Source organism: Nocardioides sp. NPDC127514, from assembly GCF_040302125.1.
GTDB lineage: Bacteria > Actinomycetota > Actinomycetes > Propionibacteriales > Nocardioidaceae > Nocardioides.
In genome coordinates this window covers 1-57671 of the sequence record NZ_JBEORF010000013.1, presented here as the reverse complement: position 1 = coordinate 57671, position 57671 = coordinate 1, and the positions used below count along the sequence as shown (strand labels likewise).

Here is a 57671-nt window from a genome sequence, read left to right as displayed (position 1 = left end):
GACCGAAGTGAGGGACGGTGAACGCGATTCGGCCGCGCTCGCCGGAGTAGATCAGCCCCTTCTTCATCAGCGCGTCGCGCGCCGGGGAGAGCGACTGCGGCTTCTTGTTGAGGAAGGCGGCGACGTCAGCGGTGGCGACGGTGCCGATGTCGTCGGCGCCGAGCTCGACGGCGGCGTCGGCCATCGCCCGCAGGTAGTCCCGCTCCGCGGGGGTGGCGCGCTCGTAGCGCGAGCCGAAGAAGCCGACTGCCAGCTCGCGCTCGGCCTCGGGGGCGGCGACCTTCACGTCCTCGACGGTGATCGGGGAGCGGGGTGCCTGGTCCCACACGGTCTTGCCGTAGGCCTGGATGAAGTAGGGGTAGCCGCCGGTGGCGGCGTACATCTCCGCGAGGGCGTCGGACTCGAACTCGGCCTCCTCCTCGCCCGCGGGAGCGGCGAGGGCGCGGTCGGCGGCCTCCCGCTCGAGGCGGTCGATGCGCTGGTAGGAGAAGAGGCGCTCGGAGTAGGACTTGCTGGCCGAGAGCACGGCCGGCAGGTGCGGCAGGCCGGCGCCGACGACGATCACCGGCAGCCCCGACTGGCTGATCTCGTGGCAGGCCGCGCACATCGCCGAGACGTCGTCGGGGCCGAGGTCCTGCATCTCGTCGATGAAGACGCCGACGCCCTTGCCGACATCGGCGGCGAGCCCGCCGACGTCGGTGAGCAGCTCGACCAGGTCGATCTCTATGTCACCGGAGTCGGCCCGGCCCCGCACCGCCGCGACCTCGATGCCCGGCGACCACTGCTCGCGCAGCTTGGCGTTGGGACCGGCCTCCCGCTGGGCGAAGGAGCGGATCACGCCGAGCACGTGGTCGACGTCGTCGGAGCTCGGATGACCCAGCTCGCGCACCGCCTGGTGCAGGGCGCTCGACAGCGGCCGGCGCAGCGACTGGTCGGGGCGAGCCTCCATCTTCCCGGTGCCCCAGCCCTTGCGGACCGCGGCGGACCGCAGCGTGTTGAGCAGGACCGTCTTGCCGACGCCGCGGAGCCCGGTGAGCACCAGCGACCGTTCCGGGCGACCACGCGCCACCCGCTCCAGCACCACGTCGAACTGCCCGAGCTGCTCGTTACGACCAGCGAGCTCAGGGGGCCGCTGACCGGCGCCAGGAGCGTACGGATTGCGGATGGGGTCCATGATCAGACGATATCCACATCTCTAGGACGCGTCTTAGATTTGGCTAGCGAGCCACATCTTTCATGAGCGTAGGCCTCTATTCGCCTTTCTAGGATGAACCTTAGAAAGGCGCAGACTCTCACATCGATCGCTAGTGTCGAACGTGTGTTCGATCGTAGCGGGATTTCCTCCCCTCGCGCAAGCCTGACGATCTAGACTCGCGGACATGCCGGAACTCCCCGAGGTGGAAGCGCTCGCCGAGGACCTGCGCGGGCGCCTCGACGGCCGCGCGATCACGAAGGTGCACGTCGCGCAGTTCAGCGCACTGAAGACATACGATCCGCCGCTGACCGCGGTCGAGGGCACGCTCGTCGACAACGTGACCCGCCACGGCAAGTTCATCGACATCGAGGCGAGCGGCGTCCATCTCGTGCTGCACCTGGCCCGCGGCGGATGGATCAGGTGGCGTGACGAGATCCCGGCGACACCGCCCCGGCCGGGGTCGAAGTCCGGGCTGGCGATCCGGGTCGTGCTCGACGACGACACCGGGCTGGACATCACCGAGGGCGGCACCAAGAAGCGCCTGGCGCTCTACGTCGTCCACGATCCGCAGGACGTCCCGGGCGTGGCATCGCTCGGCCCCGACCCGCTGGCCGACGACTTCACGCTGGCCCGTTTCCGCGAGATCCTCGCAGGTCAGGGCCGCAAGCAGATCAAGGGCGTGCTGCGGATGCAGTCGATCATCGCGGGCATCGGCAACGCCTACTCCGACGAGATCCTGTGGGCGGCGAAGATGTCGCCGTTCAAGCCCGCCGAGATGACCGAGGAGGAGTCGGAGAGCCTCTACAACGCGCTGCGGACGACCCTGCGGGAGGCCGTCGAGCGCGACTCCGGCCTGGCGATGAGCGAGCTGAAGGGCGAGAAGAAGTCCAACCTCGCAGTGCACGGCAAGGCCGGCAAGAAGTGCCCGGTCTGTGGTTCCACGATCCTCGAGGTCAGTTTCGCCGACTCGAGCCTGCAGTACTGCCCCACCTGCCAGACCGGCGGGAAGCCGCTCGCCGATCGCCGGATGTCCCGGCTTCTCAAGTAGGCTTGACTGGTGACCATCCCCACCGTCGAGATCGCTGGCGTGCCCGATCCCCTGCCCGTGGCCGTCCTGGACGTCCGCGAGCACGACGAGTGGGCAGCAGGCCACATCGAGGGCGCCACCCACATCCCGCTCCAGGAGCTCCCGGCGCGCCTCGGTGAGCTTCCCGAGGGCCAGACCCTGGTGGTCTGCAAGGTCGGCGGACGCAGCGCCCAGGCGGTCAACTACCTCGCCCAGCAGGGCTTCGAGGTCGTCAACCTCGCCGGCGGCATGCTCGACTGGGCCGCCGCCGGGCGACCGATGGTCAGCGAGACCGGCGCCGAGGCGTACGTCCTCTAGGACTACCGCTAGGACTCGGCCGGAGGGCCGCCGAACGCCTCCGGGAGCGGCAGCCTGAGCGCCTTCTCCAGGCGGTCGAGGTAGTCGTTGCGACCCATCTCGACGACGCCCAGCGAGGCCAGATGGTCGGTGCGCCACTGCACGTCCAGGATCCGCTGGTCGATCGACCCCGCCTCGCGCAGCGCCGAGACGAGCCCGACCAGGGCGACCTTGGACGCGTCTCGGACACGGTGGAACATCGACTCCCCGGCGAAGAGACCGCCGATCGCGACCCCGTAGAGCCCGCCGACCAGGCGATCGTCCTGCCACGCCTCGACCGAGTGTGCCCAGCCCAGCTCGTGCAGGTCGCCGTAGGCCCGGCGGATCCGCTTGTCGATCCAGCCATGGGGCCGGCGTGGGTCGGCGCACGAGGCCACCACCTGGTCGAAGCTGGTGTCGATCCTGATCTCGAAGTCCCGCACGGACCTGCGCAGGGACCGCGAGACGACGAGCCCGTCCAGCGGAAGTACGCCGCGCCTGACCGGCGAGAACCACATCATCGGATCACGCGGGGACTCCCCGGGCATCGGGAAGATCCCGTGCCGGTATGCGGCCAGGAGTGTCCCGGGCGCAACGTCCGCACCCATCCCCACCAGATCGTCCAGATCGGCCCCGCCATGGCCCGCGCCTGGATCCCGGAGGTCGGCGAAGGCCCACGGCGAGGGCTCGGGTTCGATCGGTCCCCGAAGATTCGCCACGACGAAACGTTATCGCCCCGTGCGGCGCCAACCACCACACACTTAAGATTTGCCTCATGATCGGTCCCAAGGCAGTGCTCACCAGTGCGGCTGGCCGGCTCGCACCCAAGGTCATCCAGTCCGCTCCCGGCGTGACCACCACCGTGGTCCGGCAGGCGCTGCACCACGCGATCGTCGGTGTCGGCCCGCTCCCGGCAGCGGCCGCGGCCGCCGAGAAGCACCTCAAGGACCACGACAACGACGTCGAGCTCGCGGTCAAGCACGTCATCGACAACCACGTGCGGCTGGCCGGTGTCGGTGGCTTCGCGACCAACATCGGCGGTCTGGTCACCCAGGCGATCACGCTCCCGGCCAACATCACCGGGATGGCCATCATCCAGTGCCGCATGGTGGCCGCGATCGCGCATCTCCGTGGTTACGACCTGACCGATCCTCGCGTGCGCAACGCCATCCTGCTCACCCTCCTGAGCGAGGAGAAGGTCGGCAAGTGGATCCAGGACAAGAGGATCCCCGCCCCGCCGATGGCAATCGCGACCGCTCCGACCTACGACCGCGCGATCGACGCCATCGTCGCCTCGGAGGTGGCCCAGGAGCTGCTCAGCCGGGTCACCGGCAGAGGCATGATCTCCATGGCCGCCAAGCGGATCCCGCTGGTCGGCGGTGTCGTCGGTGGAGGGGCTGATGGGTGGATGACCTACCAGATCGGTCGCTACGCCTCGCGCGAGCTGCTGCCGCGTCACCCCGACGCCGGCTGAGCTCGGCTCACAGGAACTTCACAGGTCCGTCCAACGTTCCTCTGAGCACGGAACTCCACACTGTTGGTGTCCGCTTGGGAGGAGCAGTCGATGACCCTCGACACGACGTACGCCCCGATCAGTCCAGCCCGCGCTGCCGGGGTCGAGGTGAGACCTCACCTGCTCCTCCTGGGCGGCGTACCCGGCGCCGGCAAGAGCACGCTGATCCGCGACGTGGCCGACCGGCGTCCCGACGTACGCGCCCTCGACCCGGAGACCCCGGGGCGCTGGCTCGCGGCACGGCTGCCGGAGGTGCCCTACCGCCTGTACCGGCCGCTGGTGCACCTGTGGCACGCCATCGCAACCCTGATCCTGGTCCTGCTCGGCCCGACCCCCGGTCGCCCCACGCTCCTCGTCCACGACCCGGCCACCCGGCCCGGCCGGCGCGAGCTGCTCGGGCGGATCGCCCACGCCCGCGGCTGGCGTACGTCGCTGGTCATGATCGATGTGCCGCGCGTCGCGGCGATCGACGGCCAGCACGAGCGCGGCCGGATGGTCCGTACCGAGTCCTTCGAGCGCCACTGGCACCGCTGGACCGACGACCAGCCCCGGCTCCTGACCGCGGCGACCTTCGGTGACGCCGACGGCTCCTGGGACCGGGTGCACGTCTTCGACCGCGCCCGGGCCGCGGGACTGCTCGAGGCGATCCTCTAGCGACGGACGACGCGGTAGACCTTCAGGATCGCGCGACCCCACCAGCGCCGCTCGAGACCCTCGCGGGCCCGCTGCTTCGGCACCAGCGACCGGGTGTGCTCCAGCTCGGCGCGCAGCTCACCGACCTCGTCCTCCAGCCGGGCCTCGGACTTGCGCAGCCGGATGGCCTCCTGGAGGAGCGCGTCGATGGTGGCGACACCGGCGTCGAGGACCTCGCGCGCGGAGATGGTGTCCGGGTCGACGAACGGCTTGTCGGCCAGATCAGCGGGGACCAGCAGCTCCTCCAGCCCACCGACGACGTCGTAGCCGCGTCCCGAGAGCGCCTTGACCCAGCTCTCGGAGAGCGACTCGACCCACGGCAGGATCGAGGGCGAGAGCGCCAGGCGGGCGGAGTCGCGGCGCTTGGCCAGCGTGCGGTGGGCCAGGAACTCGCGTACGAAAGGCCGGTAGTCGGCCGGCTCGAGCACGGGCACGACGGCCAGGTTGATCTCGCGGAGCAGCGCCGCCTCGGGCACGCCGAGGGACGGGTTGCCGCGGTCGATCCCCTCGAAGTCGATGGTGAGATCGTCGAGGCCGAAGGCGGTCGAGAACCGCTCCCACAGCAGCGACGAGGACGACCCCGGCGGCGGGACGGTGATCAGGTGGACGCGCTCGGGCGCGATGCCCTGGGTCCATCGGTCGAGGATGTCGGGCAGCTCTTGGACACCCCAGAACCACGATCCGATCCGGCCCTCGCGGGCGGGGTCGCGGATCTCGTCGAGGAACTCGGCGTAGGTCACGACCGAGCGGTGCTTGACGTTCTCCTGCCACTCGGCCGGGATCTGCCGGGCCAGGTCGCGCGCGGAGAGCATGATGTGGATCTCGGAGTCGCCCAGCGAGTCCAGCGCGTGCTTGGCCTGCTGCCAGGACGCGCTCGCCAGGATCTCGTGGGAGATGATCACGGTGCCGTTCTCGACCGAGCGCACCTTCTCCGCGAGTGCGTCCCAGGCGCCGGTCGCCTCCTCCTCGATGCCGCCCCAGGGCAGGTCCATCAGGTCGAGGGCCGCCAGGAAGTGGGCGTCGAAGCGGTCGGCGAAGTAGTGGACTCCCTGCTCAGCGAGGGACTCCCGGTTGTGGAAGAGGACGTCTTGAAGATAGGACGTGCCCGTCTTCGGGGTGCCGACATGAAGCAGCACGCGCCGCCCAGTCTCCAACGTTCTACTCCTCTAGGAACGCCCCGCCAGCAATGACAACGCGAGCGCCAACGCCCGGCACTCGTCGGGACCCTGGGTCGCCGCCCCCGAAGGGAGCAGCCGGTCAGGGTCTCCGTGGAGAGCGTATCCGGCTCGGACCAATGCATCACGTTGGGCCCGCGCCTGTGTTTCGAGCCAAGGCAAACTTTCCGCGGGAACGCCGACCTGCCGGGCATCCGGAACGAGCGGTTCGAGCTTTTCCAACCGCGGTCGCAGCCGATCGACCAGCAGCTTCCGCTGGGTCTCGAGATCGGTTCGTACGCTGAGAACCTGCCCGATCACGCGCGCGACCTCGTTGCCCTCGGCCGAGATCGGCCAGGGGCCGGGCAGGCTGTCCACGCCGAGCAGGCCGGGCAGCAGGGCGGGATCGGTGACGATCTCGACGCGGTCCTTCCCGACCCGCCGGGCCCACCAGCGGGCGATCCTGGGCAGATCGGCACGCGGGCCGAGCCAGCCGCGCCACTGCGCGTCACGGATCCAGATGTGCCAGGGGTTGACCCGGTTGGTGAAGGTGCGGAACTTCCACGCACCGGCGGCGACCTCGTCCAGCGGGCCGCCGAGGACGTAGACGGTGTAGCCGTCGGCGCCGGGCAGCCTTCCCTGTCGCTCCAGCTCCTCGCGGATGGGCAGCGTGAGCCACGGCGAACCGACCAGGCGATAGGGAAACTTCTCCTGCTCAGGCTGGGATTTCTTGGGTCGGCGCGACCACCTTCGCGGACGCCGGGTGGGCGCCGTCTCCACGGTGGCGAGCAGGTCCTCGGCGAGCAGCACGCTCGCCGCCCTCAGCAGCTCTCGCGCCGACAGCGTCGCCGGATCGACCGGCAGCGGGCCGTACGTCCTCGTCTCGGTGTCGCCGAGCAGCGGAAGGTCGCGGCGGCCTCGGCCGGGCGGGCTGGTACGCAGCAGGGCATCGACCCGATCAGGATCGGACGGGCCCGTCTCGTTGAGCCGCCGCAGCAGCTCGAGCATCTCGGCACCCGGCAGGTGGTCGGTCGTGAAGGGCGTGGCGGGCTCGGACCAGGCTGCCCACGGAGTCGTACCACCCTCGCGCAGGTGCGCGGCCCAACCCCAACCCCTGGTGGGTGCAGCTGGCATCAGGAGCGTCGCCCCTTGACCCGCCGCATCAGGCTGGCGGCGCGGGAGGCGACAGGGCGCTGGGGCGGGTCGGTGCGCGCGGCCTCGACGACGACCGCGACCAGGGCGTCGATCGCCGCGTCGGCGACGTCCTTGGTGCGCGGCGCGTCCGGGTCGATCCACTCGACGTCGGCGTCGGGTCGCTGCGGGCGGAGGTCTTCGAGGTCGCCGGCGATGTCGACCTTGGCCAGCTCGGCCCACTCGATCCACGAGTCGGCGACCTGGTCGGCCCAGTCGAAGGCGGTCGGCGGCATGGTGACCCGTTCGCGACCGTCGCGGTGGGCGAGGGTGCGCTTGGCGATCACCTCGGTGACCATGTGGCGGTAGTCCTCGCGGGGGAGCTCCTGCGACTCGAGCCGCGCGTTGAGCCGGCGCAGCAGCGTCGCCTCGGCGCGGCCGAGCGACTGGTTGTGGCGGTCGCTGTCGATCGGGGTCCAGGACTCCTCGATCCCGACCACCTCGCAGAACCGGCGCCAGAGCACCTCGCTCGGCGCCCCGTCGTGCGGCACGGTGACCAGGTGCACGCGCTCGGGCGGCAGGTTGCGCCCCCATCGGCTGAGCACGTCGGGCAGGCCGTGCGTACGCCAGAACCAGGCGGCCGAGCGCGACTGCTTCGCGGTCTGCATCCGCTCGAGGTAGCGCGCGAAGGTGACCTTGCGCTCGCGCTGCACCTGGTCCTGCCACTCCGCCGCCAGCACGCGCGCGATGTCGCGGGCGGTGTAGACGATGTGCACCTCGGTGCGCCCGCCCTCGCCGAGGTCGGTCATCGCCTTCTCGACCCGGTCGGGCCGGGCACCGGCGAAGAGGTGGTGACTGATCAGGATCGTCTCGGACTCGTCGCGGCGCACCCGTTTGACCAGCGCGTCCCATTCGCCGTGGACGGTCTTCCTCATCCCGCCCCATGGACGGTCGATCAGGTCGAGCGCCGGCCGGAAGAAGTCGGGCTGGCCGCCGACCGGGTAGAAGACGCCATGCTTCTCCAGGGACACCCGGTTGTGGAACAACCTGTCCTGGAGGTACGTCGTGCCCGTCTTCGGAGCGCCGACGTGGAGGAAGACTTTGCGCGCCATGATCCCGCTATTCTGCACCAAGTTAGTAGAGATTGTCGCGGCGGTCCGTCTTTTGTCACCCGGCCGTCACTCTTGGATGCAGTCTAGGGCGTGTCTCCAGCTAGGACCGCAAGGCACGTACGACGGCCGAGGGACTCGGCCTGCCGAGGTGTCCGGCGAGCCAGCTGCTCGTGTCGGCGACCTTGTCGAGATCGACACCGTGCTCGATCCCCAGGCCCTTAAGCATCCAGAGCAGGTCCTCGGTGGCCAGGTTGCCGGTGGCTGACCTGGCATAGGGGCAGCCGCCCAGGCCACCAGCGCTGGCGTCGTAGGTCGTCACCCCGGACTGGAGGCCGGCGAGGGTGTTGGCCAGGGCCTGGCCGTACGTGTCGTGGAAGTGCAGCGCGAGCCGATCGGTCGTGACGCCTTCTTCCTCGAACGCCTGGATCAGAGCCTTCACATGGCCGGCGGTCGCAACGCCGATCGTGTCCCCGAGGCTGAGCTCGTCGGCACCGAGATCCAGGAGCCGCTTGCCCGCCTCGACCACCTTCGCGATATCGACCTGGCCCTCCCAGGGGTCGCCGAAGCACATGCTGAGGTAGCCGCGGACGGTCATGCCCTCGGCCTTCGCGCGGCTCATCGTCGGCTCGAACATCGCCCACTGGCCGTCGAAGGTCTGGTTGAGGTTCTTGGTGGCGAACGTCTCCGTCGCGCTGCCGAAGATCGCGATGTGCTTTAGCCCGAGCTCGAGGGCCCGGTCGAGGCCCTTCTCGTTGGGGACCAGCACCGGGAGCTCTCGCGCCCTGTCGCCGAGGCGGTCGACCAGCTCTTCCATCAGCTGTTTCGCGTCCGCCAGCTGCGGCACCCACTTCGGGTGCACGAAGCTCGTCGCCTCCACCGGACTCAGCCCGGCATCCAGAAGACGGGTGATCAGGTCGGCCTTGATGCCGGTGTCGATCGCCGTCTTCTCGTTCTGGAGGCCATCACGCGCACCGACCTCGTAGATCGTGACCCTGCTGGGCAGGTTGTCGTGGCGTACGACTGCGGGGAGATCAGTCATCGGTCGGCTCCACCACGAACAGCTCGGAGCCGAGGGGGACCTGGGATCCCGCTGACGCACCGACGACGGTGACGGTGCCGGCGAACGGGGCCTTGAGGGAGACCTCCATCTTCATCGCCTCCATGACCCCGAGGACCTGGCCCTCCCCGACCTGGTCGCCGACCTGGACGCGTACGTCGATGACCGTGCCGGGCATCTTGGCCTCGACCGCACCGTCGCTGTGGTGGGCGGCGGCGCCGGCGACGCGGTCGGGCGGGGAGAAGTCGAAGCGGTGTCCTTGGTGGACGATCTCGGCGAGGCCGGGCTGGACGTTGATGGCCGCCCAGTGACGTACGCCGTCGACGATGGCCACGAGGACGTGGCCGGCGGCGCTGATCTGCCGGACGAGGTGGGTGTCCACGCGGCCGGAGGGGCGGTCGACGGTGACGCTGCGGTCGAGGTCGACGATGGTCGGCGCCGGTGAGCCGGCGAGGCGCCAGCCGTCGGCGCGGAACGGCGTGGTTGTGTCCGACGCCGCCGACAGCATCGCGCTGACCCAGGCGACAAGAGCACGCGGGACCTCGGGGTCGGGGGCGGGCACCTCGTTGCGGTCGAGCCAGGCGGTGTCGATCTCCGCGTCACGGAAGGCGTCGGAGGCGGCCAGTACGCGCAGGAAGCCGGTGTTGGTGGTCAGGCCGAGGACGGCGGTCGCGTCGAGGGCCTGGACCATCGCCGTACGGGCTTCCTCGCGGTCGGCGCCGCGCACGATGATCTTGGCCAGCATCGGGTCATAGGCGGTCGAGACGACCTGCTCGCTCTCGAGCGCGTGCTCGACCCGTGCACCGGCCGGCCAGCGCACGATCGAGGTGCGGCCGGCCTGCGGCAGGAAGCCCTCGAAGGCGTCCTCCGCGTAGACCCGGACCTCGATGGCGTGACCGTCGATGCGTACGTCGTCCTGGGCGATGCCCAGCGGCTCACCGGCAGCGACCCGGAGCTGGAGCGCGACGAGGTCGGCCGCGGCCCCGTCGATGCGGACCGCCTCCTCGGTGACCGGGTGCTCGACCTGGAGACGGGTGTTCATCTCCAGGAAGTACGCCTCGCCGGACGCCTCGTCCAGAAGGAACTCGACCGTCCCGGCGCCGGTGTAGTCGACCTGGCGAGCGAGCGCGACGGCGCTGGTCAGGACCAGGTTCCGCTGCTCGTCGGTGAGCGTCGGGGCGGGCGCCTCCTCGATCACCTTCTGATGGCGGCGCTGGACGGAGCAGTCACGCTCGAAGAGGTGGATGACGTTGCCGTGGGTGTCGCCGAAGACCTGCACCTCGATGTGGCGGCCGCGTTCGACGTACTTCTCGATCAGGAGAGTCTCGTCGCCGAACGCGCTCAGCGCCTCGCGGGCGGCCGCGGCTCGAGCCTCGTCCAGCTCCTCGGGCGAGCGGACGATGCGCATGCCCTTGCCGCCACCACCCGCCGCGGCCTTGACCAGCAGCGGGTAGGGGCTGTCCTCGCCCCGCGGAACCACAGGTACGCCGGCGGCGACCGCGATCTCCCGGGCCGCGTCCTTGCGGCCCATCTGCTCGATCACCTCGGGCGTCGGACCGACCCAGGTCAGCCCTGCCTTCGCCACCGCGCGTGCGAACTCGGCCCGCTCGGAGAGGAAGCCGTAGCCCGGATGGATCGCCGCGGCGTCTGCCGAGGCAGCGGCCGCGACCACCGCGTCCGCGTCGAGGTAGGACGCGACCTCGACGGCCTCGTCGGCGTCGCGTACGTGGGGCGCGTCCGCGTCGAGCGCGGTGTAGATCGCGACCGTCCGGATCCCCAGCTCACGACATGTGCGGAAGACGCGTCGCGCGATCTCACCGCGGTTGGCGACCAGAACACTCTCGAACATCCCAGACTCAAACATCCCAGTCACATCCTGAAGATTCCGTAGCGGGGCTCGGGGGTCGGCGCGTTCGCCGCCACCGCGAGACCCATCGCCAGCACCCGTCGGGTGTCGGCGGGGTCGATGATGCCGTCATCCCACAGGCGCGCGGTGGCGTAGTAGGGAGAGCCCTGGGTCTCGTACTGGTCCCGGATCGGCGCCTTGAACTCCTCGTCGTCCGGCTTGCCGGCGACCGTCGCGAGCACCGATGCGGCCTGCTCGCCGCCCATGACCGAGATCCGCGCGTTGGGCCACATCCACAGGAATCTCGGGTCGTACGCACGACCGCACATGCCGTAGTTGCCGGCGCCGTAGGACCCGCCGATGACGACGGTGAACTTCGGGACCACGGAACAGGCGACGGCGGTGACGAGCTTGGCGCCGTCGCGGGCGATGCCCTTGTTCTCGTACTCCTTGCCGACCATGAACCCGGTGATGTTCTGCAGGAACACCAGCGGGATGCCGCGCTGGTTGCACAGCTCCACGAAGTGGGCGCCCTTGAGCGCCGACTCGGAGAAGAGGATGCCGTTGTTGGCGACGATGCCGACCGGCTGCCCCTCGATGTGGGCGAAGCCGCAGACCAGCGTCTCGCCGTAGAGCGCCTTGAACTCCTGCAGCTTGGACCCGTCGACGATGCGGCGAATCACCTCGCGTACGTCATAGGGGGTCTTCGTGTCGGCGGGCACCACGTCGGCAAGGGTCTCGGGAGACTCGACCGGCTCGTCGTACGTCGTCGTCCGCGTCTTCTGCTCAGGCAGGGTCGAGACGATCCCGCGGACGATCTCGAGCGCGTGCTTGTCGTCGTCGGCCAGGTGGTCGACGACGCCCGACTTCGTCGCGTGGACGAGCCCGCCACCGAGCTCCTCCGCGGTGACCTCCTCGCCCGTGGCCGCCTTCACCAGCGGCGGCCCGCCGAGGAAGATCGTGCCCTGGTCGCGCACGATTACGGTCTCGTCGCTCATCGCCGGCACGTAGGCGCCACCGGCGGTGCACGAGCCCATCACGGAGGCGATCTGCGGGATCCCGCGCGCGGACATGTTGGCCTGGTTGAAGAAGATCCGCCCGAAGTGCTCGCGGTCGGGGAAGACCTCGTCCTGCTTCGGCAGGAACGCGCCGCCGGAGTCGACGAGGTAGATGCACGGGAGGTTGTTCTCGGCCGCGATCGTCTGCGCTCGCAGGTGCTTCTTGACCGTCAGCGGGTAGTAGGTGCCACCCTTCACGGTCGCGTCGTTGGCCACGATCATGCATTTGCGGCCGGCGACGAGGCCGATCCCGGCGACCACCCCCGCCGACGGCACCGCCCACTCGTCGCCGTCGTCGTACATCCCGTACGCCGCCAGCGGACTCACCTCCAGGAACGGTGACCCGGGGTCGAGGAGACCGTCCACCCGGTCGCGCGGGAGCAGCTTCCCGCGGTCGGTGTGCCGTTGCCGGGAGCGCTCGCTCCCCCCTTGCCGTACGCGCTCGAGCCGCTCTCGCAGCTCGAGCGTCAGCTCGCGCAGATTCGACGCCATGGACCGAGGTTAACGTTCATTAACCTCGGGTGACAAGCCCCACACCGAAGTCACCCGCGCCGGGACGACTCGGCGGCTACTCCGCGAGGGCTCCGCGGGCCATCTTGGTGAGCACGGCGCGGGTCGCCTCCTCGGGGAGGACCCGGTTGTGAGGGGTGGAGTTGATGAGGCCGAATACGGCGTGGGCCATCGCGCGGGCGCTGTCGAGAGCCAGCGCCGGGTTGCGGTCGCGGAGCTGGTCGGCCCAGAGGTCGACGTACTTCCGCTGCAGGGTGCGCACCTGCTCGCGCGCCTCGTGCGGGAGCGACTCCCAGTCGCGCTCTTGAACGACGATCAGGGCCCGGTCGCGCAGTGCGAAGTCGACGTGCCAGTCGATCAGCGCCTCGATGGCCTCATTGGTGCTCGACGCGCCCTTCACCCGGACGCGTCCTTCGCGGAGCAGCTCCTGGGAGATCGAGACGAGCATCTCGGCGAGCATCGCGTCCTTGCTCGGGAAGTGCTTGTAGAGCGCCGGGCCGGAGATGCCGCAGGCAGCGCCGAGCTCGGAGACGGAGACTCCGTGGAAGCCGCGGGCCGCGAAGAGCTCGGCCGCGGTGTCCAGGATCTGCTCGCGCCTGGTCTTCGTCGGGGCCGAGGTCATTGCATGAGGTTATCGCGTGAGCTCCGGAGGCATCTCACTCCTCGAGCAGGTGGCGTGCTCGGAGCACCGCGTCGAGCGCGATCTCGACGTCGTCGACCTGGTCGCGGGTCGACTCGCCGGGCGCAGCGACGTCGACCGCCGCCGGCCCTGCCGGCCGCTCCTGACGCAGCCGCTGTCGCAGGCCCGCCAGCAGCTCGTCGCGCTCCGCCCCACGCAGATGAAGCAGCGTGGACGCGTCGCGGTCGACGATCCAGCAGAGCTGGTGCAGCACCGCGAGCGAGTGGCCGCACACCGCGTGCCAGTGCCCGCACGTGCAGGTCACCGCGAGCTCCTCGCCATAGGGAACCAGCTCGACCCCGGCCTCCTCGGCGTGCTCGGCCACGTCCAGCGGCAGCTCGCCGGCCAGCAGCGCCTCGGCCCGCGCGGACGCGGCACCGAGGACCTCCAGGAGCGCGGCGACGGACTCCGCGCCCAGCACCGGCACCGTGCCGGTCACGGTCCACAGTCCGCGCTCGTCGTCGACGGCGGCGGCAAACCTGCCGGGCTCGACGACCAGGCCGCCGATGCGCCCCGAGCGGGCGAGCGACCGAGCGCCGGAGAGCTGGTTGTCGTCGTACGCCAGCTCCTCGATCGCCCGCAGGAACGCTCGGCCCCACCACGACTCGACCCGCACCATCCCGCGCCGGTGCGGCTCGCGGGCGAAGGTCAAAGCCTTGCTCATGAGGCGATCCGGCGACGTCTTCGGCGCTTCTGGGGACCGAGCTTGACCAGCTCACGGAGCTCGGCGTTGGACAGCTCGGTGAAGGCCGCCTCGCCACCTCCGAGGACCGCGTCGGCGAGGACCCGTTTACGCTGCAGCAGCTCCGCGACGCGCTCCTCGACGGTGCCTTGGGTGATGAGCCGGTGCACCTGGACCGTGCGCGTCTGGCCGATGCGGTGAGCCCGGTCGGTGGCCTGGTCCTCGACGGCGGGGTTCCACCAGCGGTCGACGTGGATCACGTGGTCGGCGCGGGTCAGGTTGAGCCCGACACCTCCGGCCTTGAGCGAGAGCAGGAAGACCGGCACCTCGCCGTCCTGGAAGCGCTCGACCATGCGGGAGCGTTCCGCCACCGGGGTGCCGCCGTGCAGGAACTGGTGGGTGACGCCGGCGGCGGCCCAGTGGGCCTCGAGGAGACGCGCCATCGCGACGTACTGCGTGAAGATCAGGACGGCCCCCGACTCGGCGAGCACGGTCGAGACCAGCTCGTCGAGGAGGTCGATCTTCTGCGACCTCCCCGTGATCCGCCCGCCTTCCTGCTTGAGGAACTGAGCCGGGTGGTTGCAGATCTGCTTGAGCCCGGTGAGCAGGCTGAGCACCAGCCCGCGACGCTGCGGGTCATCGGCGTCGAGCCGTTCGATCCGGGCCATCGCGTCGCGTACGTAGGCCTCGTAGAGCACCGTCTGCTCCCGCGTCAGCGACAGCAGGTGATCGGTCTCGGTCTTGGGCGGGAGCTCGGGAGCGACCCCGGGGTCCGACTTGCGGCGGCGCAGCATGAACGGGCCGACCAGCGAGGCGAACTCCTTCGCCTTCCCGACGTCGGCACCGGCCTCGATCTGGCTCGCCCAGGCGCGGCGGAAGGCCAGCCGACTCCCGAGCAGACCCGGCACGCACCAGTCGAGCAGCGCCCACAGCTCGGTCAGGTTGTTCTCCACCGGAGTTCCGGTCAGCGCGACCCGGGCGTGCGACGGGATCTCGCGGAGCGCCTTCGCGGTCGCGGAGGCAGCGTTCTTCACGTGCTGCGCCTCATCGGCGACGACGAGCCCCCAGGACACCGCCGAGAGCAGCTCGGTGTCGCGCCGCATCGTGCCGTACGTCGTCAGCACCACCCCGCTCGCACCCTCGACGTCGCGCTCGGCGCCGTGGTGGCGGCGCACCTCCACCTCGGGAGCGAACCGGGCGAGCTCGGCCTCCCAGTTGCCCAGCAGGCTCGCCGGGCAGACCACCAGGGTCGGCCCCGAATGCTCCTTCTGACGGTGGAGGTGGAGCGCGATCGTCATCAGGGTCTTCCCGAGCCCCATGTCGTCAGCCAGACAGCCACCGAGCCCGAGCGATGTGATCCCGGCCAACCAGGTCAGCCCCTCGACCTGATAGCCACGCATGGTGGCCTGCAGCTCGGCCGGCACGTCGACAGCAGGCCCCGAGGTCGCCGCGATCACCTCGTCGCGAAGGCGCGCGATCGAGGCCCCGATGATCACCTGCTCGCCCGGTGCCGCCTCGGCGACCTCCTTCGGCACCTGACCGGTCAGGGCGACGGCCAGCGCCTCCCCGCCGCTGATCCGCTTGAGCAGCCGCTTGCGCGCACGTCGGAGAACCGAAGGATGGACGACCGCCCAGGCCCCTCTCAGCCGCAGCACCGGACCCGCGGCCGCGGCCAGGGAGTCCATCTCGGCGGCATCGAGCGGCTCACCGCCGAGTGCCAGCTGCCACTGGAAGGCGAAGAGGCCCTTCTCCCCGAGCGGCGACTCGCGCATCAGGTCCTCGCGCGCGTCGGTCGATGAGGACGCCACCCGGTCCACCGCCACCGACGTCGTCAGGTCCCGGGACAGCGAGCGCGGCCAGAGGACATCGACACCGCGCTCCTTGAGCCACTCGACCCCGTCCTCGAGCAGGCCGACGACCTCATCGCTGGCCAGGGTCAGGGACGAGGGCACCGGCAGGTCGAGCAGCCTGTCGAGCACGGGCCATGCCTCCGCGGCGCCGCGGAGAGCGACCTGCGCATGCGTACGCGCCCGGGGGCCGAACCCGTGGTCGTCGGCCTCGTCCCACAGTCGGGCGGCATCGGCCACGTGCAGCGGGTCGGCCTCGTCGTGCACCTGCGGCACCAACGTCAGCGACCCGATGAGCAGGTCCTCCTCCGGCGCCTCGACCCGGAACGAGAGCCGCACCAACGACGGCAACGAGGCCGTCACCGGCCCCTCGTCGGTCCGATAGCGCGACAACCGGGTCTGCAAGGACTCCCGGAACGCATTCGACCCGGAGGCCTTCGGTGCCGAGGTCGGTACCGCGTCCGCGACCGCGGCCACGATCTCTCGCACCAGCAGCTCGGCCGCCTCGTCGTCCAGATCCTCATAGGCGCGCGACGAGGCCAGCAGGCGCACCCGCTCCTCGTCCTCCGGTGTGTAGCGGACCGCCCAGGAACCATCGGCCGGCTCCAGCTGCCCGGCCGCCACGAACCTGAGCCCGAGATGGGCTGCCGACGCGACCAGAGCGACCGAAGGATGCAGGTCAGTGGCTGCGTACGCCTTCTTCAGGACCGGCAGCGCGGCCCGCATTGGCAACGACACCGACCGCCGGGAGTCCACGAACTCGACGGCCGAGTCCCGCGGCGGCTGCGCCGGGCGGAAGACCGCACGACCGGTGACGGGTACGAAGGACATGGACACGACCGTAGCCGCCACCACGGACAACACCACTCATGCCGAAAACCGAAGCGATGATCAGAGATCGCGCGGTGAACCCAGGATCAGAGCGTCAGGGTCAGTCGCCGAGTGCGGTGCGCAGGGTGGTCACCATCAGCTCGATGGCCTCTTTGGCCGCTGGCACCGGGCCGGTGTGGGTGAAGTAGTGGTCGACGCCCTCGAAGACACGATGGGTGACCGTGACGCCCGCGGCCTCCAGGGCCTTGGCGTAGGCGTCGCCCTCGTCGCGCAGGCGGTCGTTCTCCGCGGTGATGACCAGGGCGGGAGGGAGTCCGGCGAGGTCGTCGGCCAGTCCCGGCGAGACGAGGGGATGCACGCGGTCGACCGGATCGGGGACGTACGCGTCGGTGAAGATCCGCATGAGCTGAGGGCTGAGCAGAGGCTTGGCGATGAGGGACTGCTTGGTGGCAGGGTCGGCGACCTGGTCGAGCGGGGCAGAGTCGATGATCTGGAGGCGGGGCGTGAACGTGCCGCGATCCCGGGCCAGGCGGCAGACCGCGGCGGTCAGGTTGGCGCCGGCGCTGTGTCCGCCCACGGCGAGCCGTGAACCGTCCCAGTTGTTCGCCGGCCCGTTGTCGGCGATCCAGGCGGTGACGTCGTATGCCTGGGTGACGGGTACGGGGTACGGCCTCTGCGGCGCGACCGCGTAATCCACATTGATCACGACACAGCCGGCCGTGGCGGCGATGTAGCGGCAGATGTGGTCGTCCTGCTCCGGGCGGCCAACCACGAAACCGCCCCCGTGGAAGTTCACGTACACGGGCGCGAGCGCCGCGGTCGTAGCCGAGGCCGGCGGGCGGTAGACGGTGCACGTGACCGGTCCGGCACCGGTCTCCACCCGCAGGGCTTCCGTGCGCTTCGGGACGTCGGTGAAGCGCAGATCCTTGTGGACGCGCGCCATGACGCGACCGAGCAGCAGCTGGATGCCTCTGGCCTGGATTCTCGAGCTGAAGGGCATGACGTCGCCTCGTGTCTACGAAGTAGAAATAACAGGAATCCTGATAATGAACCATCTTGCCCCACCGCACAAGGCTCGGAGGGTCACCAGCCGCCGGCACCGACGGTTTCTCATCCTCGAGGATGAGGTGATCGCTCCCCAAGGTTGAGGCGCGCCACGCCGGACCCCTGCCACGGTGGCTGACATGACCAAGACCACCCAATCGCCCGCAGCACTCCCGCCCGGACAGCGGCAGATCGACTTCTTCCCACGCTTCGGCCGACGTACCGACCAGCCCCCACCGACCGTGTCCGCACATCAGACAGTCGTCTTCGGCGGAGCGCTCACGACGCCGATCGAGATCGCCGTGGACGAGCTCGTCGGTACGGATCGTCGCGAGCTCCACGCCGACTTCCACTGCGTCGCGGGCTGGTCGGTGACCGGCCTCGCCTGGGAAGGCGTCGCCTTCACCACCGTCTATCAGCGGTACGTCGCACCGGCCCTCCTGCCGGGCACGGTCGTGACACACGTCCTCGTACGCGGCCTCGACGGCGAACACTTCGTGGCCGAGCTGGAGGATCTCCTGGCCGACGACGTCCTGCTCGCCGATCGGCTCGGTGGCCGGCCGCTCGACGGCGACCATGGCGCCCCGCTGCGTCTGGTCAACCCGGCGCAGTACGGGTACGCCAACATCAAGCACGTGTGCCGCATCGACGTGCTCACCGGTGCGCCCCAGGCAGGCTCACCGGCGCTCGTCGACCGGCTGCTGCAGTCCCATCCGCGGGCGCGGGTCTGGGAGGAGGAGCGCCATGGCACGGTGCCCGGATGGCTGATCCGCCCGGTCTACCGAGCGATCAAGACCGTCATGCTCGCCTCCGCTCGCCGCAGCGAGAACGCGGGTGAGCCAGGTCACTAGTCAAAAGTAAATAATGGCTAGGGGACCTATCAACCCACACGTAGGCTGTCAACCCGTGACAGACATTTCTGCCAAGCCTGAGAAGGCGCCCGACGACCACCTCGACAAGAGCGTGCTCATCGTCGCAGGCGTCGTCGTGCTCGGATCGATCATGTCGATCCTCGACATCACCGTTGTCTCCGTCGCACTGGAGACCTTCCAGCGCGAGTTCGACGCCACCTCTGCCGAGGTCGCCTGGACGATGACGGGCTACACCCTCGCCCTGGCGACGGTGATCCCGCTGACCGGTTGGGCTGCCGACCGGTTCGGCACCAAACGCCTCTACATGACCGCGATCGTGCTCTTCGCGCTCGGCTCGGCGCTCTGCGCGCTGGCCACGACGCTGCCGATGCTGGTGGGCTTCCGCGTGCTCCAGGGCCTCGGCGGCGGCATGCTGATGCCGCTCGGCATGACGATCCTGACCCGCGCCGCCGGCCCCGAGCGGGTCGGTCGCGTGATGGCCATCCTGGGTGTGCCCATGCTTCTCGGCCCGATCCTCGGCCCCATCATCGGTGGCGCGCTGATCGACTCGGCCTCGTGGCACTGGATCTTCCTGATCAACATCCCGATCGGTGTCGTCGCCCTGGTCTACGCCTGGCGCGCGCTGCCCAAGGACCACGTCGAGCCGTCGCAGTCCTTCGACTTCCTCGGCATGGTGCTGCTTTCCCCGGGTCTGGCGCTGTTCCTCTACGGCGTCTCCTCGATCCCAGAGGCCGGCACCCTGCTGGACACCAAGGTCCTCTCCTTCATGGTCGTGGGCCTGGTGCTGATCGCCGCGTTCATCCCGTGGGCGCTGTCGTCCCGCAACGACCACCCGCTGATCGACGTACGCCTCTTCGGCAACAAGGAACTCACCGTCGCGGTGATCACCCTGTCGATCTTCGCGATGGCGTTCTTCGGCGCCTCGCTCCTCTTCCCGCTCTACTACCAGCAGGTACGCGGCGAGGACGCCCTCCACGCCGGTCTGCTGCTGGCTCCGCAGGGTCTGGGCGCGATGGTCACGATGCCGATCGCCGGCATGCTCGCGGACCGCACCGGTCCGGGCAAGATCGTCCTCAGCGGTCTCACCACGATCGCGGTGGGCATGTTCATGTTCTCGCGCCTCGACGAGGCCACGCCGTACTGGTACCTCCTCCTGTCGCTGTTCATCATGGGGCTCGGCATGGGCGCGACGATGATGCCGACCTTCGCCGCCGCCCAGGCGACGCTGCGCGAGCACACCATCGCCCGAGGTACGACCTTGGTGAACATCGTCCAGCAGGTCGCCGCCTCCGCCGGCACCGCGCTCTTCTCGGTGCTGCTCACCAACGCCCTGGCGGGCAAGGAGTCGATCTCCGCAGCGGATGACCTCGCCGACAAGCTCGGGATCCCGGCCGGCGGTCTGGAGAAGTTCATGGCCGACCCGGCCAACCAGCAGAAGGTCGGTGAGGCTGCCGCTTCGCTGGGTCTCGACCCCGCCAAGCTGCCCGAGGTCTTCAAGGCCATTCCGGCCGAGATGGCCGAGGCGTTCTCGACCACCTTCGTGATCGCCGCGATCCTGGTGCTGGTCACGCTCATTCCGGCGTGGTTCCTGCCCAAGAGCAAGGCCGAGCACGGAGCCGCCGCTCCGACGGTCCTCCACTGATCCGCTCATTCATGCGGGGCCGGGCTGCCACTGGCGGCCCGGCCCTCGCTGCTCTGTTCGGCCTGTTCGCCCTGACAGGCTGCGGCTCCCCTGCGGTCGCACTCCCACCGACCGAGGGCGTCTTCGACTATCAGCTCGGCGCTCCTGCCGATCGGCTGACCGACGGCACGCCTCTCGACGTGGTCGTACGCGACGCCACCGCCGCTCCGCTCGAGAACGCCTACAACGTCTGCTACGTCAACGGCTTCCAGACCCAGCCCGGCGCCGACTGGTCCGATCGCCCGTCCGCGCTCCTACGCGACGCCTCCGGCGATCCCGTACGCGACCCCGACTGGCCCGACGAGCTCATCCTCGACCCCTCCACTGCCTCTGCTCGCGCCTCGATCCTCGAAGTCGTCGGCCCGATCATCGAAGGCTGCGCCGACGACGGCTTCGACGCCGTCGAGATCGACAACCTCGACACCTGGACCCGCTTCGACGCGATCTCGAAGGACGGCGCCCTAGCCCTGGCCTCGGCATATGTCACCGCCGCCCACGACCTGGGTCTGGCGATCGCCCAGAAGAACGCCGCCGAAGCCGCCCGAGTCGCCCACGACGACCTCGGCTTCGACTTCGCCGTCGTCGAGGAGTGCGGCGCGTACGCCGAGTGTGCCGCCTACACCGACGCCTACGGCTTGCACGTGCTGCAGATCGAATACCCCGACTCGCTCGCCGAAGCCGACCTCACGTTCGCCGACGTCTGCGCCGACTCCACCCGCGCCCCGCTCACCATCCTCCGCGACCGCGATCTCGTTGAGCATGGCGACCCGACATATATCTATCAGGCCTGCGGAGTCACGCGATCCAGATGAATCTGAATCAAGCCAACGCCATCGTGGTTACACGATCACATGACAAGCAAACGCGCTATCTCGGGCGCATTCACGGGCGTGGCACTCCTTCTCGGCACGACTTGCTCGGCCTCCGTCGGTGCTGACAAGTTCATGGACGAGGAGAATGTCGAGAGGCAGATCTTTGAGTCGCTGACGAAACAGACGGGCACGAAACCCGACAAGATCGACTGCCCCGGTGACCTCATGGGCAAGGTCGACGCCACGATGAAGTGCACCATGACCAGTGGCGGGAGCGAGTACGCCAGGTCCGGGTGCGAGTCGGACGGTCGACAGGCAGCGACGTCATTCCTTGACAAACTTGGAGAGTTCGGGACCGAGGGTCTCGATGACTTCGGTGACGTCGTCGCGGTTGGCCGGCGACACTGCCCACACGGTCACATCCGTCACCATCGTCGATCCGGTCTCGTGCTGGATCACCCGGATCAGCGGCCCCGGATCTGTCTCAGCTACGCGGCATGACGATTCTCCTCCGGACTGTCCCACTGCTGCGCATCGGTCCGCACCGGCATCCTCGGCGGCATCTGAGGCGCCCTTAGCGTCGGCAGCACCGAATGACGACACCTCTGTCTTGATGTTCAGCAGGCCGTCTGGTGTCTCAGCGACGAGAGTGCAGCCCGTCCGAACCAGGTACGAGGACTTGTTCTCCGACGGCGTGGGAGCCCGGAGAGTCCACGGCCCAGGGTTCGATGACTTTGCCGCTGCTTCAGTAACGGCACACAAGTCGCCTTCAACAGCAGCTGCGGAATGTCCGGCAGACGGGTTGGTGTCCGGGTCCTCGCCGCATGCCGCAAGCAATCCCACCCCAACCGCCAGGCTCACGAGACACATGAACGACCTGGCGGATCGGACGCCGCGCGACCTGATTCGATTGGGAGCTACCACTTCGATCCGTTCGTGAGATCTCGGCCGTCCAGCCCGGAGATCGTCGGCCAGGTGTTGCCAGCCATGAGTCCGCCGAGTTCCGATCCAGACTCGAGTGACTTCCACTTGGTCGCACCGGCCGTAGCGTCGTCAGCTACGTATCGAATAAGGGTGTTTGCCAGCTCCACGACGCTTGCCACGGCGTCCAGAACAACCTTGAGCGCGGGGCCAACGTCTAAGGTGATGATCTGCCCTACATCGGTGCCATCCTTGATTGCGTCAATGATGCTCCGTGCGTACGACAGCAACGCACTGTGGATGTCCAGCCAGGACGAGACGATCGTCCCAGACGCCTCACCACATGCAGTCGAGGCTTGCATCAGCCCAGCGGAGGCCCCAAGAGCAGCCGCCGACTGCTTCGGCGCTTGACGTCCGAAGGCGGCCGGTCCTTCACCTTCGCTCCACGCATCCTGAACCCGACCGATGGCATCGGGAAGGTAGGACTCGCCGATGTCTGAGAGCACTCGGGTTGCGTTCAGGTATGTGTTCGAGAGCAGGGTCAGGGTGACTGGATCTCCCTGAACAGCGTTGACCTGCTCCCAGATCTTCGGGGCGTTCTCCTCAAACGAGTCCCAGAGCTCATTGGCCTTGTCCTGGAGGGCGTCAACGCCGCGGTTGACGGTCACCACCAGCCACGGTTTGAGGCCCCACTCCCACGCCGGGATCGCATTGACTCGCTCGTTGAACTGCCGCTGGACCTCGTTGATGGCGGAGTTCATGTTGTTCTGGAACTCGTTCATCGCGCTTTTGATCATGTCCCAGAACTCGTCGTAATCCATCGGTGCGGCGGTCATTGGGCACGCTCCGGGGCGATGTTCTTCTCTAGGTCACGGAAGATGGTGCGGATGCTCTCATCGGTGGCGCCGTGATCCCGGGCGATCGCCGTGAGCGTGGCGCGGTATTCACGTGCCGCCTCGATACCCGTCGTAAGAGCTGAGTTCATCTGTTCCATGAACGCATCGTGGTGGGTGCCGGACGCCGTGAGCAGGACGCCGAAGGATCCGCCTTTACCCATTCCTGAGCGGACCTCACGCCTGGCGTCTGCGAGGGTCTCTTCCAGGTACTCGAACTCCCAGGCAGCCTCAATGAGGCGGTCAGGATCCATCTTGATGTTCATAGCGCCCACTCCCCAGCATCGATGATGGCTTCGCGAAGCGCGTTCTCTGCCTTCTGCCCCGTCACAGAGTGCAACCAGACCTCATCGGTCTCGACCTGCATCGATCCGAATCGTCCGCCTGGGAGTTCAACGGATAGGTAACCGTTCGACGATCGTCCGGTCTTCCGCACGGGACGGGTTCGCTGATGTATGACCGGAGACCGGCTTCCACCGGATGACGGGCCGACGAAGCGACGAGTTTCCGGCCAACGGAACGATCCGCTCCGAATTGCCTCCGCTCGCGAAACCAACTCGTCGTGGCGGCCGCTCACCTCAGTTGAGCGAAGGGCTCGCATCCCGTCCGCGGCCAGATATGCCTGTCGAAACGCGTCCGCGAACGTCCCACTGGAGACCCGAATGCTTGCGAAGTCATCGATGCGGATCCCGGTGAAACGAACCGCCGCGTCGAGAGTCACACTGACTCTGTTATCCGGGTCCTTCCCCTCTTGCGGTGGGACATCTTGAAAGTATGTGTCGCCTTGGCTGTCTTGCAACGACAGCAGTCGCTCTTGACCCTCCGGATCAAGCCCCATGATGCCATCCTCCGAGTAGGGACTGAACGTCATTTGTTATACCTGACAGGGAGACTTCCTGTCAGGCGACGCGTCATTTCGTACGCGTTTCCGCGGGTTAGACCGCGGCTGGCCACAACCTCAGCGAGCCTCGTTGTCCGTCGCGTTGGGGGTCCAGCCGCGGGAGGCGTTGGGGTCCAAGACGTCGCTTGCGGTCTCGGTCCAGTCGTCGGTGTAGTCGGCTTCCCACTCTTGGTTCTGGCTGCCGTTCTGGTCCCGCTTCTTGGCACCACGGCCACCGGCTGCACCGGCTCCGGCGCGGCCGCCAGCACCGCCCCGGCCGGCGCCACGCCCGCCGGCACCAGTGCCGCGCGCGCCGGCTCCTGCGCCACGCGCACCAGCACCACGAGCACCTGCACCAGCACCACCACCTCCCGCGCGGGCGCCGGGGGTGCCGGCCCTGGCGGCCGCGGACCGGGCAGCGGCTGACCTCGATGCAGCGCCGGCGGTTGCGGCCTTCGCGGACGCACTGGCGGAGAGCTTGCTGGCGATCGCCTTGGCCACGCCTGCACCGAGCAGAGCTCCGCCCCCGGCGATCGCGAGGGCGGACATCCCACCTGCGCCGCCAGCGAGCGGTGCGAGGCCGTCAGCGGTCTCGACCATCGCGTACGAGGTTGCGGGAGCGGGGGTGCCGTCGGCGTTGATCCACTCGGTGCCGTTCCACTCGGGCTTGTTCTCGGCCTTGTGCGCCTCGATGTTCGCCTTCTCCTGCGCGATCAGCTCGTGGCCCCAGCCGTCGGGGTAGAGCGTGCCGGAGTTGTACTTCGCAATGCGCGCTTCTGCGGCCGCTACCTGGCTCGCCGACCCGGGCGAGCCCGAGCTACCAGCAGGGACCGGATCAGAATTGCTGCCGTCGTCGTAGAGCGCCCTGACCTTCGGCTCGGCCTCATCGATCGAGTTGTCTACGTCCTGTACGTGTTGAGCAGCGATCCGCTCAGCCTCGGCGATTGCAGCCTCCCGGGCTGCGTGAGCAGCGCGATCGGCCTGGAGCGCCTTCTGGTTCTGTGTTGCCTGAGCAGCGTCGACGCCCGTACCGCTCTGGGCGTACCTCGGGTCGGAAGCGTCCGGCGCGGCACCGTGGGTCGCGGGTAGCGTCGACTCGAGTCTGGCGTGTTCACGCATCGCGGTGGTGATCCTGCCTCGTACGTCCTGGAGCGCTGTGACAGCCGCCTTGATCACGTCGCTCTTGTCGGCCGTCTCTTTGCCGGACGACTCCATGCTGCGACGGGCCGCCGGTCCTGACATCGACGCCGCCGAGAACCCGTCCTCTGCGGCCTTCCCGCTGCGCTGCAACGCCTCACCTGCGTCTCGGAACAGTCTCTCGCTCGCCTGCCATTTGGTGATGAGAAGGTCAATCGCACTTGGGTCTGCGGTCTTGACGTAGTCACCTAGCCGTCGCATCCAAGGTCCGCGTACTGTCATCTCGATCCTCCCCGAGGAACTGGTGATAGGGACCGATTGACCCCCGCCACGCAAGATTAGACAACACGACAGCTCCCAGGTCACCACTGTGTCGGAACTGCTCTAAAGTTCCGACACATGAGGACGGCTCGGACGATCAAACTCGGCGCCCTAGCAGCATGCCTGGCGTTGACCATGGCAGGTTGTGGCTCGGACGAACCAGAGGCTGAACCGACGGAAACTGCGGCCACTGGTACACCCTCATCACCGAACCCCAGCGCGGGGACTTCGGAAGTCCCGTCGGACTGGCAGGTGGCATCTGCAGGCCCAGCCCAGTTGCAGGTTCCGCCTGACTGGACCCTGAATTCAGTAGCCGACCAGCAGCAGACGATGCAAGCACCAAAGGATTCCATCGGCCTCTCTCCTGGGTCAGGCAACATTCAGGCAGGTCCAAACGCTGGCGGTGGCGAGGGTGAGAGCGCCGTCGAAGAGTGGGCCAAGCTCAGCGAGAACACACTCGCCGACGACGTTCAGAACCTCAAACGACTTCCCAACGAGACGATCAACGGGTCCGTCTTCTATCACTTCCAAGGCGAGGGCGAAGGCTTTTGGCAGGACCACTACGGGACTGTCACACCCGACGGTGGCGATCGGGTGACTATCACGTGGAACTTCAACCAGACCGACATCGACCGCAAGGGCGCCGAGGCGCTGATCGCTCAGATCATGCCGACCTACAAAGTCCTCTGACCCCCGAAGGTGCCTCAGAAGGGCATCGGGAGCTTACGGCTGAAGATCACGAGCGGGTTGCTCATCACGGCGAGGGCATCAGCCATCTTCTTGGCGACGATGGCTGCGCCCTCGTCGGTCGCAGCGATGTCATGAATGGCGTCGTCGACGGCGCTGGCGTACTTCTCCAGCCCCTCAACTGTCTCTTTCTTCGCCTTGCCGATGTTCGCGTGACCCTTGATCACCGCGTTGGCGAGCCACTCACCCTTGGCTGAACCACCGAATGCGCTCGCTGCCGGGGCCCGCCCGAGGTCGAGGCTCTGAACCAGGCTTTTCTGCTCCTCGAGGTCCCGATGGACCTTGTTCAGGTTGTCGTAGTCAACGGTGAGCTCGTCGCCGTTACCCATGGTCCGCCCTCCCGAGGCTTCCGTACGCACCCCCGGCGGGTGCCTCAGTAGGAGTAGTACACCACGGCTCACAGTGCGACGGGGAGGGATGCGTAGCCGCGGAGGATGCGGGTGGGGCGGCGTACGGGGTCGCCTGTGACGTGCAGGCCAGGGAAGCGCTCGTACAGCAGGCGGAGGCCCACGCGGGTCTCGAGGCGGGCGAGGCTGGCGCCGAGGCAGAAGTGGGCGCCGGCGGAGAAGGAGAGGTGCTGGTCGGCGTTGGGGCGGGTGATGTCGTACGTGTCGGGGTCCTCGAACACCGACGGGTCGCGGTTGGCGCCGCCGAGGACGACAGCGACAGCAGTACCTCTGGCGACCTCCACGCCACCGACTCGAGTCGCCGCGTAGGCCTCGCGGACGGTAGCCATGACGGGCGGGTCCCAGCGCAGGGTCTCCTCGACGACACCGTCGACGCGAGATGGATCGTCGAGGAGGAGAGCACGCTGGGACCGATGGGCGTCCAAGGCAGCCACGGCGTTGCCGAGCAGGTTGACGGTGGTCTCGAAACCGGCCGCGAGCAACAACAACCCGAGGGCGTGGAGCTCGATGTCGTCGAGGTCGCCGGCGATCACCAGGGAGCTGAGGAGGTCGTCGCCGGGGTCGGAGCGGAGGCGGCGTACGTGGTCCTCGAACCAGTGGTGCAAAGACCTCATCGCGGTCTCGACCTGGGCATAGTCGCGCCATGACAACCCCGGATCGAGGATGGCGGCGGCCTGGTCGCCCCAACGGAGGATGTCGGCACGGTCCGCGGCGGGCACCCCCAACAGCTCGGCGATCACGGCGATCGGGAGCTTCGCGGCGTACTCCTCGATGAGGTCAACCGGCCCCTCGCGCGGGTCGATCTCGTCGAGCAGGTCGCCGGCGACCGCGGTGACCATCTCGGCCATCGAGCTGATCCGGCGCGCGGTGAACGCCTTCGAGACGTGCTTGCGGTAACGGGTGTGCAGCGGTGGGTCGACGGCGAGCATAGACGGCGGGTCGACCGGACCCAGGGCGTCGGGCGCGCTCACCTTGCCGAGCAGCCACCGCAGCGGCACCGGCAGCTCGCCCTGGCCGTCACCGACGCCGAAGTCGCTGCTGCGCAGGATCTCGTTGGCGGCGGCGTACGACACCGTGCCGGCCATGAACGGGTTGATGTGGATCGGGCCACGCGCTCGCAGACGGTCGTAGCCCGGCACGTCCCGCGACCACATCAGCTCGGCGAGCGGGTCGCCGCGCCGGGACGCGAAGCTCAGCACCGCACGGTTGATGCCCTGGGACAGGGCCCACCGGGCGTACGACCGAGCCCCATCGATCGGTGACAGCTCAGGCAGAGGCATCGGCCAGCTCCTCGCGGAACTCGTGGGTGCCGATCCGGCCCATCAGCGGGGCCAGGTCGGCCAGCAGGTCGGCGAAGGTCGCCTCGTACTCCTCCTGCGACAGCGTCGGGTCGAGCTGCGCCTGGAACCGGATCCGCCACCGGTGCCGGAGGGCCTGAGCCAGACGTTCCGGGGTGCCGAAGGCGTCGGCATAGGCCGGTGACCACGGCAGGCGGCGGGCAAAGCCGGATCGCAGCTCTGCCTCCGCCTCGTTCAGCAGCCGGTAGCGCTCATGGGTCTGGTTCCACGTCATGGTCCTCACCGTCTCCGTCATCGTCGCGATGGTTCGACGCTACGGATCGGCCGCACCTCGGCGCATCGGCCGCTGGCAGGCACCTGCGTTCCTACCGTGGTAGGAGAGCGGCCGCCTGCCGTGGTCGGATGCGACGCGAGTCACGCGTTTCTAGACTGAACGGCATGAGTGTCCAGGACTCGGCTCGCGATGTGCGTGACTTCCTGGAACGGCGCTGCCGCAGCAAGGGCCTCGACATCCCCTGGTGGGCGCCGCTGCTGTCGGCCTTCGGCCTTGTCGCGATGGTCACCGTGGCGGTGCTCCAGCGCGAGGCCGCCGTCGACATGGTCGTCGCGGGCCTGGTCATCGTCGTCCCGTCGCTGAGCATCTTCTTCATCCCGAACACCGGTGAGTGGCTCAAGAACCACATGTGGGCCGTCGACCTCGTGCCCACCCTGGCCGGGTCGGCCTGGCTGATGTCGCAGCCCGCCTCCGCGTTCTGGCCACAGCACGACTTCGCCCCGGCGGTGCTGGTCCCGCTGACTCTCGAGATGGTCGTCCGCGAAGGCTTCCGGACCGGGACGCTCTACGCGATCGCGTCGGCCGTGGTGATGGGGGTCTTCGCCTCGGACACGCCCAGCGGCGTAGGGGTCCACTTCCTGCTGCTCTTCGTCGGCTGGATCCTCGGGCTGCTGATCCTCGCCCAGATGCGGGCGCTGCGGGCCGAACGGCAGGCGCGGTCGCAGGAGCACGCGCGAGCGACCGAGGCCGAGCGCATCCGGATCGCCCGCGAGATCCACGACCTGGTGGGGCACTCGCTCTCGATCACCCTGCTGCACCTGACCGCGGCACGGCGCTCCGTCGCCGAGGGCGACGAGCCGGACGAGGCGGTGTCCGCGCTCACCGAGGCGGAGGCAATCGGGCGCCGGGCGATGGCCGAGATCCGCCGTACGATTGGGGGACTGTCGATCGGGGCGCTCTCCACCGCCGGCGCCGGCACCGCGCCGCTCCCCGGCGCCGCGGACGTGGTCCGGCTCGTGGAGGAAAGCCGCAACGCGGGCCAGGCGATCACGTTCTCGTCGTCCGGCGACCTCTCCCGCATCGATGCAGGGGTCGGGCTGGGCATCTACCGGATCCTGCAGGAGTCGCTCGCCAACGCCATCCGGCACGCTCCCGGCGCGCCGGTCTCGGTCTCGTTGGCGGTCGCCGACGGCGTACGTCTCTCCGTGCAGAACCCGCTCGTCGGCACCCGTCGCGGGGTCGGCGAGGGGTCCGGGCTGGTCGGCATGGCCGCCCGCGCCGAGCAGCTCCGCGGCCGGTTGTCGGCAGGTGCCGAGGAGTCGATGTGGAAGGTTGACCTGGTGATCCCATCGCACTGTCTCGTACGCAAGGCGCTCGCATGACGGCCGTCAACGGCTCAGCGCCGATCCGGGTGATCGTGGTCGACGACCAGGAGCTCGTACGCAGCGGCCTGCGCCGCATCCTGCGGCGGCGCGACGGGCTGGAGATCGTCGCCGAGTGCGGCGACGGCTCGGAGGTGGTCGCGGCCCTCGAGGCCAACCCGGCCGATGTCGTGGTCATGGATCTCCGGATGCGGCAGGTCGACGGGATCACCGCCACCGGTCTGGTGCGGGCGCTGCCGTCGGCGCCGCCGGTACTGGTGCTGACCACGTTCGACGAGGACGAGCTCGTCTCCGGCGCCCTCCGTGCCGGTGCCGCCGGCTTCATCCTCAAGGACTCGCCCGCCGAGGAGCTGGTCATGGCCGTACGCTCCGTCGCACTCGGCGACGCCTGGCTCGACCCCGCCATCACCGGCCGCGTCCTGGCCACCTACCGCTCCGCCGTCGCACCGGCGTCCAGCGCCGTCGAGGTCTCCGAGCTCACCGACCGCGAGCTCGAGGTCCTCCGCGGCCTCGCCTCCGGCTGGACCAACTCCGAGATCGCCGAACGGCTCGTCATCTCCGAGCTCACCGTCAAGTCCCACATCGGCCGCATCTTCGCCAAGCTCGATCTCCGCGACCGCGCCGCCGCCATCGTCTTCGCGTACGACCACGGCATCGTCCGGCCGGCGGTCTGACGGGGGCGTTCCTTCGGAACAGACCCACGCACCTACGTCGTCGTCGCCAGCACCAACGGGCTCACCGAGCCTGCACCGGCGTCGAGGAGGGCTCGGGCGGCAAGGGTGACGGTCCAGCCGGTCGCGATGCGGTCGTCGATGAGGAGTACGTCAGCACCGGGCGGGACATCGGCGTGGAGCGAGAAGCGGCGGCCGATGGCGGCGACGCGCTGGGCGGAGTTGGAGGCGCCCTGGCCGGGGCCGACGTCGGGGTCGACGATGGCCCACGAGCCGAGGACGGGGACGCGCAGATAGCGCGAGAGGCCTTCGGCGAAGTCTCGGGTCAGGGTGGGGCGGGTCATCGACTCGACGTAGACGATGCCGCCGACCCGAGGACGCCAGTCGCCCAGGACCTCGACGACCGCCTTCACCAGCGGGACCGGGACCGGGCCGTCCTGTGCCGGTTCGCGGAAGAGGTCGCGCAGCGCCTGGCCGTAGCCGAGGTCGGTCAACCGCGCGACCGCGCGCCCTTCCAGGGGCCCGTCCTTGATCTTGCCCTTGAGCGAGATGCCGAGCCGGTCGAGGCCGGTGGGCCACATCTTCTTCGGCTCCACGACGACTCCGGGACGCGACAGCCGCGCCGAGGCCTCCTCGACCGCACCTTCGGAGACCGACGACGTCACCGCGAAGCCGCCGCAGTTGTCGCACCGGCCGCAGTCGACCGCACCGGGGTCGTCGAGCTGCTCGCGCAGAAACCGCATCCGGCACTGGTCGGTCGAGATGTAGGCGAGCATCGCGTCCTGCTCGCGGCGCCGGGCCTCGGCGACCCGGGCGTACCGCTCCGCGTCGTAGTCCCACGGGACACCGGTCGCCTCCCAGCCACCACCGACCCGGCGCGCGGCGCCGTCGACGTCGAGCACCTTGAGCATCTGCTCCAGACGTGACCGCGACAGGTCGACGTACGTCTCCAACGCCTGTGTCGACAGGGCTCGGCCGGCCTCCGACAGGACCCCCAGTGTCTGGCGCACCTGCTCCTCGCGCGGGAACGCCAGCGAGGCGAAGTAGGCCCAGATGTCGCGGTCCTCGATGCCCGGGAGCAGCACGACGGAGGCGTCGGAGGTGCCTCGCCCAGCACGGCCGACCTGCTGGTAGTAGGAGACCGGCGAGGAGGGCGCGCCCATGTTGACCACGAACCCGAGCGTCGCGTCGAAGCCCATCCCGAGCGCCGAGGTCGCCACCAGCGCCTTGATCTTCCCGGCTGCCAGCGACTCCTCCAGTTCGGCCCTCTCGGCCGCCTCCGTTCGCCCGGAGTAGGCGGCCACGTCGTGACCGCGCGAGCGCAGATAGTCGGCGATCTCCTCGGTCGCGGCCACCGTCAGGCAGTAGACGATGCCCGAGCCGGGTTGCTCGGAGAGATGGTCGGAGAGCCAGGCCAGCCGCTGCTCAGGAGTCTTCAACGTGACCACCCCGAGCCGCAGCGACTCCCGGTCGAGCGACCCTCGAAGCACGAGTACCCCCGAACCCATCTGCTCGGCGACATCCGAGGTCACCCGAGAGTTGGCCGTCGCGGTCGTGGCGAGCACCGGGATCCCGTCGGGGAGGTCGGCCAGCAGCGTGCGGATCCGGCGGTAGTCGGGCCGGAAGTCGTGCCCCCAGTCGGAGATGCAGTGGGCCTCGTCGACCACCAGCAGGCCACACTCGGCGGCCAGCCGGGGCAGCACCGCGTCGCGGAACTTCGGGTTGTTGAGCCGCTCGGGGGAGACCAGCAGGACATCCACCTCACCGGCGTGGATGGCCTCCTCGATCGAGACCCAGTCCTCGGGGTTGGTCGAGTTGATCGTCACCGCCCGGATCCCAGCCCGCTGCGCCGCCGCGATCTGGTTGCGCATCAGCGCGAGCAGCGGCGAGACGATCACGGTCGGCCCGAGACCGGCCTCACGCAGCAGCAGCGTCGCCACGAAGTAGACCGCCGACTTCCCCCAACCGGTCTTCTGCACGACCAGCGCCCGGCGACGCTCGACGGCGAGCGCCGAGATCGCCGACCACTGGTCCTCACGCAGCGTGGCGTCATCCCGGCCCACGAGGGCCCGCAGATGCGCCTCAGCACGAGCACGTACGTCACCAGCCGGATCTGTCATGGTCACAGGTCTATCAGGCACCTCCGACAACGTGACCCAACGGCAGCCGAGGCCAGTCGGCCAGATCATCCAGCATCTGCCGATCGTGCGTGGCCACCACGACCGCCGCCGGCGTCGCCCGCAGCGCGGCCGTCAGCTCGTCGACCAGCCCGGCCGAGAGATGGTTGGTCGGCTCGTCCAGGATCAGCAGCTGCGGGAGCGAGGCCAGCCGCAGCGCCAGCTCGAGCCGCCGCTGCTGCCCTTGGGAGAGCCGCGAAGCAGGCGTACGCCGCGCCTCGGCGTCCACCAGTCCGGTCGACCGGAGCGACGGGATCGCCCGCTCCGGCACCACCCCGGCGGCGACCAGCCGACCACAGTGCTGCGCATAGACCTCCGCCGCCGTCAGACCCGGCGCCCACTCGGGCTCCTCCTGACCGACGAGTGCGACCCGCACCCCCGGCGAGACCCATACCGACCCAGCCGACGGAGCGAGCCCGCCGCCCAGCACCTGCAGCAACGTCGACTTGCCCGCCCCGTTCGGACCGGTGACGACGAGCCGCTCGCCACCGTCGAGGGCGAACGAGACGGGTCCGGACAGCCGACCGGGCATGCGTACGCCTCCACAGCGCAGCAGCGTGCTGCCGGCAGGTGAGGAGAGCTCCGGGAACCGCAGCGACATCGGCGGCTCAGGCACGGAGATGCGGTGCGCCTCGAGCGCCGCGAGGTCACGGTTGAAGGAACGCACCAGACCGGGGGCACGGGTCTGTCGCTGATGCTTGCCGGTGCCCTTCGGCGGCCGCCAGCCGGTGCTCAGCCGGTCCCGCGCGGCCGAGACCGAGTCCTGCAGTCGCCGGTGCTCCTCCTGCTGGGCCGCGTAGTCCTGCTCCCAGCGCTCCCGGTCGCGGCGCCGACCCTCCTGCCAGCCCTGGTAATCACCGGCGTACGTCCGCGGCCTACCGTCCTCACTCGGGTCCAGGTCGAGGAACTCCTCACCGACCTCCCGCAGCAGCGCGCGGTCGTGAGAGACGAGCACGACACCGCCGGCATGAGCCCGGACCCGCTCGGTGAGGAACGCCAGCCCCGACGCGTCCAGATGGTTGGTCGGCTCGTCGAGCACGAGGAGGTCGTGGTGTGCCCCGAGCAGACAGGCGAGCCGCACCCGGTAGCGCTGGCCGACCGACAGCGTCGCCAGCTCTCGTCCGTGATCGGTGCACGCGCCGAGCGCCTCCAGAGCGATCTGGACCCGCCGATCGGCGTCCCAGGCGTCCAGCGTGGTCGCGCGCTCCAGCGCGGCGGCGTACGTCCCGCCGGAGTCCGACGGGTCGTCCGACAAGGCTGCGGCAGCGTCATCGAGTGCGCGGAGCGCGGAGTGCGACTCGGCCAGCGCGGCGGAGGTGAGGGTGCCGACGGTGTCCCCAGGACGTACGTCCAGAGCCTGCTGCGCGACACCGAGGCTGCCGTGCCGCTGAACCCGGCCGGAGTCGGGTTCGAGCAGTCCGGCGAGGACGTGGAGCAGCGTGGTCTTGCCCCGGCCGTTCTCGCCGACGATGGCCAACCGGGACCGGTTGGCAGCAGAGACGGTCAGGGAGACGCCGCGCAGGACGGGGCGACCGCCGCGGGTGACGGAGATGTCCTCGGCGCGCAGGTGGGCAGAGGTGTGGTGGGTCTGTACAGACACGAAAGTGAACTTCCAGCTCGCGTACGGGAGCCGGGAAAGCGAGAGCAGCTACCCGGCTAGGAGGCAGCTGAACGATCGCGCCGTCGCGAGCGTCGCGAGGCGAGTGCGCCGGCAAGGCGCCAGCGCGAAGGCAGGCTGGGCGCCTGGCGAGCGCTGGCAACGCCGCCGGCGTGCCGCATCGCGGCGCGCAGCAGGCGGGATCGTTCGGCTGTCTCCGTAGGGCCGGACAGCGGCGTGAGTATGCCTCGCAGCGCCGCCGTCAGGCGGCGGGGCGCAGGCGCATGTAGGCGATGCCGGAGTACATGCCACCAGGGTAGACAGCGACGACCCGTCCACGCGAACCGTTATTCGCCGAGCGCAGATGCGAACGCCGAGCCGGCGCTGTTGGTCCTCCCCCACGGGGACCCGCAGAACCGGCCCGGCATCTCCAGTATGCGTCCAATCGCCGAACCGGCATAACCACACGCCCGAATTCGTACTTTAGTTACCCAAAGCGGTCGACGGCGCCGCCTCCAGTAGGAAAACGACGCCGTCGGACGACTCTGTTGTCAGTGTGGCGAGATCAGCTCACCGAGACCGCGGTCCACGCCGCCTCGACGGCCGCGACCTCGGGGCTGGAGGCGCCGTAGAGGTCCGAGGCCGCCTTGACCGTCGCGTCGCGCGCGCCGGCGTAGTCGGTGGTCGAGGTGAAGTAGGTCGAGTTGGCCCGGAACCAGATCTTCTCGGCCTTGTCACGACCGATCCCGGCGATCGTCGAGCCGTCGCAGGTCGTGCTCGAGTGCTCGACCCCACCGATCGTCTTCGTGCCCGAGCCCTCGGAGAGCAGGTAGAAGAAGTGGTTGCCGACGCCGCTGGAGTAGTGGACGTCGAGGCCCCCGGTCGAGGACGACCAGCAGTTGACCGAGTTGCCGTCGAAGGACGGGTTGTCCATCCGGCGCAGCGGGTCGCCACCGTCGAGGATGAAGGACTCACCGATCAGGTAGTCGCCCTGGTCCTCGGCGTTGTCGGCATAGAACTCGACTGCCGTCCCGAAGATGTCCGAGGTCGACTCGTTGAGGCCGCCGGACTCACCGGAGTACTCCAGGCCCGAGGTGTTCTCGGTGACGCCGTGAGTCATCTCGTGGCCCGCGACGTCCAGCGAGACCAGCGGTCCGTAGCCGACACCGTCGCCGTCGCCGTACGTCATCTTCTCGCCGTCCCAGAAGGCGTTGACGTAGTCGGTGCCGTAGTGGACCCGGTTGTAGGAGCCCGAGCCGTCGCCGAAGATGCCGTCGCGGGCGTGGACGTTCTTGAAGTAGTCCCAGGTGACGTTGGTGCCGTACTGCGCGTCGGCCGCCGCGGTCGCCCGGTCGTCGTTGGAGCCGTTGCCGAAGGTCGTGGTCGGGCTGGTGACCACCGTCCCGGCCGCGCAGCCGAACCCGAGGAGCTGGCACAGCAGGCTGTCCTCGGCGTTGTTCATGTCGGTCGTGTAGGTGCCGCCGCGGGTCTCGTCACGCAGCTCGTACGTCGAGCCGTTCTGCTTCACCTGCAGCGGGACGGTCCCGGAGTAGAGGGTGTTTCCCTCGCCGTCGATGGTGTGGATGCCCTCGACCCGGCGCAGCACCTTGCCGGTCTCCGCGTCGACGTACGTCGCCAGGCGCGAGGGGGTGCCGTCGGCCTGCTTACCCTTGGTGGTCACCCGCCACGCCAGCGTCGGGGTGCCGTCGACCGCGTCGACCACGAGCTCGGGCGCGTACTTCTTGTCGGCCTGGAGCTTGGTGATCGTCTTGGTGACGGCGTCCAGGGTCAGCGCGGCCTTGGTGGCTGCGGTCTCGGTGATCGCCGGCTTCACCGAGAGGTCGAGCATCTTGGTCAGCCCCTGGGAGACGGAGGTCAGGGTGCCGGACTTGGTCTGGTGGGCGACCAGGTCGCCGCCGACGACCTCGAGGCCCTCGTAGGTCCGGTTCATCCGGACGTGGGTGGCACCGTTGGCGTCCTTCAGGGTCACCACGGGCTCGAGATCCTGGCCCGCGCCGACCTTCCAGGTCGACGGCTTGCTCGTCAGCGCGCGGATCGCCTTGTCCGCGATCGACTCGTCGTCGATGACCTTCTGCGCAGACAGACTCTCGGGCGTGATGGTGGAGGCGGAGTCGGCAGGGGTGGCGCCGGCTGGGCTTCCGAAGGAGGCGATGAAGGCAGTTCCTGCAACAGCGGCAGCGGTCGCTGCTCCCGCTACTCGAACGATACGCATCGTGGGGTTCTCCTCGATTGTGGGGACCAGGATGGAGGGAATCCTTGCACCGGAATCGATAGCGTGGAGAAACAAGTTCCTGCAATGCGAATTTGTGAAGCCGCCTTCCCGCGTAACTCCTTTACGTTGTTATCGAATATTAACCAATACCCCTACCCGCACGGTCACCAGATCCGCACGCGCTCCTCCGGGTCGAGCCAGAGACCGTCGCCGGGAGCGGTGCCGAAGACCTCGTGGAACTCGTCCAGGTTCCGCGCGATGTTGGCACGGAACTCCGGCGGGCTGTGCGGGTCGATCGTGAGGTACTGCTGAGCCTGCTCCTTGCGGCGCACCGTACGCCACACGTAGGCCCAGTTGAGGAAGAGCCGCTGCCGGTCGCCGACGCCAGCGGAACCGCCGGTGGCGAGCATGTAGGCGGTGTGCGCGATCGTCAGACCACCCAGGTCGCCGATGTTCTCGCCGACGGTCAGCGCACCGTTGACGAACTCACCCGGCAGGTCCCGCGGCGAGAGCGCCGAGTACTGCTCGATGAGCGCCTTGGTCTTCACCTCGAAGGCCGCCTTGTCCTCCGGCGACCACCAGTCCTGCATGTTGCCGTCGCCGTCGAACTGGGCACCCTGGTCGTCGAAGCCGTGCCCGACCTCGTGGCCGATGACCGCGCCGATGCCGCCGTAGTTCTCCGCCGGGTGCGCGTCCTTGTCGAAGAACGGGCGCTGCAGGATCCCGGCCGGGAAGCAGATCTCGTTGGTGCCGGGGTTGTAGTAGGCGTTGACCGTCTGCGGCAGCATGAACCACTCGTCGCGGTCCACCGGGCTGCCGAGCTTGCCGAGCTGCCGGTCGGTCTCGAAGACCGAGGCCGCCGAGACGTTGCCGATCAGGTCGTCCTTGCTGATCTGCAGCGCCGAGTAGTCGCGCCACTTCGACGGGTAGCCGATCTTCGGCGTGAACTTGTCGAGCTTCTCGTACGCCTTCTCCTTGGTCTCCTCGCCCATCCAGTCGAGCTCGGAGATCGATTTGCGGTAGGCCTCGAGGAGGTTGTGGACGAGTTCGTCCATCTGCGCCTTCGCCTCGGGCGGGAAGTGGCGCTCGGCGTACTCCTTGCCGACCGCCTCGCCGATCGCGCCCTCCACGATCGCGACCCCGCGCTTCCAGCGCTCACGCAGCTCAGGGGTGCCGTTGAGGGTGCGCCCGTAGAAGTCGAAGTTGGTCTCGACGAAGTCGTCGGTCAGGTAGGGCGCCGCCCAGCGGAGCACGTGGAAGTAGAGCCACAGCTTCCAGTCGTCGATGTCGACCTCGCCGAGCACGGTCGAGAGGTGGGAGAAGAACGACGGCTGCCGCACGACCACCTCACCGAGCACCGCCTCGGTGGTCAGCTTCGAGCCGGAGAGGTTGCGGACGTACGCATCCCAGTTGAAGTTGGGGGCCAGCTCGCGCAGCTCGGCGAGGGTCAGCAGGTTGTAGGTCTTCTGCTTGTCGCGGGTCTCCTCGCGTGCCCAGTGGCCCTCGGCGAGACGGGTGTCGATCCGGATGATCGTCTCGGCGGCCGCACGCGGGTCGGGGTGCTCGGCGAGCTCGTAGAGACGAGTCAGGTAGTCGGCGTACTTCCCCAGCACCTCGGCGAACTTCTCGTCGAAGTAGTAGTCCTTGTCGGGCAGCCCGAGGCCGCCCTGGAGCAGGTTGAAGATGTAGCGGTCGGAGGCCTTGTCGTCGTTGTCGACGTAAGACCCGAACAGCCCGTGCCCGCCGATCCGCTCGACCTCACCCAGGAACGCCGCCAGGTCGTCCGCGTCGCGGAGCCCGTCCACGGCGGCCCGCAGGCCGTCCAGAGGACGTACGCCGCGCGCGGCCACCCCCTCCACGTCCATGAAGCTCGCGAAGAGGTCGCCGATCTTCTGGGCGTCGCTGCCCGGCTCGCCACCGGAGGCCGCGAGCTCCTCGATGATCGCGCGCACGTCCTTCTCGGCCTGGTCGGCGAGCATCACGAACGGCCCCCAGCTGGACCGGTCGGACGGAATCTCGACCTCCCGGAGCCAGGTGCCGTTGACGAACCCGAACAGGTCGTCCTGCGGCCGAATGCTGTCATCCATGCCCGGACGGGCGTCATCGAGGATCGTCACGTCCCCCAGCGTAGATGCGGGGTCCCAAGCAGGTCAGCAACAACCCCGGGTTAACCCGGTTTGACGATGCGGTTCATCTCGAAGTGCATGGGGTCGGTCCACTTCCAGTTGCCGCCCCAGGTGAAGCCCCAGCGCTCGAAGATGGAGACGACGGTGCGGTCCATCTCGCCGACGGTGCCGCGCTGGTTGCCGGCGGTGTTGAGGTCGACGGCGGTGCCGAAGGCGTGGTTGGAGAGCTGGGTGGTGTTGGCGATGAAGCGGGGGTAGTAGCAGCCGGCGTACTGCGACGGGTCGATCTTCCTGGCCAGGCCGCGGTCGACGACCTCCTGCAGGGCGGCGCGCAGCTGCGGGATCATCACCTTGTTGCAGGTCACCGAGCCGAGGATCGGCACCTGGGCGGTCACGATGTGAGAGCTCACCCAGCTCGCGGCGGGGGTGATGGTGCCGTCGCCGTTGGCCCGGTAGGTGTAGTTGCCGACGGCCTCGGCGACGGTGCCGACGACGTACGCCTTCTGGGGAGCGTTGGGGTCGAGACCCGCGCGGGCGACGACGTCGAGGCGCTGGACGGAGGCGTCCGAGCCGACGACCTTCTGGATCGGCTCGACGACCCGGTTGGGGGCGATGGCGGCGGTGGAGACGATGAGCGCGTTGCCCTTCTCCATGCCCATCTCCTCGCCCCACTTGTGGTTGACGACGGCCGCGGCGAGACCCGGCGGCTGGGGAGCGTAGGCGCCGACGTGGACAGAGGCCGCGTCCTTCTTGGAGCCGAGCCGCACGAACCCGTCCTTGTCGGCCGGGAGCTCGTCCTGGCGCTCGGGATCGATCGCCACCTCGCCACCGGCGACGCGCTGCCAGACCTCGTCGGAGTCGGCGCTCTGGAAGGGGGCGAAGTTGCGGTAGGTCGCCGGGTCGACGGCGACCACCTTCACCAGCCGTCCCTCGACGCTGACCTGGGCCATCGAGATCTGCTCGACGCCGGAGACGCCGTCGAGTCCTCGGATCTTCTTGACGTCGGCGGACGAGAGGGTGTCCTCGGAGAGGATCAGCAGGTCGGTGGAGTGCAGCGTGCCCTCGCGTTTGCCGGGGATGTCGACGGCGTGCGAAGGGTCGGCGACCGGGCTCTCGACCTTGGCGGCCCCGCTGGAGCTCGGGCTGCCGCTCGGCGTGGCCGGCTTCGCCGGCTCACCCGCACAGGCGGCCAGGGTCGCCACGAGCACCGCGCCCACTGCCGCAGCCGCTCTCCACGAGACCTGTCGCATCCATCTACCTCCCCGCAGGAAGGTTAGGCGAGGCCTGGTCAGCACCCAACTCGCTGGTAACTCATCCGTTCAGGACCCGCGAGATCAGCCAGGCGATGTCGTCGGCGGTCTCGTCGGGTGACTTGGTGGGCTGCATGACATGGCTGAGGACCACGCGCACGGTCATCTCGATGGCGGTGTCCGCCTGGTCGTCGGTCAGGCCGTGCTCGAACCTCTCGACGTGCTCATGGATGAGCTCGGTCGCGTAGCCCAGCAGTCCCTCGCTGTGGCTGGTGAGGTAGGGCAGCAGCTCGGTGTCGGCACCGTGGGTCGCCGAGACGACCGCGTGCAGCAGCTTGTTGTCCTGGGCACGGTCGAGGACGCCGTACGTCGCCTGGCGGATCGCCCGGATGAAGTCGTCCTCCTCGTCGAAGGCCGTGCTCACGACCGCGAGGAACTGCTCCAGCTCACGCAGGATCAGCGACTTCGCCAGCGCCGGCTTGGCGCCGATGTCGTTGTAGACCGTCTGCCGACTGACCCCGCATCGCTCGGCGATGCGCGACATCGTCACACTCGCCCACCCGGACTCGGTGGTCATCTCGACGGCGGCATCGAGGATCCGCTGTCGGGTGGTTTCAGGTGCGCCGGCCGCCATGAAGGCAAAGTCTACGGCCTCTCCTCCCCGCGGAAGACGGGCAGGTGAACCTAGCCACATTGTTTTGCACTCGATACCCCCGGAGTGCAACACTGCACTCTGTGAGAGAAAGTGCAACGTCATGATGCGGGGGCTCAACAAGACCGCGGCGGCGATCCACCGGGCCGCGCTCGAGATGACCGACGAGTTCGGCTTCGACGGCTGGACCATGGAGCATCTCGCCGACCGCGTCGGTGTCTCGCGGCGTACGTTGTTCAACCACGTCCCGAGCAAGATGGACGCCGTCCTCGGCCCCGAGCAGGAGCCCGACCCGGAGCTGCTCGAGGCCTTCCTCAGCGGCGGGCCCACCGGCCATGTCGGCCGCGATCTCGGCGCGCTGGTGCGTACGGTGCTCGACGCCGAGCCCATCGACCATGACGAGCTCGTCCTCGTCCGGCACATCCTCGCCACCGACCGGCAGGTGCTGGATGCGGCACGCACCCGCTTCGAGCAGATAGCCGTTCACTTCGCCGAGGTCATCTCCGAGCGCGAGGGCGACCAGATGACTCCCGAGCTCGCGGGCGTCGTCCTGCATCTCGTGATCGTGGTCTTCAACGCCTCGCTCGACGCCTACCTCGCCAATCCTTCGGCCGGCACCGTCGCCGACCACTTCACCCGGATCTTCGACGACCTCGTCGATCTGTTCTGAACCACTGACCAGGGGGAACCCCGAAATGGCCAAGCTGCTCTATCGACTCGGAAAGACCGCCTACCGGCGGTGGCCGATCTTCGTCGCCGTCTGGATGATCGTGATCATCGGGATCGGCGCGGTGGCGACCACGATGTCCAAGCCGATGTCCACGACCTTCACCATGCCCGGCCTCGAGTCGGTCGAGGCTGCCGAGGAGCTGCCCGAGATCATGGGCACCGAGGGCGGTTCGGTGCTCGACGCCGCCTCCATCGAGGTCGTCGTCGCCGCTCCCGAGGGCGAAACGCTCACCACAGCCGCGAACCAGAAGGCCGTGGCCGAGCTCGTCCAGAACCTCGCCGCGCTCGATGACGTACCCGACCAGATCTCCTACATCTGGACACCGGAACAGGCCGAGGCAGCCGCCCCTGGCTACGCCAAGGCGATGTCCGCCGAGAGCGGGCAGACGGTGACGACCCAGCAGGCGCAGCAGATGCTGCTCGGCCAGATCCAGGCTCAGCCGACGCTGTCGGAGGACGGCCGGATCGGGCTGATCTCGACCGAGTTCGAGGATGTCGAAGCGACCGAGGTGACGCCTGAGATGCAGGAACAGGTCACCGACGTCATCGAGGACGCGAACAAGGACGGCCTCCAGGTCGAGGTGCGCGGCCAGGGCATGCAGGTCCAGGAGATGGGCAGTGCGAGCTCCGAGCTGTTCGGCATCATCATCGCCCTGTTCATCCTGGTGATCACCTTCGGCTCCTTCGTGGCCGCTGGCCTCCCGATCATCACCGCCGGCGTCGGCGTCGCGATCGGAACGCTGGGGATCACCGCACTGACCGCGTTCACCGATGTCTCCTCGACCACGCCGATGCTCGCCACGATGATCGGCCTGGCGGTCGGGATCGACTACGCGCTGTTCATCCTGTCCCGCTACCGCAGCGAGCTCGACCACACCGACGACCGCGAGGAGGCCATCGGCGTCGCCGTGGGCACCGCCGGCTCGGCGGTCGTCTTCGCCGGCCTGACCGTCGTGATCGCGCTCGCCGCGCTCAGCGTCGTCGGGATCCCGTTCCTGACCGCCATGGGCCTGGGCGCGGCCGTCACCGTCGTCGTCGCGGTCCTGGTCGCGCTGACCCTGCTCCCGGCGCTTCTCGGCCTGCTCAAGTCGAAGGCCTTCGGCCTCAACGTACGTCGCTACAACCCCAAGCGCGAGGCCAACGGTCGCATCCTCAACAACGGTGTCCGTTGGGCGCGGTTCATCGGCAAGGCGCCGATCCTCTGGGTGCTGATCGCGGTCATCGGCCTCGGGGCGCTGGCGATCCCGTTCAAGGACCTGCACCTCGGCATGCCGAGCGACAGCACCGCGCCCGAGGACAGCTCGCGCCGCCAGGCGGTCGAGCTGGTCGTCGAGGGCTTCGGCCCCGGGCGCCTCGACCCGATGATGCTCGTCGTCGACGCGCGTGACATGTCCGGGGACACCGCGGCCAAGCAGCAGGCCTACGCCGAGGTCGCCGACTGGGCCGCGGGCCTCGACGGTGTGGCCAAGGTGATCCCGCCTTCGGGGAACGACAACGGCGCGGTCATCCTGATCGAGCCCGAGACCGCCCCGGAGGACGAGAAGACCGAGGACCTGCTCGCCGAGCTGCGTGACGGCGAGGCTGCCGTGGAGAAGGAGACCGGCACCGACCTCGCGGTCACCGGCACCTCGGCGATCATGTCCGACATCTCCGAGAAGCTCAACGACGCCCTGCTGCCCTACCTGGCGATCGTGATCGGGCTGGCGTTCATCCTGCTGATGCTCGTCTTCCGCTCGATCCTGGTGCCGCTGACCGCGACCCTCGGCTTCCTGCTGTCGGTCCTGGCGACCCTCGGCGCGACCGTGGCGATCTTCCAGGAGGGCGCCTTCGACATCTTCGAGGGTCAGCCGATCGTCAGCTTCATCCCGATCTTCCTGATCGGGCTCGTGTTCGGGCTGGCGATGGACTACCAGGTCTTCCTGGTGACCCGGATCCGCGAGGCGCACGTCCACGGCGCCTCGTACAAGGAGGCCGTCGTCGACGGCTTCCGCAACTCGGCCCGGGTCGTCACGGCCGCCGCGCTGATCATGACCGCCGTCTTCTCGGGCTTCATCCTGATGGACGACCCGATCATCAAGTCGATGGGCTTCGCGCTCTCGGCAGCGGTCATCTTCGACGCCTTCGTGGTCCGCATGCTCCTGATCCCGACCCTCATGTACCTCATGAAGGAGAAGGCCTGGTGGCTGCCGAAGTGGCTCGACCGGATCCTCCCGAACGTCGACGTCGAGGGCGAGAGCCTGGAGCGGCACTACCTCGCCGACCACTACGCCGAGAAGCCGCGTGAGCCGGAGCTCGTCAAGAGCTGAGGTCTCGCACCGATGACAGCCCCCGGTCTCGTACGAGGCCGGGGGCTGTCGCCGTCCGAGGACGGCTACGAGACGGAGTCCGAGGCGAGGGGCACGAAGTCGACCTTCTCGCGTACGCCACAGTCCGGGCAGCACCAGTCGTCGGGGACGTCCGCCCATGCGGTCCCGGCAGCGAAGCCCTCGGCCTCGTTGCCCTCCTCGACGCGGTAGGTGTAGCCGCAGCCGGGGCAGCGAGCGGCCAGCACCTCCTGGCCGACGACCTGCGCAACGGTGTCGTCGCCGGTCTCGGCACGATCTGCGACCGGCGACGGATACTTCGCCAGGATCCTGTCCCGCTTGCGCGGCAGGATGTTGGCCCGCGACATGTCGCCGTCGAAGTGCGCCAGCACCCTGGGGTCCATCACGCGGCGCCAGACCGGCGGCACGATCGCGAGCAGGATCATCCCGGCGTAGCCGGTCGGCAGCACCGGAGACTCCTTGTAGTCGCGCAGGGTCTGGTAGCGGCGTACGGGGTTGGCGTGGTGGTCGCTGTGGCGCTGCAGGTGGTAGAGCAGCACGTTGGTGGCGATGTTGTTGGAGTTCCAGGAGTGGCTGGGGTCGACGCGCTCGTAGCGCCGGCCGACCTTCTGCCGCAGCATCCCGTAGTGCTCCATGTAGTTGATCACCTCGAGGAGCGAGAACCCGACGACCGCCTGGATCAGCAGGAACGGGATCACCACCGGCCCGAGCCACACGATCATCCCGCCCCACAGCACCGCCGACATCAGCCAGGCGTTGAGTACGTCGTTGCCGATCCGGAACGGGTGCCGGTCGCGGCGGGCGTACCTCTTCCTCTCCAGCCTCCAGGCGCTCTTCAGCGAGCCTGAGACCGTGCGCGGCCAGAAGGTGTAGAACGACTCGCCGACCTTGGCGGAGGCCGGGTCCTCGGGCGTCGCGACGCGGACGTGGTGACCGCGGTTGTGCTCGATGTAGAAGTGGCCGTAGAAGCTCTGCGCGAGCGCGACCTTGGAGAGCCAGCGCTCGACGTCCTCGCGCTTGTGGCCGAGCTCGTGGGCGGTGTTGATGCCGATGCCGCCGACGCAGCCGACCGAGATCGCCAGCCCGACCCGGTCGATGATGCTCAAGGTGTGGCCGTCCAGGGCGCCATGGGCGGCCATGGCCATGCCGCCGATGAAGACGGCGTACTGCAGCGGGAGGTAGGAGTAGACGATCCAGCGGTAGTACCTGTCGTTCTCCAGCGCCTCGATCATGTCGTCGGGCGGGTTGGACTTGTCGAGCCCCGCGAACAGGTCGATGGCCGGGACCACGATGAGGATGATGATCGGACCGGTCCACAGGAACGCGCTGATATCGGTGAGATGCCAGCCGCCGATCGCGATGAAACCGAGGAGCGGCACCACCAGACCGAGCAACCACAGATAGCGCTTCTTGTCGCGCCACTGTTCGGTCGAGCCGTCGGGCACCGTGCTGTTGGCGATCTCCATCGTTGGCCCCTTTGACGCTGAGTTTGTTTGACAAACGAGGATGATCTGTCAAGTGTCGTACGTCACGTCGGTGCTTGTAAATAGGATGGGCTCATGACGACGAGCCTGCCCTTCGGCATCGACTTCGGCGGCACGGGCATCAAGGGTGCCCCGATCGACCTCGCGACCGGCGAGTTCGCCGAGGAACGCGTACGCATCCCGACACCCGAACGCTCCACCCCCGACGCCATCGCCGAGATCTTCGTGGACCTGCTCTCCCAGTTCCCGGACTACGACGGGAAGGTCGGCGTGACCGTCCCCGGCGTCGTACGCCACGGGGTGGTCCACTCCGCGGCCAACATCGACAAGTCCTGGATCGGCGCCGACGCGGACGCGATCTTCACCGCGGCCACCGGCCGCGACGTGCACGTGGTCAACGACGCCGACGCCGCGGGCCTGGCCGAGGTGCGCTACGGCGCCGCGAAGGGTCGCCGTGGACTGGTCATCATGACCACGCTCGGCACCGGCATCGGCTCGGCGCTCCTCTACGACGGCGTGCTCGTGCCCAACTCCGAGCTCGGTCACCTCGAGCTCGACGGCCACGACGCCGAGACCCGCGCCTCCAACATCGCTCGCAAGCGCGAGGACCTCTCCTGGAAGCACTGGGCCAAGCGCCTGCAGAGGTACTACCAGCACCTGGAGATGCTCTTCTCCCCCGACCTATTCCTCGTCGGAGGAGGGGTCTCGAAGGAGGCGGCGGAATTCCTGCCGCTGCTCGACCTGGACACCGAGATCATCCCGGCGAAACTGCTCAACACCGCGGGGGCCGTCGGGGCCGCGCTGTACGCCGAAGAGCTCGCCACCGACTGACGGCTGTCCGGGCGGCCGGGGCTGTCCGGGCGGCCGGGGCGGCCCGGGCGGCCCGGGCGGCCCGGGCGGCCCGGGCGGCCGGGCAGGTCGAGAGTCCCACGGAGCCCCCGCCTTCCGCGTCTCCTTCGCCTGCCTGAGGAAGGCCCTGCGCTCGGCCCGCCGACGCCGCGCCGACGCATTCCAGAACACCCGGTACGCCGCGTACGCCACGCAGGCGAGCACGAGCAGCGCGACCAGTCCGACGACCAGTGCCCAGTCGGCCCGGGCGCGCACGCCGGCCGCGGTGGCCGAGGCGTCCTCGAGATAGCCGTTGTTCAGGTCGGCTCGAGCGCTGGCCGCACCCACGTCGAGGAACAGCACCAGCTCGCCGAGCTCGGTCAGCGGGTTCTGCATCCCCTCGACGTCCGCGGTCGCCTCACCGACCTCGGTGATCACCTCGGCGGTGCGGGGCAGCGTGGTGGCGAGGTCGCGATACCGGTCGTCATCGTTGGCTCCCTCGTACGCCTCCTTCGCCGCGGCCGGGACCGGCAGATCGGCCTTCTCCGCCGCCTCCTGGACCGCAGCGGCATCGGCGTTCGCCTCACCGATCAGGCCGACGACGCCGTCCACGTCCTCGAACGTCCACGCCGCCATGACGTCGCGCAGCCCCAGCGGCGGCAGCCACTCGCCGTTGACGCGGTCGATCTCGGCGTACGTCTTGCGGGCCTCGGCCCTGGGCCCGAGCTGCTTGGCCTCGGCGCGGGTGAGCACCCAGTTCTTCAGCGGCTTCTCCGGGGAGGCGTCGGTGTCGTACCTCTGCACGATGTCGAGGAAGAGGCGCCAGTCGACCGGGCCGCTGGTGATCTCGTCATCGGCGGCGTCGTAACCGGTGCGGCCGTCGTAGACGTCGTCGACGACCTGGGTCAGCTCCTCGTCGGAGAGGTCCGCGAGCATGGCCGAGACGGCTGTGTAGGCGGCCGGGTAGCCGTACGCGTCCTTCTCCTGGCTCCATCCGTTGGCGTCCCAGGTCAGGAGGGGGAACGCTTCCTTGCTGCGACGCTTCACCTTGCCGTACTTCTGCCCCTTGGCACCGACCTCCTCGGTCGCGTGCTGGGCGACGAGCTCGGTCAGGCCCTCGCTCAGCCAGCGGCCCTCGACGATGTCGGGGTTGATCCAGGCGTGGGTCATCTCGTGGTAGAGGATCGCCGTGTCCAGGTCCTCGGAGACGACGATCTCGTCGGCGTCGGAGTCGAACCAGGCGTAGCCGACCGCCTCCGCCGAACCGTCCTCACGAATCGTCTCCAGCCCACCGGGCCACTCGTTGCCGGTCAGCTCCTCAAGCACCGGCATGCCTTCGGTGACCCGCTTCTCGGCGAAGTCGAGCCACTCCTTGTCCTTGGGGAAGCTCTGCAGCGACAGCTTCGTGTCGCCGATCTTGATCTTCTTCTCGTCGAAGGCCTTCGGGTCGCGCGCGGAGACGCCGGCGTCGACGAAGTCGCCCTCGGAGTGCCAGGTCGTCGTCTTGCCCTTGGTCCGCTTGGTGAAGTCGCCCGAGGAGGCGGTGAACGTCATCGACTTCGGCAGCACGACGTCGACGGTCACCTGCCCGTCGTCACCGAGGCCGATCACCGGGAAGACGGCGTACCCCTCGCCGATCCGGGTGTGGTTCTTCTTCGCCCGGATCGGAGCGCCCTTCAGCTCGTACGTCCAGGTGATCGTGCGCGACTTGCCGTAGTAGAGGTTCGGGAAGGACACCGTGACCACCGCGAGGCCGGTGCCCTTGATCTTCTCGGTGCTCACCGGCAGGTTCGCGCCGTTGCTGGTCGCCCTGACCTTCGACGCTCCGGCCGGGATCGGGATCGCGTGACCGGTCAGGAAGTAGTAGGTCGTGGCCGTGCTCGGCTGCTGGTTGGTGACCGTGACCTCGGCCTTCACCTTGACGGTCTTGGCCTTCTCGTCGAGCACGTAGCGGGTGCGGGAGGACTCGCCGACTCCGTCGTTGGGCGCCGCGACGGCCGCCGGGGCGGTCGTCACCAGCCCAGCACCCAGCACCCCCAGCACGAAAACACCTGCCACGACGCGCCGGAGCCGACCTGTTCCCTGACCGTTCTCCACCCACGAACCTTAGACCGATGCCCCGATGGGTACGTCCTTTTTAATGCCTTCCGGGACGCACGCCCCACGGCATCAGGCCCAGGAAGAGCCCCATTTGTCAGCGAAGGCGATCTCCTCGAGCGGCCGCCGGACGCGCTCGCGCTCCTCGCGCTCCGCGTCTCGCGGGTCGACCTGCGCGGGGTCGCCGTGGAGGCCGACCGCGATGCCGGTCATCACCTTCCACCAGTCCGGTACGCCGAAGGCTGCCGCCACGGCAGCATGGTCGAACCCGGCGAACTGGTGCGAGGAGAGGCCGAGGGACGCGGCCTGGACGGTGAGATGCGCGGCCGCCTGACCGAGGTCGTAGTGGGAGTAGTCCGACCACTTCGGACCGTTGCCGTCCGGGTCCACGCCGACCTGGGAGATCGCGACGAACACGGCCGATGCCCGCGGCACCCAGCCGGAGTTGCCGCGCGAGAGGTGACTCACGAACGTCGCGTGCCCGGCCGATCCGCGGGGCAGCACCAGGAACGACCACGGCTGGCTGTTGCCCGCGCTCGGCGCCCACCGGGCTGCCTCGAGCAGCAGCCTGATCTCGGCGTCGGCGAGCACGTGGTCCGGGTCGAAGACGCTCACCGACCAGCGGTCACGCAGGTGCTCGGTCAGGTCCTCGGCGCCGGCCTGGGGCGCGCGCTTCGCGGCAGTCATGCCCTCTATTCTGCAATGTCTACCGACTTGGAAGACAAACGTCTCAGGCGGCGTCAGGCGAGGTACCGGCCGGGCCGGTGGTTGAAGGCCAGGATGATGTTGAGGACGACCGCACCGAGGGCGGAGAGGAGGACGGTCGCGGGCGAGACGACGAAGAGCGCGAGGAGGATGACGCTGACGTCGAGGCCCATCTGGACGTACCCGGCCCGGAGGTTGAGCCGCTCCTGCAGGAGCAGTGCGAGCACGTTGAACCCGCCCAGCGAGGCACCGTGGCGGAAGATCACCAGGAGCCCGAGGCCGACGAGCAGGTTGCCGACGACGACCCCGTAGACGGTGTCGAGGCCGTCGAGCGGAAGCAGGTCGGCGTGGACGCGGGTCATCGCCGAGACCGCGATGACGCAGCCCAGCGACCGGAGGGTGAAACCGATGCCCTTCTTGGAGAGCGCGAGCCCGAAGAAGGGCAGGTTGACCAGGACGAACAGCACCTCGAACGGCAGCCCGGTCCAGTAGCTCACCAGCAGGCTCAGGCCGGCGGTGCCGCCGGTGACCGCTCCGACCGACTGGATCAGGTGGAGCCCCAGCGAGGTCACCACGATGCTGGTCACGTAGCCGAGCGCGTCCTCCAGCAACGTATGGGGGACGCGGATCGACTCGACGGAGTCAGTGAACGGCTCGGACACGACACTCATTCTGGGTGTCGTGCCCGAGCCGTGCAGAATTCAGCAGGGCGAGACGTACGTCACGTTTCCGCTGGTCAGGTGTAATTTTCCAGGTCAGGCAGGGACCCGGGCGAGGGCGCTGACGATCTCGTCGACCTTGGCCTTGGCGTCACCGAAGAGCATCTGCGAGTTCTCCCGGAAGAAGAGCGGGTTCTGCACACCGGCATAGCCCGCGGCCATCGACCGCTTGAAGACGACCACGTTCTTGGCCTCCCAGACCCGCAGGACGGGCATGCCCGCGATCGGCGAGGACGGGTCCTCGGCGGCGGCCGGGTTCACGGTGTCGTTGGCCCCGATGACCAGGACGACGTCGGTCTCGGCCAGGTCGTCGTTGATCTCGTCCATCTCCAGGACGATGTCGTAGGGCACCTTGGCCTCGGCCAGCAGCACGTTCATGTGGCCCGGCAGACGCCCGGCGACGGGGTGGATGCCGAAACGTACGTCCACGCCCTTGTCCCGCAGGATGCGGGTGAGCTCGGCGACCGGGTACTGCGCCTGGGCGACAGCCATGCCGTAGCCCGGGGTGATCACGACGGAGGAGGCGCCGGCGAGGAGCTCGGCGGTGTCCTCGGCGTTGATCTCGCGGTGCTCGCCGTAGTCGACGTCACCGGACGGCCCGGCCTCGATGCCGAACCCGCCGGCGATGACCGAGATGAACGAACGGTTCATCGCCTTGCACATGATGTAGGAGAGGTACGCACCCGAGGACCCGACCAGGGCACCGGTGACGATCAGCAGGTCGTTGCCCAGCAGGAAGCCCGAGGCGGCCGCGGCCCATCCGGAGTAGCTGTTGAGCATCGAGACCACGACCGGCATGTCACCGCCACCGATGGAGGCGACCAGGTGCCAGCCGAGCGCCAGCGCCACGACGGTGACCGCGATCAGCAGCGGGAGCGTCGGGTTGATGACGTAGACGACCGTCAGGATCACGAAGACGACCAGGGCACCGATGTTGATGACGTTCTTGCCCGGCAGCATCAGCGGCGCCGACTTCATCCGCGCGGAGAGCTTGAGGAAGGCGACGATCGAGCCGGTGAAGGTGACCGCACCGATGAAGACGCCGATGAAGACCTCGGCCGAGTGGATCGCGCCACCGTGGACGTGGCCGGCAGCGGCCTCGAGGTGGCCGTTCCAGCCGATCAGGACGGCCGCCAGACCCACGAAGGAGTGCAGCAGCGCGATCAGCTCGGGCATGCCGGTCATCTCGACGACCTTGGCACGCCACAGGCCGATGACCGCACCGATGGCGACGGCGGCGACCAGGACGAGCACCGCGGTCGTGGTGCCGCCGTCGACGACCTGGATGACGGTCGCGACCAGCGCCAGCGTCATGCCCGCTACGCCGTAGAGCCAGCCCTGCGAGGCGGTCTCGTGCTTGGAGAGCCCTGCCAGCGACAGGATGAAGAGGAGGGCGGCGACGAGGTAGGCCGCACCGGCGATCGAGAAGATATCCATGATCAGGCCTTCCGGAACATCGAGAGCATGCGGCGGGTCACGGCGAAGCCACCGAAGATGTTGATGCTCGCCAGCAGCGTGGCGATGCCCGCGAGCACGAGCACCACGTTGTCAGCGACGGTGAGCTGCAGCAGGGCGCCCACGACGACGATGCCGGAGATCGCGTTGGTCACCGACATCAGCGGGGTGTGCAGCGCGTGGTGCACGTGGCCGATCACGTAGAACCCGATCACCACCGACAGCGTCAGCACGGTGAAGTGGCGGGTGATCTCGGCCGGAGCGACCGCGTTGAGCAGGAAGAGGGCGAGCGCACCGGTGCCGACCAGCGCGAGCTTCGCACCGGCGGAGAGCGGCTTCTTCTCCTCCTTGACCGCGACCTCGGCGGGGGCCGCTACCGCCGGGGCGGCGGAGACCTGGACCGGCGGGGGCGGCCAGAGCACGCCGCCGTCGTGCACGACGGTCAGGCCGCGCTGGACCTGGTCCTCGAGATCGAGGGCGAGTACGCCGTCCTTCTCGGGTGTCACCAGCTTCATCAGGTTCACCAGGTTGGTGCCGTAGAGCTGGCTCGACTGCGCGGGGAGGCGCGCGGGGAGGTCGGTGTAGCCGATGATCGTGACGCCGTTGGGCGTGGTGACGACCTCGTCCTTGACCGTGCCCTCGACGTTGCCGCCCATCGCGGCCGCCATGTCGACGATGACCGAGCCGGACTTCATGCTCGCCACGTCGGCCGCCGTGATCAGCTTCGGCGCCGGGCGTCCCGGGATCAGCGCGGTCGTCACGATGATGTCGACGTCCTCGGCCTGCTCGGAGTAGATCTCCGCGGCGCGCTGGTCGTAGGCCTCCGAGGTCGCCTTGGCATAGCCGTCGGTCGACTTCTCGACCTCGACCTCCACCTTCAGGTATTCACCACCCAGCGACTTGACCTGGTCGGCGACCTCCGGACGAGGGTCGGTGGCACGCACGATCGCGCCCAGCGAGCTCGCCGCACCGATCGCGGCCAGACCGGCCACACCGGCACCGGCCACGAGCACCTTCGCCGGCGGCACCTTGCCCGCCGCGGTCACCTGGCCGGTGAAGAAGCGGCCGAAGTGGTGGGCCGCCTCGACCACGGCGCGGTAGCCCGCGATGTTGGCCTGGCTGGAGAGGATGTCCATCGACTGTGCGCGCGAGATGCGCGGCACCGCGTCCATCGCGAAGGCGTCGACCTTGCGGGCGGCCAGGGCGTCGAGGAGCTCGCTGTTCTGCGCCGGCGCCAGCGGGGCGACGAGGGTCGCGCCGCTCTTCAGCAGCTCGACCTCGCCGACGGAAGGCGCGTTGACCCGGAAGACCAGGTCGGCACCCCACGCGTCGGCGGCCGTGCCGATGCGGGCGCCGGCCTCGGCGTACGCCTCGTCCTTGAAGCTGGACGCCTCTCCGGCCCCACCCTCGATGACGACGTCATAGCCCAGACCGGTCAGTTGTTTGACGGTCGCGGGGGTGGCCGCCACCCGGGTCTCCCCGGGCTTCGTCTCTCGGGTCACTCCGATGAGCATCCTCGACTCCTTGGGTCTAGCTGCGCAGTGTCTTCAGTCTCCAGCATGGTGGGATCCCGGTCAGCCGATCAGCGCGTGACCGATTCTTGACCGGCGGGGTCCGGAACCCCACCGTGCTGGTTACTGGCCGGTAACGGTAGGGCAGGTCAGCAGGTGGACACCAGGTTTCACCGGTTGTATCGGTCCAATACCTGTGGTCTTCCTCACGTCCTCACAGCCCGTCGTCCCGACCGGTGTGCCTTCATCATGGCGGCGCTCCGGCGACCGCGGGAGTACCCACTATTTACTGGGGTACTTACCTGTTCGTCCGGGGTTCGTCCGGAGTCACCTAGGCCGGTCGTCCGGCTCAGCCTTCGCTGTCGAGCTGTGCCATGAACTGGGTCGGGTAGCGGTCGCCGCGGGCGGCGCCGACGGGCACGGCGTCGTCGATGCGAGCGAGATCGGCGTCGTCCAGGGTGACCGCGTTCGCACCTGCCATGGACTCGACCTGGCTGACCCGGCGAGAGCCGATGACGGGGACGATGTGCTCGCCGCGGGCGGCCACCCAGGCGATCGCGAGCTGGGCCAGGGTGACGCCCTTGGCCGCGGCGATCTCCTCCAGGGTGGTGAGCAGCGCACGGTTGTGGTCGAGGTTGTCGCCCTGGAAGCGCGGCATGTGGGCGAGCGAGCCGCCGACGGTGCCGCTACCGCCGATCAGGCCACGGCCGAGGACGCTGTACGCGGTGATGCCGATGCCCAGCTCGCGACAGGTGTCGAGGATGCCGTTGGTCTCGATCCCCCTGCTGAGCAGGGAGTACTCGATCTGCAGGTCGCTGATCGGGGCCACCGCGGCGGCACGCCGGATGGTGTCGGCGCTGACCTCGCTGAGCCCGATGTGGCGTACGTATCCCGCCTCCACGAGCTCCTGGATCGCGCCCACGGTCTCCTCGATCGGCACCTTCGGGTCGAGCCGTGCAGGGCGGTAGATGTCGATGTGGTCGGTGCCGAGCCGCTGGAGGGAGTACGTCAGAGATGACCGGACCGCCTCGGGACGGGCGTCGAAGCCCGCCGGCATCCCGACCGGGGTGAGCAGGGCGCCGAACTTCACCGAGAGCACCACGTCGCCGCGGTCACGCTCGCGCAGCGCCCGGGCGATCAGCATCTCGTTGTGGCCGGCGCCGTAGAAGTCGCCGGTGTCGATCAGGGTGCCGCCGGCATCGAGGTAGGCGTGGATGACGCGTACGCCCTCCTCGTCGTCGACCGCGCCGTAGGCGCCGGAGAGGCTCATCCCGCCCAGTGCGGGGGAGGTGACGGTGGGGCCGTTCTTGCCGAGCTGCCGGCTGCTGAAGGTGGTGTTGTGGGTCGTCATGCCACCCAGCGTGCGGCGGTCGAGAGGCCCTCGGCAGGCACGGCACATCCAGGGACGAGCCGTCCCTGGATAACCGGACACCACCGGCGGAGGATGAGGAGCGTGACCGACCGCCGTGAGCTCGCCGACTTCCTCCGCCGTCGCCGGGAGCTGCTCCGGCCCTCCGATGTCGGCCTCCCGGACGGGTTGCGGCGGCGTACGCCTGGACTTCGGCGGGAAGAGGTCGCCTCGCTCGCCGGGGTCTCGACCGACCACTACACGCGGCTGGAGCAGGCGCGCGGGTCGGCGCCCTCGGAGTCGGTGCTCTCCGCGATCGCGCGGGCGCTGCAGTGCGATCTCGACGAGCGCGACCACCTCTTCTACCTCGCCGGGATGACACCGCCTCCGCGGCGGGCGGGCCATTACGTACGTCCCGGCCTGATCGCCCTCGCCCGGCGGCTGACCGACATCCCCGTCGTGATCTGCACCGACACCGGCGAGATCGCCTGGCTCAACTCACTCGCCACCACGCTGCTGCCGCCGCTGCCCGACGGGCCCGGCCGGGGCCGAAACCTGGTGTGGCGCTGGTTCGTCGAGCCCGACCGCCGGCCGGCGCCGCGGGAGGACTGGGAGCGGATGTCGGCGAGCCATGTGATGGATCTGCGCGCGACGTACGCCCGGCGGGCGGGTGACTCCGACATCACGTCGCTGGTGCACGACCTCCTTGCGACGAGCGAAGAGTTCCGCGGGCTGTGGGAGCGGCACCAGGTCGGCGTGCGGCGTGCCGATGTGAAGACGTTCATCCATCCGGAAGTCGGCGCGGTGTCCGTACGCTGCGAGGTCCTGCTCACCGAGGAGGCCGACGTGAAGCTGCTCGCCTACTTCCCGGCCGAGGGCACCGATGCCGCGGAGAAGCTCGAGCTGCTCCGCGTCATCGGCACCCAGCGGCTCACGAGCGCGGACTCATCACCCACCGCAGAGCGATGAAGCGGATCAGCGTGGCCGCGGCGTTGGCGGCGACGAGCACGACGATCTCGAACGCTCGCGCGGGTGTCGGCGCGGCCAGGTGGAGGAGCGCGAGCGATCCCGAGGTCAGGGTCAGCCCGACACCGAAGGCGGCCAGCCCGGCGACGTGATGCTTCACCGCACCCTGCCGCGCGGTGATCCCGAAGGTCAGCCGGCGGTTGGCTGCGGTGTTGGCGACCGCGGTCGCCAGGAGCGCGATGAGGTTGGCCGCCTGCGCTCCGACGGCGGTACGGAGGAGGACGTAGAGGAGCAGGTACGCCAGCGTGCTCATCACCCCGATGGCCCCGAACCGGATCACCTGAGCCGCCAGGCTCGGGCTCCGCACCGGGCCGGGAGGACGTACGCCACCGAGGTCGATCCGGCCGCTGACCAGCCCGAACAGCAGCCTGCTGATGCCGGCGAGGTCTTCCTTGATCGTGGTGGCGATGTCGACGCGCGAGTCGGGGTCGTCGACCCAGTCCACCGGCACCTCGTGCACGCGCAGCCCGGCCTCGGAGGCGAGGACGAGGAGCTCGGTGTCGAAGAACCAGCTGTCGTCCTCGATCAGCGGCAGCAGCTTCTCGGCGACGTCGCGGCGGAGCGCCTTGAAGCCGCACTGGGCGTCGGTGAACTCCGCGGACAGGACCCCGCGCAGCAGCAGGTTGTAGCCCTTGGACAGGAAGTCCCGTTTCGGGCCACGCTCGATCCGGCTGCCGCGGGCCAGCCGGGACCCGATCGCGACATCGGAGTGGCCGGAGAGCAGCGGGGCGAGCAGGGGCGGCAGGGCCCGCAGGTCGGTGGAGAGGTCGACGTCCATGTAGCCGACCACCTCCGCTCGCGACGTGGACCAGGCCGCCTTGAGTGCTCGGCCCCGGCCCTTCTCATCGAGGTGGATCGCCCGGACGCGAGTGATCTCGGTCGCGAGCCGCTCCGCGATCTCCCAGGTGCCGTCGGTGCTGGCGTTGTCGGCGATCGTGATCGTCGTGGAGTAGGGCAGGGTGCGCAGGTAGCCGTCGAGGTGGCGTACGGACTCCTCCAGGCCCTTCTCCTCGTCGTGGACCGGGATCACCAGGTCGATCGTCGTCAGCAATCGCTTCTCGTCGACGACCCGCAGGCCACCCGAGAGTGTCGTGTCCGCGGTCATGCGGCCCCCTCGGTCAGGTCGTAGACCGTGGAGCTGCCGATCGTGGTCTGGGTGAAGTTCTCCTCCACCCAGGCGCTGATCTGGGAGGCGCTGGAGGTCTCGTCGCTGCTGCCTCCGGCGCCTCGCATGCCGCCCATCCCGCCGCCGGCGATGAAGTAGTGGATCTCGCCGTTGGCGACGTACTCCTGGAACTGCTCGAGCGTGATGCTGTTCGAGGTGCCGTTGAAGCCGCCGATCGCCATCACGGCCTCGCCGGTCTCGAGCTGGAGGCCGGCTGCGGTCTGGGATCCGATCGTCGCGGCCACCCAGGTGTAGTGGCCGGCGTTCGTGCTCACCGCCTCGGCGAGCTCCTCGTCGACCGCGCCGCCGCCCATCATTCCTCCTCCGCGGGTCCCGCCGGGATTGCCGGCGGGCATGCCGCCGGGCATCTGCGGGGCCTGGCCGGTGGCACCGTCGGCGGTTCCGCCCGGCATCTGGCCGGTCGGCGGGGTTCCGTTCTGGGTCTGAGCGCCGGGGCCGCCGGCACCACCGGGGCGACCGCCGCGCATCCCGCCCATGCCGCCGCCCTCGTACGGCCCGGCGGTCACGATCGAGCCGGTGTGGGCGGTGCCGATCGTCTGGATCGCGTACGCCGCAGGCCCGAGGCCGACGCTGACGGCTGCCGCCGCGACGACCGCCGCGGCTGCCCGGCGGGTGAATCTGTCCGCGAAGACGAACGCGGCGGCGACCCCGAGACCGATGATCAGGACGGGCCAGCGCAGCGTGTCGTACGGCTGCTCGCCCGGCTGCCCGAGGAGCACCCAGCCCCACACGGCACTGCCGGCCATCGCGACCGCCAGGGTGACCCGGGCGAAGAGACTGTCGCGGTCGCGCCACATGATCACTGCGCCGGTGACCGCGGTGATCGCGATCCACGGGGCCAGCGCGACCACGTAGTAGTCGTGGTAGATGCCCTCCATGAAGGAGAAGACCAGGCCGGTGACGAGCATGGTGGCGCCGCTGAGCATCAGCGCGGCACGGGTCAGGTCGGTACGCGGCGACCTGCGCAGCGCGACGAGCCCGGTGACGAGGAGGAGCAGAGCCGCCGGGAGCAGCCAGGAGACCATCCCGCCGGAGACTCCCTGGAAGAGCCGCAGGACACCGGCCGCGCTGGAGAAGCCGGCGTTGCCGAGGCCGCCGTAGTCGCCGCCGTTGAGCCGGCCGACGCCGTTGTAACCCAGCGTCAGCTCGAGGAGCGAGTTGCCGGTCGAGCCGTCGATGTAGGGGCGCCAGGACTCGGGGATGAGCTCGACGATTGCGATGTACCAGCCGGCGCTGACGACCATGGCGACGAAGCACGCGATGCCGTGGGTCATTCTCCTGCCGAAGGAGCCCTTGCCCGCGATCAGGTAGACGACCGCGATCGCCGGGCTGATCAGGAACGCCTGCAGCATCTTGGTCAGGAACCCGAAGCCGAGCAGCACACCGGCCAGCACCATCCACCTGCCCCTGCCGGTCTCGATCGCCTTCAGCGTCGAGAACCCGGTACCGACCAGCAGCAGGAGCAGCAGCGCGTCCGGGTTGTTGAACCGGAACATCAGCGCCGCCGCAGGGGTCAGCGCGGTGAACGCCCCCGCCGCGATCGCCGCCTGCCACGGCGCGACCTTCTTCACCATGGCGAAGACGAGCCCCACGGTCCCGACGCCCATCAGCGCCTGCGGAACCAGGATGCTCCACGAGGACAGCCCGAAGAGGCGTACGGACAGGCCCATCACCCACAGCGACGCCGGCGGCTTGTCGACCGTGATCGAGCTGCTCGCGTCGAGCGCTCCGAAGAACCACGCCTTCCAGCTCTCGCCGCCGGCTTGTGCGGCGGCGGAGTAATACTGATTGGCGTATCCGGACTCTGAGAGCGTCCATAGGTACGCCGCTGCTGTCAGGATCAGCAGGATCGTGAGCGCTGTGCGCTCGGGGGTGGGGCGCCATCGTGTTGTCGTCTTCGCTGGCGGGGTCGCCGTCGGGGAGTCGAGAAGTTGGGTCATGACGGCCACGCTCGGGGGTGGGGCTGTGGTGGTCGTTTTTTGTGGCTGTGAGTGGGCTATGGGCCTTTGATGGCTGATGTGTTTTCGGGGTTGGGGTGGGCCGCCGACCCGTTCTTGGAGGGTCTTCTCGATCTGGACCGGCGTCAAGGACGCCCTTCGGGCGCCGGCTTCGCCGGCCGCCTTCGGCGGTCCTGGACTCCGGACCAGATCGAGAAAAGATTTGGCTGGCTATCG

47 protein-coding genes (1 of these 47 running past the window's edge) are annotated in these 57671 nt (G+C 68.9%); 15 read left to right on the top strand and 32 right to left on the bottom strand.

Annotation, left to right across the window (positions count from 1 at the left end; all coding sequences use genetic code 11):
- Window positions 1-1174, bottom strand: partial view of a DUF8462 domain-containing protein gene (locus ABTX24_RS12140; protein ID WP_350839862.1) — the 5' portion only. It extends 23 nt beyond the left edge of the window; 1174 of the gene's 1197 nt are visible here — the first part of the coding sequence; the start codon lies at window positions 1172-1174; the stop codon falls past the left edge of the window.
- Window positions 1175-1379: 205 nt separating this feature from the next.
- Here ABTX24_RS12140 and ABTX24_RS12135 point away from each other — a divergent pair, with 205 nt between their 5' ends.
- Both ABTX24_RS12135 and ABTX24_RS12130 read left to right on the top strand, forming a co-directional pair.
- Window positions 1380-2243, top strand: coding sequence for an Fpg/Nei family DNA glycosylase (locus ABTX24_RS12135; protein WP_350839860.1), 864 nt, complete (start codon window positions 1380-1382; stop codon window positions 2241-2243).
- 9 nt (window positions 2244-2252) lie between these two features.
- Entirely contained in the window at window positions 2253-2579 is a 327-nt protein-coding gene (locus ABTX24_RS12130) for a rhodanese-like domain-containing protein (protein WP_160025962.1), read from the top strand.
- Between the two features lie 8 nt (window positions 2580-2587).
- On the opposite strand, the gene aat is transcribed toward ABTX24_RS12130, so the two are convergent.
- Window positions 2588-3316 (bottom strand): leucyl/phenylalanyl-tRNA--protein transferase, encoded by a 729-nt coding sequence (gene aat / locus ABTX24_RS12125; RefSeq protein WP_160025963.1) that lies wholly within the window; start codon window positions 3314-3316, stop codon window positions 2588-2590.
- Between the two features lie 56 nt (window positions 3317-3372).
- Here aat and ABTX24_RS12120 point away from each other — a divergent pair, with 56 nt between their 5' ends.
- Window positions 3373-4071, top strand: a complete 699-nt coding sequence (locus tag ABTX24_RS12120) for an EcsC family protein (RefSeq protein ID WP_350839858.1) — start codon at window positions 3373-3375, stop codon at window positions 4069-4071.
- Window positions 4072-4161: 90 nt separating this feature from the next.
- A complete protein-coding gene (locus ABTX24_RS12115) occupies window positions 4162-4764 on the top strand; it encodes an AAA family ATPase (protein WP_350839856.1) in 603 nt (200 codons plus the stop codon).
- On the opposite strand, the gene ABTX24_RS12110 is transcribed toward ABTX24_RS12115, so the two are convergent.
- The 10 genes from ABTX24_RS12110 to ABTX24_RS12065 form a co-directional block, all read right to left on the bottom strand.
- Window positions 4761-5939 (bottom strand): hypothetical protein, encoded by a 1179-nt coding sequence (locus ABTX24_RS12110; RefSeq protein ID WP_350839854.1) that lies wholly within the window; start codon window positions 5937-5939, stop codon window positions 4761-4763. The two genes, ABTX24_RS12115 and ABTX24_RS12110, sit on opposite strands and share 4 nt — an antisense overlap.
- Before the next feature lie 30 nt (window positions 5940-5969).
- Window positions 5970-7091: a hypothetical protein gene (locus ABTX24_RS12105; RefSeq protein WP_350839852.1), complete on the bottom strand. Its 1122-nt coding sequence runs from the start codon at window positions 7089-7091 to the stop codon at window positions 5970-5972.
- Window positions 7091-8200, bottom strand: coding sequence for a hypothetical protein (locus tag ABTX24_RS12100; RefSeq protein WP_160025967.1), 1110 nt, complete (start codon window positions 8198-8200; stop codon window positions 7091-7093). The genes ABTX24_RS12105 and ABTX24_RS12100 overlap by 1 nt, the downstream gene beginning before the upstream one ends.
- A gap of 100 nt (window positions 8201-8300) precedes the next feature.
- Window positions 8301-9239, bottom strand: a complete 939-nt coding sequence (locus tag ABTX24_RS12095) for a hydroxymethylglutaryl-CoA lyase (RefSeq protein ID WP_350839850.1) — start codon at window positions 9237-9239, stop codon at window positions 8301-8303.
- On the bottom strand, window positions 9232-11106 hold the full coding sequence (locus ABTX24_RS12090) for an acetyl/propionyl/methylcrotonyl-CoA carboxylase subunit alpha (protein ID WP_350839848.1): 1875 nt from the start codon (window positions 11104-11106) through the stop codon (window positions 9232-9234). The genes ABTX24_RS12095 and ABTX24_RS12090 overlap by 8 nt, the downstream gene beginning before the upstream one ends.
- Before the next feature lie 20 nt (window positions 11107-11126).
- Window positions 11127-12653 (bottom strand): carboxyl transferase domain-containing protein, encoded by a 1527-nt coding sequence (locus ABTX24_RS12085; protein WP_350839846.1) that lies wholly within the window; start codon window positions 12651-12653, stop codon window positions 11127-11129.
- Between the two features lie 76 nt (window positions 12654-12729).
- Window positions 12730-13293, bottom strand: coding sequence for an SACE_7040 family transcriptional regulator (locus tag ABTX24_RS12080; RefSeq protein WP_350839844.1), 564 nt, complete (start codon window positions 13291-13293; stop codon window positions 12730-12732).
- Between the two features lie 34 nt (window positions 13294-13327).
- Window positions 13328-14014: an SWIM zinc finger family protein gene (locus ABTX24_RS12075; protein WP_350839842.1), complete on the bottom strand. Its 687-nt coding sequence runs from the start codon at window positions 14012-14014 to the stop codon at window positions 13328-13330.
- On the bottom strand, window positions 14011-16710 hold the full coding sequence (locus ABTX24_RS12070) for a DEAD/DEAH box helicase (RefSeq protein ID WP_350839840.1): 2700 nt from the start codon (window positions 16708-16710) through the stop codon (window positions 14011-14013). Before ABTX24_RS12070 ends, ABTX24_RS12075 begins: the two co-directional genes overlap by 4 nt.
- A gap of 100 nt (window positions 16711-16810) precedes the next feature.
- The gene (locus tag ABTX24_RS12065; RefSeq protein WP_350839838.1) at window positions 16811-17710 is read right to left on the bottom strand and encodes an alpha/beta hydrolase; all 900 of its coding nucleotides are present in this window, start codon (window positions 17708-17710) and stop codon (window positions 16811-16813) included.
- A 184-nt stretch (window positions 17711-17894) separates the two neighbouring features.
- On the opposite strand from ABTX24_RS12065, the gene ABTX24_RS12060 reads away from it, so the two are divergent.
- From ABTX24_RS12060 to ABTX24_RS12045, 4 genes are read left to right on the top strand one after another with little or no spacing between them, the layout of a single operon-like run.
- Window positions 17895-18605 (top strand): molybdopterin-dependent oxidoreductase, encoded by a 711-nt coding sequence (locus ABTX24_RS12060; RefSeq protein ID WP_350839836.1) that lies wholly within the window; start codon window positions 17895-17897, stop codon window positions 18603-18605.
- Window positions 18606-18660: 55 nt separating this feature from the next.
- Window positions 18661-20268 (top strand): DHA2 family efflux MFS transporter permease subunit, encoded by a 1608-nt coding sequence (locus tag ABTX24_RS12055; protein ID WP_350839834.1) that lies wholly within the window; start codon window positions 18661-18663, stop codon window positions 20266-20268.
- 11 nt (window positions 20269-20279) lie between these two features.
- The gene (locus tag ABTX24_RS12050) at window positions 20280-21119 is read left to right on the top strand and encodes an endo alpha-1,4 polygalactosaminidase (protein ID WP_350839833.1); all 840 of its coding nucleotides are present in this window, start codon (window positions 20280-20282) and stop codon (window positions 21117-21119) included.
- Between the two features lie 39 nt (window positions 21120-21158).
- A complete protein-coding gene (locus ABTX24_RS12045) occupies window positions 21159-21620 on the top strand; it encodes a DUF4333 domain-containing protein (protein ID WP_350839831.1) in 462 nt (153 codons plus the stop codon).
- Between the two features lie 416 nt (window positions 21621-22036).
- Here ABTX24_RS12045 and ABTX24_RS12040 read toward each other — a convergent pair whose 3' ends face one another.
- From ABTX24_RS12040 to ABTX24_RS12030, 3 genes are all read right to left on the bottom strand, one after another.
- Window positions 22037-22876 (bottom strand): hypothetical protein, encoded by an 840-nt coding sequence (locus tag ABTX24_RS12040; RefSeq protein WP_350839829.1) that lies wholly within the window; start codon window positions 22874-22876, stop codon window positions 22037-22039.
- The gene (locus ABTX24_RS12035; RefSeq protein ID WP_350839827.1) at window positions 22873-23199 is read right to left on the bottom strand and encodes a hypothetical protein; all 327 of its coding nucleotides are present in this window, start codon (window positions 23197-23199) and stop codon (window positions 22873-22875) included. The genes ABTX24_RS12040 and ABTX24_RS12035 overlap by 4 nt, the downstream gene beginning before the upstream one ends.
- Before the next feature lie 692 nt (window positions 23200-23891).
- Complete coding sequence (locus ABTX24_RS12030; protein ID WP_350839825.1) at window positions 23892-25103, bottom strand: hypothetical protein; 1212 nt, start codon at window positions 25101-25103, stop codon at window positions 23892-23894.
- 420 nt (window positions 25104-25523) lie between these two features.
- On the opposite strand from ABTX24_RS12030, the gene ABTX24_RS12025 reads away from it, so the two are divergent.
- Window positions 25524-25961, top strand: coding sequence for a hypothetical protein (locus tag ABTX24_RS12025; RefSeq protein WP_350839824.1), 438 nt, complete (start codon window positions 25524-25526; stop codon window positions 25959-25961).
- 14 nt (window positions 25962-25975) lie between these two features.
- On the opposite strand, the gene ABTX24_RS12020 is transcribed toward ABTX24_RS12025, so the two are convergent.
- From ABTX24_RS12020 to ABTX24_RS12010, 3 genes are all read right to left on the bottom strand, one after another.
- Complete coding sequence (locus ABTX24_RS12020) at window positions 25976-26347, bottom strand: hypothetical protein (protein WP_350839822.1); 372 nt, start codon at window positions 26345-26347, stop codon at window positions 25976-25978.
- Between the two features lie 68 nt (window positions 26348-26415).
- Window positions 26416-27705, bottom strand: a complete 1290-nt coding sequence (locus ABTX24_RS12015; protein ID WP_350839820.1) for a cytochrome P450 — start codon at window positions 27703-27705, stop codon at window positions 26416-26418.
- Complete coding sequence (locus ABTX24_RS12010; protein WP_160025986.1) at window positions 27692-27997, bottom strand: hypothetical protein; 306 nt, start codon at window positions 27995-27997, stop codon at window positions 27692-27694. Before ABTX24_RS12010 ends, ABTX24_RS12015 begins: the two co-directional genes overlap by 14 nt.
- Window positions 27998-28161: 164 nt before the next feature.
- Here ABTX24_RS12010 and ABTX24_RS12005 point away from each other — a divergent pair, with 164 nt between their 5' ends.
- Both ABTX24_RS12005 and ABTX24_RS12000 read left to right on the top strand, forming a co-directional pair.
- A complete protein-coding gene (locus tag ABTX24_RS12005; protein WP_350839818.1) occupies window positions 28162-29379 on the top strand; it encodes a sensor histidine kinase in 1218 nt (405 codons plus the stop codon).
- A complete protein-coding gene (locus ABTX24_RS12000) occupies window positions 29376-30053 on the top strand; it encodes a response regulator transcription factor (RefSeq protein ID WP_350839816.1) in 678 nt (225 codons plus the stop codon). The genes ABTX24_RS12005 and ABTX24_RS12000 overlap by 4 nt, the downstream gene beginning before the upstream one ends.
- A 32-nt stretch (window positions 30054-30085) precedes the next feature.
- On the opposite strand, the gene ABTX24_RS11995 is transcribed toward ABTX24_RS12000, so the two are convergent.
- The 6 genes from ABTX24_RS11995 to ABTX24_RS11970 form a co-directional block, all read right to left on the bottom strand.
- The gene (locus ABTX24_RS11995) at window positions 30086-32170 is read right to left on the bottom strand and encodes a RecQ family ATP-dependent DNA helicase (protein WP_350717780.1); all 2085 of its coding nucleotides are present in this window, start codon (window positions 32168-32170) and stop codon (window positions 30086-30088) included.
- Window positions 32171-32183: 13 nt separating this feature from the next.
- Window positions 32184-33827 carry an ABC-F family ATP-binding cassette domain-containing protein gene (locus tag ABTX24_RS11990; protein WP_350839814.1) on the bottom strand — a complete coding sequence of 548 codons (1644 nt, stop codon included), beginning with the start codon at window positions 33825-33827 and terminating at the stop codon, window positions 32184-32186.
- A 562-nt stretch (window positions 33828-34389) separates the two neighbouring features.
- Window positions 34390-36057 (bottom strand): M4 family metallopeptidase, encoded by a 1668-nt coding sequence (locus ABTX24_RS11985; RefSeq protein WP_350839812.1) that lies wholly within the window; start codon window positions 36055-36057, stop codon window positions 34390-34392.
- Window positions 36058-36221: 164 nt separating this feature from the next.
- Window positions 36222-38174: a M13 family metallopeptidase gene (locus ABTX24_RS11980; RefSeq protein WP_350839810.1), complete on the bottom strand. Its 1953-nt coding sequence runs from the start codon at window positions 38172-38174 to the stop codon at window positions 36222-36224.
- Between the two features lie 50 nt (window positions 38175-38224).
- Complete coding sequence (locus ABTX24_RS11975; RefSeq protein WP_350717772.1) at window positions 38225-39433, bottom strand: M15 family metallopeptidase; 1209 nt, start codon at window positions 39431-39433, stop codon at window positions 38225-38227.
- Between the two features lie 61 nt (window positions 39434-39494).
- Window positions 39495-40067, bottom strand: coding sequence for a TetR/AcrR family transcriptional regulator (locus ABTX24_RS11970; protein WP_160025994.1), 573 nt, complete (start codon window positions 40065-40067; stop codon window positions 39495-39497).
- Window positions 40068-40188: 121 nt separating this feature from the next.
- Between ABTX24_RS11970 and ABTX24_RS11965 the strand changes: the two genes are divergently transcribed.
- Together ABTX24_RS11965 and ABTX24_RS11960 are read left to right on the top strand one after the other, a co-directional pair.
- Window positions 40189-40755: a TetR/AcrR family transcriptional regulator gene (locus ABTX24_RS11965; RefSeq protein ID WP_350839807.1), complete on the top strand. Its 567-nt coding sequence runs from the start codon at window positions 40189-40191 to the stop codon at window positions 40753-40755.
- 25 nt (window positions 40756-40780) lie between these two features.
- A complete protein-coding gene (locus ABTX24_RS11960) occupies window positions 40781-43120 on the top strand; it encodes an MMPL family transporter (RefSeq protein WP_350839805.1) in 2340 nt (779 codons plus the stop codon).
- A 65-nt stretch (window positions 43121-43185) separates the two neighbouring features.
- Here ABTX24_RS11960 and ABTX24_RS11955 read toward each other — a convergent pair whose 3' ends face one another.
- The gene (locus ABTX24_RS11955; protein WP_160025997.1) at window positions 43186-44604 is read right to left on the bottom strand and encodes a fatty acid desaturase; all 1419 of its coding nucleotides are present in this window, start codon (window positions 44602-44604) and stop codon (window positions 43186-43188) included.
- Between the two features lie 93 nt (window positions 44605-44697).
- On the opposite strand from ABTX24_RS11955, the gene ppgK reads away from it, so the two are divergent.
- Window positions 44698-45453, top strand: coding sequence for a polyphosphate--glucose phosphotransferase (ppgK, locus tag ABTX24_RS11950; protein WP_160025998.1), 756 nt, complete (start codon window positions 44698-44700; stop codon window positions 45451-45453).
- Window positions 45454-47619: 2166 nt separating this feature from the next.
- Here the strand turns inward: ppgK and ABTX24_RS11945 are convergent.
- The 5 genes from ABTX24_RS11945 to ABTX24_RS11925 form a co-directional block, all read right to left on the bottom strand.
- On the bottom strand, window positions 47620-48234 hold the full coding sequence (locus ABTX24_RS11945; RefSeq protein WP_350839803.1) for a nitroreductase family protein: 615 nt from the start codon (window positions 48232-48234) through the stop codon (window positions 47620-47622).
- Window positions 48235-48287: 53 nt separating this feature from the next.
- A complete protein-coding gene (locus ABTX24_RS11940) occupies window positions 48288-48923 on the bottom strand; it encodes a YitT family protein (RefSeq protein ID WP_350839801.1) in 636 nt (211 codons plus the stop codon).
- A gap of 84 nt (window positions 48924-49007) precedes the next feature.
- A complete protein-coding gene (pntB, locus tag ABTX24_RS11935; RefSeq protein ID WP_160026001.1) occupies window positions 49008-50408 on the bottom strand; it encodes a Re/Si-specific NAD(P)(+) transhydrogenase subunit beta in 1401 nt (466 codons plus the stop codon).
- Between the two features lie 2 nt (window positions 50409-50410).
- Complete coding sequence (locus ABTX24_RS11930) at window positions 50411-51940, bottom strand: Re/Si-specific NAD(P)(+) transhydrogenase subunit alpha (protein WP_160026002.1); 1530 nt, start codon at window positions 51938-51940, stop codon at window positions 50411-50413.
- Window positions 51941-52286: 346 nt separating this feature from the next.
- The gene (locus ABTX24_RS11925) at window positions 52287-53288 is read right to left on the bottom strand and encodes an aldo/keto reductase (protein ID WP_350839799.1); all 1002 of its coding nucleotides are present in this window, start codon (window positions 53286-53288) and stop codon (window positions 52287-52289) included.
- Between the two features lie 102 nt (window positions 53289-53390).
- On the opposite strand from ABTX24_RS11925, the gene ABTX24_RS11920 reads away from it, so the two are divergent.
- Window positions 53391-54254 (top strand): helix-turn-helix transcriptional regulator, encoded by an 864-nt coding sequence (locus ABTX24_RS11920; RefSeq protein ID WP_350839797.1) that lies wholly within the window; start codon window positions 53391-53393, stop codon window positions 54252-54254.
- Here ABTX24_RS11920 and ABTX24_RS11915 read toward each other — a convergent pair.
- Together ABTX24_RS11915 and ABTX24_RS11910 are read right to left on the bottom strand one after the other, a co-directional pair.
- On the bottom strand, window positions 54217-55416 hold the full coding sequence (locus ABTX24_RS11915) for a glycosyltransferase (protein ID WP_350839795.1): 1200 nt from the start codon (window positions 55414-55416) through the stop codon (window positions 54217-54219). The genes ABTX24_RS11920 and ABTX24_RS11915 overlap by 38 nt on opposite strands.
- Window positions 55413-57437, bottom strand: a complete 2025-nt coding sequence (locus ABTX24_RS11910; RefSeq protein ID WP_350839793.1) for an ArnT family glycosyltransferase — start codon at window positions 57435-57437, stop codon at window positions 55413-55415. Before ABTX24_RS11910 ends, ABTX24_RS11915 begins: the two co-directional genes overlap by 4 nt.
- Window positions 57438-57671: the final 234 nt, after the last annotated feature.

Excerpts from the sequence above, each read along its gene's own strand:
- ABTX24_RS12135 (WP_350839860.1), top strand. The coding sequence starts at position 1,380 with ATGCCGGAACTCCCCGAGGTGGAAGCGCTCGCCGAGGACCTGCGCGGG.
- ABTX24_RS12120 (WP_350839858.1), top strand. The coding sequence starts at position 3,373 with ATGATCGGTCCCAAGGCAGTGCTCACCAGTGCGGCTGGCCGGCTCGCA.
- ABTX24_RS12115 (WP_350839856.1), top strand. The coding sequence starts at position 4,162 with ATGACCCTCGACACGACGTACGCCCCGATCAGTCCAGCCCGCGCTGCC.
- ABTX24_RS12105 (WP_350839852.1), bottom strand. The coding sequence starts at position 7,091 with ATGCCAGCTGCACCCACCAGGGGTTGGGGTTGGGCCGCGCACCTGCGC.
- ABTX24_RS12100 (WP_160025967.1), bottom strand. The coding sequence starts at position 8,200 with ATGGCGCGCAAAGTCTTCCTCCACGTCGGCGCTCCGAAGACGGGCACG.
- ABTX24_RS12095 (WP_350839850.1), bottom strand. The coding sequence starts at position 9,239 with ATGACTGATCTCCCCGCAGTCGTACGCCACGACAACCTGCCCAGCAGG.
- ABTX24_RS12090 (WP_350839848.1), bottom strand. The coding sequence starts at position 11,106 with ATGTTCGAGAGTGTTCTGGTCGCCAACCGCGGTGAGATCGCGCGACGC.
- ABTX24_RS12085 (WP_350839846.1), bottom strand. The coding sequence starts at position 12,653 with ATGGCGTCGAATCTGCGCGAGCTGACGCTCGAGCTGCGAGAGCGGCTC.
- ABTX24_RS12080 (WP_350839844.1), bottom strand. The coding sequence starts at position 13,293 with ATGACCTCGGCCCCGACGAAGACCAGGCGCGAGCAGATCCTGGACACC.
- ABTX24_RS12075 (WP_350839842.1), bottom strand. The coding sequence starts at position 14,014 with ATGAGCAAGGCTTTGACCTTCGCCCGCGAGCCGCACCGGCGCGGGATG.
- ABTX24_RS12070 (WP_350839840.1), bottom strand. The coding sequence starts at position 16,710 with ATGTCCTTCGTACCCGTCACCGGTCGTGCGGTCTTCCGCCCGGCGCAG.
- ABTX24_RS12065 (WP_350839838.1), bottom strand. The coding sequence starts at position 17,710 with ATGCCCTTCAGCTCGAGAATCCAGGCCAGAGGCATCCAGCTGCTGCTC.
- ABTX24_RS12060 (WP_350839836.1), top strand. The coding sequence starts at position 17,895 with ATGACCAAGACCACCCAATCGCCCGCAGCACTCCCGCCCGGACAGCGG.
- ABTX24_RS12050 (WP_350839833.1), top strand. The coding sequence starts at position 20,280 with ATGCGGGGCCGGGCTGCCACTGGCGGCCCGGCCCTCGCTGCTCTGTTC.
- ABTX24_RS12045 (WP_350839831.1), top strand. The coding sequence starts at position 21,159 with ATGACAAGCAAACGCGCTATCTCGGGCGCATTCACGGGCGTGGCACTC.
- ABTX24_RS12040 (WP_350839829.1), bottom strand. The coding sequence starts at position 22,876 with ATGACCGCCGCACCGATGGATTACGACGAGTTCTGGGACATGATCAAA.
- ABTX24_RS12035 (WP_350839827.1), bottom strand. The coding sequence starts at position 23,199 with ATGAACATCAAGATGGATCCTGACCGCCTCATTGAGGCTGCCTGGGAG.
- ABTX24_RS12020 (WP_350839822.1), bottom strand. The coding sequence starts at position 26,347 with ATGGGTAACGGCGACGAGCTCACCGTTGACTACGACAACCTGAACAAG.
- ABTX24_RS12015 (WP_350839820.1), bottom strand. The coding sequence starts at position 27,705 with ATGCCTCTGCCTGAGCTGTCACCGATCGATGGGGCTCGGTCGTACGCC.
- ABTX24_RS12010 (WP_160025986.1), bottom strand. The coding sequence starts at position 27,997 with ATGACGTGGAACCAGACCCATGAGCGCTACCGGCTGCTGAACGAGGCG.
- ABTX24_RS12005 (WP_350839818.1), top strand. The coding sequence starts at position 28,162 with ATGAGTGTCCAGGACTCGGCTCGCGATGTGCGTGACTTCCTGGAACGG.
- ABTX24_RS12000 (WP_350839816.1), top strand. The coding sequence starts at position 29,376 with ATGACGGCCGTCAACGGCTCAGCGCCGATCCGGGTGATCGTGGTCGAC.
- ABTX24_RS11995 (WP_350717780.1), bottom strand. The coding sequence starts at position 32,170 with ATGACAGATCCGGCTGGTGACGTACGTGCTCGTGCTGAGGCGCATCTG.
- ABTX24_RS11985 (WP_350839812.1), bottom strand. The coding sequence starts at position 36,057 with ATGCGTATCGTTCGAGTAGCGGGAGCAGCGACCGCTGCCGCTGTTGCA.
- ABTX24_RS11975 (WP_350717772.1), bottom strand. The coding sequence starts at position 39,433 with ATGCGACAGGTCTCGTGGAGAGCGGCTGCGGCAGTGGGCGCGGTGCTC.
- ABTX24_RS11970 (WP_160025994.1), bottom strand. The coding sequence starts at position 40,067 with ATGGCGGCCGGCGCACCTGAAACCACCCGACAGCGGATCCTCGATGCC.
- ABTX24_RS11965 (WP_350839807.1), top strand. The coding sequence starts at position 40,189 with ATGATGCGGGGGCTCAACAAGACCGCGGCGGCGATCCACCGGGCCGCG.
- ABTX24_RS11960 (WP_350839805.1), top strand. The coding sequence starts at position 40,781 with ATGGCCAAGCTGCTCTATCGACTCGGAAAGACCGCCTACCGGCGGTGG.
- ABTX24_RS11955 (WP_160025997.1), bottom strand. The coding sequence starts at position 44,604 with ATGGAGATCGCCAACAGCACGGTGCCCGACGGCTCGACCGAACAGTGG.
- ppgK (WP_160025998.1), top strand. The coding sequence starts at position 44,698 with ATGACGACGAGCCTGCCCTTCGGCATCGACTTCGGCGGCACGGGCATC.
- ABTX24_RS11945 (WP_350839803.1), bottom strand. The coding sequence starts at position 48,234 with ATGACTGCCGCGAAGCGCGCGCCCCAGGCCGGCGCCGAGGACCTGACC.
- ABTX24_RS11940 (WP_350839801.1), bottom strand. The coding sequence starts at position 48,923 with ATGAGTGTCGTGTCCGAGCCGTTCACTGACTCCGTCGAGTCGATCCGC.
- pntB (WP_160026001.1), bottom strand. The coding sequence starts at position 50,408 with ATGGATATCTTCTCGATCGCCGGTGCGGCCTACCTCGTCGCCGCCCTC.
- ABTX24_RS11930 (WP_160026002.1), bottom strand. The coding sequence starts at position 51,940 with ATGCTCATCGGAGTGACCCGAGAGACGAAGCCCGGGGAGACCCGGGTG.
- ABTX24_RS11925 (WP_350839799.1), bottom strand. The coding sequence starts at position 53,288 with ATGACGACCCACAACACCACCTTCAGCAGCCGGCAGCTCGGCAAGAAC.
- ABTX24_RS11915 (WP_350839795.1), bottom strand. The coding sequence starts at position 55,416 with ATGACCGCGGACACGACACTCTCGGGTGGCCTGCGGGTCGTCGACGAG.
- ABTX24_RS11910 (WP_350839793.1), bottom strand. The coding sequence starts at position 57,437 with ATGACCCAACTTCTCGACTCCCCGACGGCGACCCCGCCAGCGAAGACG.